We start from the raw sequence: 56,798 nt of genomic DNA on the forward strand, positions 1-56,798 counted from the left end.
GCATGTCCACCATCCGCACCACGACGAGCGCGGCTTCCTGGGCGATCGCCATTTGCGGAGCGAAATCCGAGGCATTCACCAGATGGTTCATGATTTCAAAGCGTTCGCCGAATTTTTCCACCGTTTTGGGAATCCGGTAAAGCGCCTTGGACAGCGCCTCGATATCCTCACGGTCGAGCGCGGTCACGAACACCTTGACCAGCTCTTCGCTGATGATTTCAGCGTTTTTCTTCTCGTTGCGGCGGGCGACGGAAAGCTCCGCCAGCGAGATGCTTCCTTTCGATTCCTGGAGCAGCCGGGCGAGAGCTTCGATGCTTTGGTGCGCCGATTTCGCGCTGGAGGCAAGGAGTTCAAAGAACCGGTCCGATTTCCCGAAGAGTTTGGCGAGTGAGATCACCGGCGCAAATTGGAGAAACAATTTCATTCCGGCAAGATGAGTTTTTCAAATGACCGGGCCTCAAGCGACGAGTGAGTGGACGGGGCATGCTTGACCCTCACCCGCGTCGGATCCAACGCGGGAAATTCACCGTTCAGGCGGCATGGGGCGGAAAATAGGTTAGAATTGCCTTAGCATTTCGCTTGCCACCCCTTGGCCGAAGCCCCACAAAAGCCCCCCGCTCATTCTGGGGCTGCGCAAACTCTGTTGCTCCGCCCGGGATGGCGGCTCAATCCTCACTCGCGCGCTCAAATGGAAAGCATCTCATCCCGTATTGCCAAGGTTTCCCCGTCACTCACGCTTGCCGTCACCGCACAGGCTAAAGCGATGATCGCCAAAGGCGAAGAAGTTTACGCGCTCGCCGGCGGTGAGCCGGAAGTCGACACTCCACAGTTCATCAAGGACGCGGCCATCGCCGCCCTTCTGGAAGGAAAAACCAAGTATACCCCCGCCGGCGGTATCCCTGAGCTCCGTGCCGCGCTGTCCAAGAAATTTAAGGACGACAACAATCTCGACTACGCCGCCAACCAGATCTGCGTCACCGGTGGTGCGAAAATGGCCTGCTATAACGCCATCCTCGCTGTCATCGAAGAAGGCGACGAAGTCATCATCCCTTCGCCATTCTGGGTGTCTTACCCGGAAATGGTCCGTCTCGCTGGCGGCGTCCCTGTTATCGTCGAGACCAAGGAATCGACCGGCTGGAAAATGACTCCCGAGCAATTCGAGGAAGCCATGACCCCGGCGACCAAGATGGTGATCATCAACACTCCCGGCAATCCAACCGGAGCCATCTACACCGCAGCGGAACTCCTCGCCCTCGGTGAAATCGCCCTCGGCGAAGACATCGTCATCCTTTCCGACGAAATCTACGAAAAGCTTGTCTATGGCGATCACAAGCACGTCTCGATCGCGTCGCTCAGCCAAGAACTCTACGACCTCACCATCACCGTCAACGGCTTCTCGAAGGCCTACTCGATGACCGGCTGGCGTCTGGGATACACCGCCGCTCCGAAGCCATTGGCCGAAGCGATCGAAAAAATCCAGAACCACACCACCTCCAACGCGAACAGCTTCTCCCAATACGGAGCGCTCGCCGCTCTCGAAGGTGACCAATCGTTCATCGAAGACCTCCGCGGCGAATACGACGTGAAGCGCCAGTTCATGTATGGCCGCCTCAAGGCGATCAACAACATCCGCGTGGTTGAGCCGCAAGGTGCGTTCTACTTCTTCGTTTACACCGGCAACACCGGTTTGAAGTCGATGAACCTTTGCGACAAGCTCCTCTCCCGCTACAAGGTCGCCGCCGTTCCCGGCATCGCCTTCGGCTACGACGAGGGCATCCGCCTCAGCTATTGCACGACGCTGGACATCCTCAACGAAGGACTGACCCGCTTCGAGCAATTCTGCCGCGAGCATTGATTCAACTGGAATTCGTTCCGCCCGTTTTCATAAAAGCCATGGAGCCGTCGGGTTTCATGGCTTTTATCTTTTTATCGATTGTGGTCGGATATTTTCGTGCAATGTTCCTAACGAATTGTTAGCGGTTGCCCGATGAAAATCGCTCCGTTCCTGACAATCCTTTCTCACTGCTCCGCAATTGTGCTAACGGGGACGGCTTCCGCACTCACGCCGTTAACGGATAATTTCAACGCGGAGACCCTCCGTTTGGCCCGCTGGAAAATAACGAATCGTGAGGGTGGGGAGTTGGCGCATTTTCCAGGTGGCATGAAATTTACCGTTGGTTCGGACCCGGCCCAATATGCATCGGGTATCGCCGAACTGAGAAACCGCCATCCTGGCTGCAATGAAAGCTGGGAGGTCATCGTGGATGTGGTGAATAAAACAAATCTCGAATACAGGGCTGGCGTTGGCCTCCAGATTTGCAATGCACTCGATGCTAGGGACCGGGTGAACTACAAGTTCAATGGTGCCGGCCTCGGCGGTATTGGCAGCAGTAGCGGATTCGCTGTGACCGGCCAGGCGGACGACGAGGTCGACCTGGATGATTTTGACAGGGAGTTCAGGCTGGATCCGCAGGTTGCTGCCGGCAGCATGCGCATCACTTTCGACAAGAAGACCCGGTTTTTTACTTTTTGGTATGACCGTACCGGGCGCGCGGATGGTTTTCAATGGATGAAGCTTTGTAATTATTCAACAACGGGCAGGGGAGGATACCGCAGTGGAAACTGGAGGATGAATCCTGCGAGCGGACGTTTTACCATCCAGATTTATGGCTACTCGGATTCGTGTCGGGTTCCCGCCGGCCAGTTGAAATTGGACAACTTTTCAATGAGAAACACTCCGTGAACCAGCGGCAGTCCATCTGCGCCGGATATTGAATACAGACGTGGCCATGGTCGCTCCCGATGTCAAAATAGGTTCAACCAAGGAAGGATAGGTCGGAAATCCTCCGTCGCCATCACTGGTGACGGACATTTCCGCCTTCGGGAAACATCAAGAAAATCCCATCTCCATTTTTGTGGCGATCCATCCGCTGCTCTATCCGCGTGAGTGCACCGACCATGAGCGGATCCTGGACCACTTTTTCTTCGTCACCCCTCGCAGGCGACATCTCACTTCACTCCCATTCCCGCCAACCGGATGTCGAATGGATTCTCACCCGTCTCCTTGCCCTTGATGTGGATCTCCGCTTCGCGTGTGCCGGTGCCGGTTGGCATGAACGTCACTTTGAAAGTCGTGGTTCCGTTGATTGCCAGAGCTGTCTTTGCCGGGGTGGTGATTTTGAAATCCTTCGAATTCGCCCCGTTGATCGTCACCGCCAGACCGGTCAATTCCGCAGTACCGTTGTTTGTAATGGTGAAGATTTTCTCTCTTTTAGCGCTATCCACCGCCACGGCACCGAAACTTTTCTTTGCCGTTCCGTCTACCAAGGGAGTTCCCGTCGGTTGACGCACTTCGATCTCGGGAGCAAGCGTGGTCACTTCGGACGAATACCCCAGCCACTTGGGCGTCGTGAACCCGGATTTCCCTTCAAGATGATACACCGTGAAATCCGGCGCGACGGAGTAGAACGCGTTAGTCCTGATGGAGGCAGGCGCATCCCCAAGAAAGATCGCCTTGGACAATTTGGGACATTCACTGAACGCGCCGATTTCGATTTTTTCGACGCTGGCGGGAATGATCACGCTGGTAAAACTTTGGCATGATTCGAAGGCGTTGTTGCCGATCTTTCTGATTCCTTCAGGCAGGCTCGGATTCTGCAGCTTGAAGCAGCCTTCGAACCCATAGTCATCGATGGTCCTGACGCTTCGAGGAATAATCACGGTTTCCAACTCCTCGCATCCCCTGAAAGCTCTTTCTCCGATTCTTTCGACACCGTCGGGGATGGTGAGTTTCGTTAGAGAAAGACAATCGCTGAACGAATAGGGAGCAATCATGGTGATGCCGGGTGGCAGTGAGACACTCCTCAAACGCCGGCAGGATTGGAACGCCCCCGTACCGAGACTTTTCAAGCCAGAGGGGAGAGTGATGCTGAGCAAGCTCTCGCAATTCGTGAAAGCCCCGTAGCCCATAGTGGTCAGGCCCTTGGGAAAGGACAGATCCATCAGGCCGATACAATTGAAGAACGCTTCTCCATCGATATGGGTGACACTCTCGGGAATGGTGACGTTCGTCAGGTTCTGGCGGTTGTAGAACGCACCTTCACCGATGCGGGTCACCGGCGTGCCGGCGATCTGCGGCGGGATCACCACGCTTGTCGCCGAACTGTCCGTGAAGTCGGTAATCGTGATTCCTTTGGAGCTGTTGGTATAAAGGAAGTCGCCGGAGGTCTCATCCGCGAGCAAGGACGGGACAGTGAGACAGAAGGCGGACAGGATCGTGAGAGAAGTGAGACTTCCGGGTTTCATGCAGGGATGGCTTGGCTGAGGTGAGTAATTGCCGACAGGATTCTAGCGGATAAAAGCCACGCCCCGGGTGTTCGAGTCGAGAAGATATTTCCGCACGACGGGAGAACATTGCCGGAACGATGGCATTGGAGTTACTTCCCGATGCCAACCTGCCCATTCACGGCCTATTTCACTCCCATCCCCGCCAGCATGATGCTGAACGGATTTCCGGTGGTTTCGGTGCTGGTGACATGGATGTGCGCCATGCGCGTGCCTTGTCCCTTGGGCTTGAACGTCACGGTGAAAATCCGTGATTCACCCGTTGCCATGGATGCCTTGTTAGGTGGCTTAATGATGAAGTCGCCCGCATTGGCTCCGTCAATCGTGATAGCAAGTCCGGTCAGGTCTTCGGTTCCGGTGGAAACGATGGTGAAGGTTTTTGTGCCCCCGGATTCACCGACTTTCACGGTGCCGAAGCTGCGTTTATCGTCTTCATCCAGATTTGATCCGGCGGGTTGCTGGATCCCGATCTCCGGTCCGGCGGCGAGCGCGACAGACCGATAGCCGTTCCATACAGGAGAGGTGAATCCCGCGGCCCCTTCGGTATAATAGATGATGGTGGCGGGTGGCGACGGCTCGTGGCGGATTTTGAAGATGCCAGCTCCGATGGCGGGGGCGTTGCCGAGAAAGGTGGCGCTGATCACCGCAGGTTTCCTCCGGCGGAACGCGTAATTCTCGATCTTCGTCACGCTGGCCGGAATCGTCACTTTCGTCAGGAGAGGACAGTCGCCAAAAGCCCCGCTCTTGATTTCTTCGACGCCATCGGAAATTACCAGTTTTTCCAATTGGTCGCAGCGCACGAACGCGCCACCTCCGATGATCTTGACGGTGCCTGGGATCGTGAGATCCTTCAATCCAACACAGTTACCAAACGCTCCATTGCCGATGTGAGTGATATTCGGAGTGATGACCAAATTCGTGAGTCGGCTGCACAAATAAAACATTCCGTCCGGGATTTCCGTGAGTCCCGATGGCAGCGAAACTTCATCCAGAATGATGCAGCGGTTGAACGCGCTGCTTCCGATACTGGTGACACTGTCGGGTATGGAGACTGCCGGCAAATGGGTGCATCGGTAAAATGAATATTCCCCGATGCTCGCGAGACTCTCAGGCAGCGAGATACTGGTTAGACCACAGTAGTAAAATGCACGATCATCGATGCGAGTCACGCTGTCGGGAATCGTCACCGCCGTCACCTTGTGGCACTCCATGAACGCTTCCACGCCGATCGCCGTCACCGGTTTGCCGGCGATGCTCGACGGAATCGAAACCGGCCCGACGATATCGTCCGGGTAGCCGGTGATCGTGACACTGGTGCCGTCCTCGGTGTAGGTAAAATTACCGAAAGTGCCGTCCGCCAGAAGAGGCTGGGTCATCAGATAAGCGACGGCGAGGGCGCATCCGGGAATGTTGCTGAATATCATGGGTGTGGATGTTAGCTTTTCAAACCTTGCTGGAATAATCCGCCACCATCGCCGGAAAGAGACCAATTGCAACCCGCCGTGATGGGAAAAACGCGGAAAATACCCACTCGTTACGGTCCGGTGACTTTCAGGCGGACGTAGATCGCTTCCGCCGGAGAGGGGATACTGATGGAAACCTGGTTTGTCGCGCCGCCCGGAGTGAGGGTGGATGTCACGCCACCAACTCCCGGAACGACGTCGATCCATGTTTGGAGATTGGTGCTGGACTGGGCTTTCCACGTGACCGACCCGGGGGATGTGGTGACCGTGAATTGATAGATGACCGCCGGGATTTCCTGGTGAAAAGCGAGCGTTGGGAGAATCGATGAATCGGATAGGGTGGGATTTCCAGCGAGGAGAAATTCGGCGAGGTTGGAGAGTCCGTCGCCGTCCGTATCAACGTTCGCCGAGTCGGCTGGAAGTCCGTGGAGTTCGAGGAAAGCGTCCAAAGGCTCACGGATGGCAACGGAGAAGGAGCGGGTGATGTTGGACGAAGCGCCATCGGTGACCTTTGCCTCGAATCCGAAGGTACCCCCAAGAGTGGGGGTTCCCATCAACGATCCCCCGGCATCGAGCGAGAGACCGGCGGGAAGTTGTCCTCCGACAAGCGTCCACTGATAGGGCGCCGTTCCTCCGGTGGCGGTCAGGTTTTGCGTGTAGGTGCTACCGACCTCTCCATTCGTTAGTATTTCAGGGGAGTTGATGGCCAGTGCTGGAGTGATGGGAATGACGAGGGAACGAATGGCTGTCGCTCCAACGCTGTCCGTCACCTGAACGGTGAAATCGAATTCGCCCGATGCAGTGGGAGTGCCATCGAGGGTGCCGGTATTTCCCAAAGCGATGCCGCTTGGTAAATTTCCGGTCGTTACGCTCCAAGTGTAGGGGGACGTGCCGCCGCTGGCCGTGAGCGACTGGCTGTAAACATTGCCGACGATTCCACCGGCGACTGACGATGTGGAAACGACCAGTGTCGGAGCGACCGTGATCGTGAAATTTTTGCTGGCGGTAGCCCCGGTGTTGTCGGTTACCGCCGCGACGAAGGTGAAGGGGCCTGCAGTCGAGGGCGTGCCGGTGAACAGGCCGTCGCCATTCAACACAAGTCCTGCCGGGAGGACTCCGGTTGCGATGCTCCAAGAGTAAGGGGGTGTTCCTCCGCTGGCGGCGAGAGTTTGCGAGTAGGAAGTGCCGATGGTGCCGTTTGCCAACTGTGGGGATGATTCGACGGCGAGTGTCGGTGTGATCGTGACAGAGAAGGATTTGTTAGCCGTTGCGCTGGCGCTGTCGGCGACTTGTGCTGTAAAACTAAAGGTGCCTGCCACGGTGGGAGTGCCTCCGAGTTCTCCCCCTGTCGTCAGGATCAAACCGCCCGGGATGCTGCCCGAAACCACGCTCCAACTATAAGGAACGGCTCCACCAATGGCGGTTAAGGTTCGCGAAAGCGCCGTGCCGACAGTGCCACTCGGAAGCGGAGAGGCGGACGAAATCGCGAGTGTTGGCGTGATGGTGACGGTTAAGGATTTGTTGGCCGTCGCACTGGCGCTGTCGCTCACAAGCGCGCTGAAAGTGAATGTTCCTGCGACAGTGGGTGTGCCGCTCAAAATGCCGCCGCCGGAGAAAGTTAGGCCGTTAGGGATTGTTCCCGATAAAATGCTCCAGGAATAAGGCGATGTTCCACCCGTGGCAGCGATTGTTCGTGAAATTGCCGTGCCGACAGTTCCGCCGACGAGAGGAGAGGTGGAAGAGACCACGAGTGTGGGCGTGATCGTGACGGTGAAGGATTTGTTAGCCGTCGCGCCGGCACTGTCCGCCACCAGCGCCGTGAAAGTGAATGTCCCCGCCGTGGTGGGCGTACCGCTCAATGTTCCACCACTGGAGAACGTGAGACCATTGGGAATCGTTCCCGAGGAAATGCTCCAGGTGTAAGGCGAGGTTCCGCCGGCAGCGGCAAGAGTTCGTGAAATTGCCGTGCCGACGGTGCCGCCAGCGAGTGGCGTGGTGGAGGCAACCACGAGTGTCGGCGTGATCGTGACGGTGAATGATTTGTTAGCTGTTGCGCTGGTGCTATCAGTGACAAGTGCGGTGAAGGTGAAGGCCCCCGCCGTGGTGGGCGTGCCACTGAGGATCCCACCGCTGGAGAACGTGAGGCCGTTGGGGATCGTCCCCGAGGAAATGCTCCACGTGTAGGGCGTGGTCCCTCCAGTGGCGGTTAGAGTTCGCGAAACCGCCGTGCCGATTGTCCCGCCTGCGAGCGGAGAGGTGGAAGCAATCAAAGGCGGCGTGGAGACCGGGATCATGAAATCCTTCACCACCGCCATGTGTTGCATGCCGCTCACTCCGCTGTCTGCGGCGAGCGCGGGGCTGATTTCCGCGATCGGCGAATAAATCTGGGTGTCAGCGACAAGGCCGTTGGCAAAAGTCGAAGCACCGATCACCACCGGGGTCCGGAGCGCGTAAAGCCCCGCATTCGGGAGTACCCCATCGTAGGGACTGCCCCGGCTGGCATTCGTATTGGAATTTCCCAGTCGATCTGCGGGATACGGACCCGTTGTGACCACGACGTCGTCCAAGGTGCCAAACTGGGTTTCCGTGCGGCTGTCCGAGTTGAAATCCCCGCCAATGACCAGGTAGTCCGTAGTGGGAACATGGAGCTGGATGAGATCCCGAAGAGCGGTGGCTTCGGCTGGCCGTTTAGAATCCGTGGTCAGCATGTGGACGGAGACGACCCACAGATCCTTCGGCCCGGGAATGTCGATGCGGGCCCAGGCGAAATCCCGGCTGTTGCTTACCTGCGTGTCATCCCACTCGCCGGATTCGAGAATCGGGTAGCGGCTGATGATGCCGTTGGGAATCTGGTCGCCGCCCACCGACTCCCGAAAATAGGAAAATTCCGACCCAAAAGTGCTGGCAACAAATCCTTGGATCGTAGCGGCCGAGTTGTTTCCGTAATTGAACTCCTGAATCATCGCGATGTCCGGCTTGATGCCTTGGAAAATCCGGATGCCCGGGTCCAGATACGACTGGTTATTGCCACTCGTGATGTTGGCCGCCATGAGGCGCACCCGCTGGGCGCTGGAAAAAACACTGAGCAGCAGGCTGACACCGCAAACCCACGCCGCAAAATAGGAACGACAGGTGGAAGCCGACTTGAAACTCATGAGTCGATCCGCAGCGGGGTGAGATCGGGAATAAATGAACCGTCGCAGGGTCCGGTCGTTGGCAAGGCGGCGCGCATGGAGTGGAAGTCAGTCAATATCCCCATTTACCGGAGATGGTCATGTGAATAAATGTTACGATTTGGCAAACCGTTGGTCGAAATCCGCCCGGTGTGGGGAAATGGTGCGGAAATCACGATGTATGCACAAAATGAGCCACTTTTTGTCTCGATAGGATTCCCGCACGGCAGGGGGACCTTTGGATTGAATGACGGGGGCGATCCGGTTTGCGACGGGTTGATTTCACAAGAATCCAGAGTGCCGGCGTGAATCCATGCCCATGCCCTTCAGGAACATGTTAGATAGCGTCGGCGGAGTGTGATGCCAGACAAGGAACGAAATGCGCGGATCATCCTATCAATCGCCTTCGCCAGCATCCTTCCTTCCCTTTTGATAGATCCAGTTGGCCACCATCCCGATGACTCCGCCGATGACAAAGAGGATGACAACTCCTCCCAGATCCAGGTGGGCACTGCCGCCGCAAATGAGAACCAGAACCGCTGCGACGACAAAGACTACAAAGCAGCCGACGCCACCCTTCACAAATGCTTTTCCTTGGTCTGCCATGAGGATGATCGGGTTTTGCGAACCAGTTCCCCGGTTCATCGCGAGTTGAACCGTTTTCGTCATTCCCAGCAAGCAATCTGTTGGGAATCCATCCGCAGCGACCGGTGATCGCCGCTGCGGTCACGCTTTCCGGAACTTCTTCCACTCCTGAATCGTTTCCAGAAACGGCTTGGCGTAGCGCTGGATCTTAGCGGCGCCGATGCCGGGGATGAGCAGCGCCTCGGCGTCGTTGACCGGTTGGTAACGGGCGAGGGCTTCGAGGGTTTTGTTGCCGAAAATGACGTAGGAGGGAACGTCCTCACGCTTGGCGAGTTTTTCCCGCAGATCGCGGAGCATCGAGTAGAGCTGAGGATCGTGGCCGTGGTCCTGGAGCGATTGAGTGATTTTCCCGGCTTCCGTTTCCGGCCAGACGAGCTGGAATTTCGCCTCTCCACGCATGACACGGTCGCCGAGCGGAGAAAGTGTCAGAAGGGGAAACTCGCCGGGAACGGTTTGCACCAGACCTGCTTCTGCTAGAGATCGCATCAGGGCGTTCAGATAGCCGGCACCCTTGTCCTTCAGAATGCCGTAAGTCGTGAGTTGGTCGAGTCGGGCGCTGATGATTTCCTGCGACCTGCTGCCCGCCAACATCTGGACGATGCGGCCGCGGCCGAACTTGCCTTCCCAGCCGTTAGCCGTGCGGCGGGACATGCGGGCGACGCCGCTGAGCGCCTTTTTAACGATGAGTTCTTCTTCGCCGGTGGGCGGACGGGATTCGCCGGAGCCTTCATCGCGGCAGACATCGCAGGTGCCGCAGACGCCGGCATCCTCCTCGCCGAAATACATGAGAATCCACTGTTGGCGGCAGACGCGCGAGTAACACATCTCGACCATCGCCTTGAGTTTCTCACGGTCGCGGCGGTCCTTTTCCTCGATGGCGGCCTCGTCGAGTGTCAGCGCGCGGGCGAGGATGTCCGGCTTGAGCAGGCGGGTGCCTTTCATCCGCTTTCTGGGAATGTCGAATCGCTCGATGTAGCCGCCGCGCGAGAGGATCGCCATCGCGCTGCCGACCGACATCGAGTTCTTCACGTCGGCGTTCTCGGCGATGTCTTCCAGCGTCCGATGGACTTCGTAATCCTTGTCGGCCTCGTTCAGCAGGTATTGATAGATCGAGCGCACGATGGCGGCGGTCGGGTTCGCGCCGTCGATGAAAAACTCCTGCGTGCGGGTGTCCGCGTAGTTGAAAAGCAGCTCGCAGACGGCGTTCTCGCCATCGCGCCCGGCGCGCCCCGCTTCCTGATAGTAGGCCTCGACGCTGCCGGGGATCTCGTAGTGGATGACGAATCTAACGTCGGAGCGGTCGATGCCCATGCCGAACGCGTTGGTGGCGACGGCAACATCCGCCTTGCGGGTGATGAAAATCTCCTGCGCGCGGGTGCGCTCCTGTTCACCCATGCCGCCGTGATAGGCCACGCATTTGATCCCCCAGCTTGCGAGCGTTTCGGAAACGGAATCCACCTTCTTGCGGGTGGCGCAGTAGATGATGCCGGTCTTGTGCGCGGCGATGACCGCCTTCATCCGCTCGTCCTTATGCTGCGCCTTGTCCACGGCGGAAATGTTCAGCGACAGATTGGGCCGGGAAAATCCGCTGACCCGTTCGAACGGTTCGCGCAGCGCGAGCACGGTGGAAATGTCATTCCTAACAATTGGCGTGGCGGTCGCGGTGAGCGCGACGCATTGCGGTCTGCCGATTTTCTCCAACGATTTCCCCAACCGCAGATAGTCCGGCCGGAAATCGTGCCCCCACTGGCTGAGGCAGTGCGCTTCATCCACGGCGAACAGCGAAATCTCGATGCCTGATAGAGCGTTGAGAAAGCTCTCCGCGCGGAACCGCTCGGGTGCGACGTAAACGAGTTTCCATTTTCCGGCACGCATGCCGTCGAGCCGTTCCTTCTGCTCCGGCCACGACAGCGTCGAGTTGATGACCGTCGCCGCGATGCCTCGGGCGACGAGGGCGTCCACCTGGTCTTTCATCAGCGCGATCAACGGTGAAATGACCAAGGTCACTCCGGGGAAACACAGCGCCGGAATCTGGAAACACAGCGATTTCCCACCGCCCGTCGGCATCACCACCAGTCCATCGCGGCCGGAGGTGATTTCCCGGATCACTTCCTCCTGGCCATCAAGGAATCCCGTAAATCCGAAATATCGCTCCAATGCCGCGTGGGGCGTCATGACGAGCGTTTTGGATCCGGAGCGGGCAGAGGACATGCGTGAGCGAATGAACAACACCCGGCGAGCCAAGGTCAACCCCGAGTGGCCACTGGTTAGGATCTGCCGAGGAAATTTAGGTTTCCGAACTAATTCGCACGTGGTAAAAAAACAGACGTGAAATCAATTTTTCGAATCATCCCCTCGGTGATTCTGGTTTTCGCCTCCCTCCAGTGCAGCCCGATCGGTCCGCCCGGAGGTGGTCGGGACCGGTATCAAACCTACCAACCGCAAGCCGCCAGCAAGCCGGAACTCGTCACCCTTTCCGGCAATGGCCGCATGTCCACGTCCGCCATGCTGCGTCAGGTGAACCTCAAAGTGGACATGGTGCGGAAGGGGACCTACGGGCGGCGCTCGGCGCGGTCGATGACGCCGCGCTACATCACGATTCATAGCACCCAGAACTACACGGCGGGCGCGGAGAAACATTCGGAGGCATTGAAACACGGCGCGCTGCGGACCGGCCAGCGGCCTGGCTACCTCATCTGGCATTTCACCGTGGAGGACCGGATCGCCATCCAACATATGCCTACATCGGAACAGGGCATCCATGCGGATTTCGACGGCCCGGGAAACCACATGTCGATCGGCATCGAAATGTGTGAGAACCGCGGCAACAACCGCTCCCGCACCATCGAGCACACCGCCATGCTCACCGCCGTGCTCATGAAGCGGAACAACATCCCGCTGGCAAACGTCGTCCCGCACTACCATTGGCCGCGCCGTGGCAAGCATCCACCTAACAAAGACTGCCCGCATTTTCTCATGGACAACGGCCGCCCCGGCTCGAAATGGCGTTGGTTCCAAAGCCGCGTGGACTACTACTATCGTCAGCTCAATGGTTAATTCGCCGAAAAACCACGGCAGTCCGGGAAACCGCGAGACCATCCTCCAGCCCGATGTCTACTACGTCTGTCAACGTTGCACCGCCTGCTGCAAATGGCCCGGCGATGTGCGGCTTGAAGACGAGGAAATCCCGCGGATCGCCGCGTTTCTCGATCTGGCCGAGCAGGACTTTCTCGACCAATTCACCCGCCTGCGGACGAATCGTCAGGGACTCTCGCTGATCGAGAAGGAAAATCACGAGTGTATCATGCTCGACGGCAACTCCTGCCGCATCCATCCCGTCAAACCCGACCAATGCGCCGGCTTCCCCAACAAATGGAACTTCCCCGGCTGGAGGCAGGTGTGCGAGGCGATCGCTGTTCCGATCGAGCAAGGGTAACCGCCGGTTGATTCCGAGGTATTCTTGAGATGCAAGAGAGACATTTAGCCCTACAACGGCGCGAACGAATTATCTATCGGGCGCGGGTTGTGCCTTGAAATGGTTGCGCGGGGAGCAGCGTTTTCACGCCGATGCCGCTAACTTTGAGCTCGAAAGAGGATTCGTCGGCATCGTTGGAGGAGATCCGGAAAGTCGCCTTCCGGATGCCTTTGGCTTTCGGCCAGAAAGTGATTTCCACCGGAAGCGATGCTCCGGGTGCGAGCGGTTCTTTGTAATCGGAGATATATTTGTAGTCCACAATGTGAAACTCCGACGCATGCGGGCCGCTCTTTCGGATTCCCGCCAAGTTCAGCGGGATATTGCCAGTGTTCCAGATCCGGAAAGTTTTCGTGAGCGAGCCTTTCCTGAAAACGGCTCGGCCCATGCTCACAGTGATATTATCTTCGACCGGTCTGCCTTTCGGGCTGACTACCGAAATTTCGGGTGTCAGGATCAACTGGCGCAGCTTCGGGATCGCAAACAGATATGCGGCTCCGGCTTTGTGGATCTGTTCATTGAAAGACGGATTCAGTCCCTTGCCACCGCCATCTTCCTCCGGTGCGCCGAGGACGATGCTGTCTCCGGAAATGGCGACCCCGGTTCCGAAGTAGTCGTAATCACCGGTGTTGGAGGCTTTCAGATAGGAGAGGAGGTTCCAGGCGTTGTTCTTTCTGCGGAACGCGTAGGCGGCACCCGCATAGTTCGCCTCCTCGTCGGAAACCGGGTTGAGGCCCTTGCCGCTGCCCCATTCATCCGGTGCACCCACGACGATGGTATTGTTGTAAATCGCCACGGAACTGCCGAATTGATGATGTCCTTTCTGATTGAACGCCCTCAAATGCGCGGTCGGTGACCACGTCGCCCCGGTTCGCTCGAACACATGGGCGGCTCCCGCTTGCGAGTATTGGTTGAACTCATTATTCTCGCCATCCTCGTTGGGAGCTCCGACCACGATGGTTTCACCCGAGATCGATACGGAGGCCCCGAAACCATCATCCGGTTCGGAAGTCACGGGTTTCAGATTCGCCTGCAGGTTCCAGCTCGTTTCCGATCTCACGAAGACATAGCCCCCTGATACCAAGGTGTCGCCCGAGATGGCCACCGAGCGTCCCATGCTCGTGTAATATCCCGAATTCACCGGGACGGCGGCTTTGAGACTGGCTTGCTGCACCCAGAAGTTGCTATCGTTTCGGGTGAATACGTAAGCCGCACCCGCTCCGAAGTCATCCACGTTGAAAGGCGGATTTTCGAGGAAACCGCTGCCATTCGCATATGGGGCTCCGATCACGATGTCATCGCCGGAGATTGCTACCGATGCTCCGAACTCGTCGTATTGATCGGCATTGGATGCGCGGAGGTAAGCCTGCTGGCTCCACACCGAACCGCTTCTTACGAAGACATAGGCGGCACCGTATGCCAGTTGGACGGCGGGATAGGGGCTGTCTCCGTCCTCGTCAGGCGCCCCCACCACCAGCGTGTTGCCGGAAATGGCGACACTGGATCCGAAACGATCACCGGGCCCCGCGTTCGAGGCCTTGAGGTAGGCTTGCTGAACCCAACTGTCGCCACTGCGGACATAGACATATGCGGCTCCCGATGAGTTTCCTCCGGCACCGCTTTCCCCCGGTGCTCCGATGACGAGAGTATCGTCCGAGATCGCCACGGATCCGCCGAAGTTGCTGAGTTCACTTGGGTTACCCGCTTTGAAATAGAGGATCGGCGGCGGAGTAATTCCAACAACTGCCGTGACCTCTCGGTGGACTGCTGAAATTTCTGTCGGAGAGGTGGTTTGCGACCATCCGCTTCCGGTGACGACTGTGAAGAAGATCAGGAGCAAACAAAAACGCCAGGGCAGATGAGGGTGAATCGGGAATTTCAAAGGGAATGAATGTTAGAGTTGCTGGCGATTGTTAGCCCCCATTGTCGCCGGTTTCAAGGGGGAACCGGCGGAAAATCGGATACGCCGCATTTCAAGATACCGGCTCTGGAATGAGTCAGTGCTCCGGGCTTGCCCTCTCGGATTTCCCGGCCATTCTTCCCCGCGTTGTGAGTTCCATACCGGTTGAACCATCGTTGGAAGTCTTCGTCGGGCTGGCGAAGCAGGGCAATGTCGTGCCTGTTTACACCCAGCTCGCCGCTGATTTCGAGACCCCGTTGTCCGCCTATTTGAAATTGCGGGATAATCGCCATTCGTTCCTCCTGGAGAGTGCGGAGAGTTCGGAAAAAGGCGGGCGTTGGTCGATCGTGGGCAGCGGACCGCGTTTGGTTTTCGAGGCGCGGGACAAGGAAATCACGATTCGCGAAGGTTCGAAGGTGCGCACATTCACCGCCGAGGACGATGTGCTGGCGGCGCTGGAGCGGGAGATGGCGGCCTACAAGCCGGTGACTCACGGGGCGCTGCCGCAGTTTTCCGGCGGGATGGTGGGGTATCTTTCGTATGACGCGGTGCGGCAGTTCGAGCCGACGCTAGGGCCCCCGCCTCCGGACGTTTTGGGCATTCCGGATGCGATGTTCATGCTGGCGGATACTTTGTTGGTTTTCGACCATCGTTTGCGTCGGCTTCAGGTGATCGCGAATGCGTTCATCGATGAGTTTCCCTCGATTGAGGAAGCATATGCGGCGGCGCGGGGACGAATCGCGGCGATCGTGGAAATTTTGAACCGGCCATTCCATGTGTCGGCGCTGAACGGGCTGATGAAAATCGAGCCGGCGGTGGCGCAGAGCAATACGACGCAGGAGGAATACGAGGCGATCGTTTTGGCAGGGAAAGAGTTCATCAAGGCGGGCGATATTTTCCAATTCGTGCCGAGCCAAAGGTTCGAGACGGATTTCGACCGGCCGCCGGTGGATCTCTATCGGGCGCTGCGGTTGGTGAATCCTTCGCCTTACATGTTCATCCTGGAGCTTGGGGATTTCGCATTGGTGGGCAGCTCGCCGGAAGTGCACGTGCGTTCGATCAAGGGACGCATCGACATTCGTCCGATCGCCGGAACGCGCCCACGCGGGAAGACTCCGGAAGAGGATGATGCTTTGGCGGAGGGTTTGATGAAGGACCCGAAGGAATGCGCGGAGCATCTCATGTTAGTGGATCTCGCGCGCAACGACGTGGGCCGTATTGCCAAACACGGTAAGGTGAGCGTGGATGATTTCATGATCGTCGAGCGCTACAGTCATGTGATGCACATCGTTTCCAATGTCTCAGGCGAGCTCGATCCTTCTCACAGTGCCTACGACGTGCTGCGTGCGACGTTTCCCGCAGGAACCGTCAGTGGCGCACCGAAGATCCGGGCGATGCAGATCATCAACTCGCTGGAGAAGAACAAGCGCTGCGCGTATGCCGGAGCGGTCGGGTATTTCGGCTTCGACGGCTCTCACGACTCCTGCATCACGCTGCGGACCTGTCTCCTCAAAAACGGCAAGGCCTACGTGCAAGCCGGCGCGGGAGTGGTTGCGGATTCCGATCCCACCTACGAATATGTGGAAACCGTCAACAAGGCGAAGGCGCTGCTGAGTGCCATCGCCCTAGCACGCACACTCGGTCCTGAAAACTGAACACTGAAAACCAGCAACTTTTCCGATGCTCCTCATTTTAGACAACTACGACTCCTTCACCTACAACCTCGTCCAATACTTCGGCGAGCTGGGGGCGGAGATGAAAATTTTCCGCAACGACGTACTGACAGTGGACGACGTGAAAGCGCTCAAGCCGGAACGCATTTGCATTTCACCGGGTCCGTGCACTCCGACGGAAGCGGGGATCTCCTGCGAGCTGATCGAAAAACTCGGCGCGACGACTCCGATCCTCGGTGTTTGCCTCGGGCATCAGTCCATCGGCCAAGTCTACGGTGGCGACGTGGTGCGTGCTGATAGACTGATGCACGGCAAGACCTCGCCAATCCATCATTCAGGCAAGAGTGTTTTTGCCGGAATGCCAGATCCCTTCGAGGCCACCCGCTACCATTCGTTGATCGTGAAACGGGAAACACTCCCCGATTGCTTGGAAATCACCGCGTGGACCGAGGAAGGTGAGATTATGGGACTTCAACACAAGGAGTATCCCGTCCACGGCGTCCAGTTCCACCCCGAGTCGATCCTCACGCAGGACGGCAAGCGGTTGCTGGAGAATTTTCTGAAGCTGTAAGCGGTTGTTCCGACAAAACGGAACAACCGCCTCAGTCGGATCTTATGCCTTTTTCACGTCCACCCATTGCTTGGTGCGGGCGGATTCCAAAACGGCGTCGCAGACGTACTGGGTGCCCAGCGCGTGGCGGAAATCCGGGTAGCGTTTTTCGGCGCTCGGATCATCGAGCGACTTGAAGAACTCGGCTAGCTCGTGAGTGAACGAATGCTCGTAGCCGAGGCAAAGACCGGGGACCCACCAATTTCCGGAATACGGATGGTCGCCGTCGGTGGCGTGGATGTCGGTCCAGCCGCGGCGGTCGCCGGGGACGCCGTGGTCGAAGTAAGAAAGGTAGTTCAGGTCGTGAAGATCCCACGCGAGGGACTTTTTCTCACCGTTGATCTCGAAGGTGTAGAGCGCCTTGTGGCCGCGGGCGTAGCGGGTTGATTCGAAGATGGCGAGCGAGCCGTTTTCAAAGCGGGCGAGGAAGGCGCAGGCATCGTCGATGGTGACGGCCTGCTTCTCACCCGTGGCGGTGTGGACACGCTCCTTGATGAAGGTCTCGGTCATAGCACTAACGGAAACGATGTCGCCATTGATCCAGCGGGCAGTGTCGATGCAATGGGCTAGCAAGTCGCCGGTCACTCCGGAACCTGCCGCCGCCGCATCGAGGCGCCAGAGACCGGCGCCACCCTGCGGGAGTTCTTCGGAAATGGTCCAGTCCTGGAGGAAATTCGCACGGTAGTGGAAGATGCGTCCGAGTTCGCCGGCATCGACGATGTTCTTCGCGAGCGTGACGGCGGGGAGGAAACGGTAGTTATACCAGACGAGGTTCGGCAGACCGGACTTCTCGACAGCCTCGACCATTTTCTCACCCTGTTCGCCATTAAGCGCGAGGGGCTTTTCGCAAAGAATCATCTTGCCGTTGGCGATACAGGCAAGGGCGATCTCGGCGTGGGAATCGTTAGGCGTGCAGATGTCGATGGCGTCGATATCCTCGCGTTTCACGAGTTCCCGCCAATCGGTTTCGTAGGAAGCATAGCCCCATTTTTCCGCGAACGCGGCGACCTTCTCCTTGTCGCGGCCGCAGACGGCCTGGCGGACGGGGTAGTGGTCGGTGTCGAAGAAATGAGAGAGTTGCGAATAAGCGTTCGAATGGGTGCGACCCATGAAGCCATAGCCGATGAGGCCGATGCGGATTGGTTTTTTCATGATATTGGATGAGTTATGAAGGAGAACAGGGTGTTTGAGAATGCGCGTGTTGGGGGAAGTCGAAGGTCAGGACGAGCGGTTCGGTGCCGATGTTTTCGATTTCCACGCTGCCGCGGTTCAAGGCAGCCTGGGTAATGAATCCGATCTCGGGATAGATTTCGCCAAGCTTCATGTCCTGATAATATTGCACTTGGAGCTTTCCCACCCGGCCGCGTCCGCGGTTGGTGTGGAACAACGTGGGGCTCTCCGGGTGAAAATGGGTCTTGGCGCCCGGCGCAAGGGTGAGGCGGAGAATGGAGGCCTTCTGATCGCCGAGAAAATCACCGTAAACAATCCACTTTGCGTCCACTCCCTCACCGGCAAATTCTTCGGCGGTGATGGCAGGGCGCGAATTCTTCGCCACGAAGTCCGGATCCTGATTCGCTTTGAAGTCGAAGGTATCCACCAGGTATTCCCAGTCTTCGTGCTTGTCCTTCGGATAGTCCTGTTCCCGGCAGGCGTAAAACGCATCGGCAGCTCCGATCCGTCCATCCAGAGTCAGGTCCTCGGCAAGGAAATGCTCGTCCATCGTCACATGCAACTCGTGGGTGCAGAGGTTCGTGGGCGAGTGAAGAACGCCATTCGGCATCACGAAGCCGTTATCCAGTTGCATCATTGTGTGCGGGGACAAGTGCCGCACTCCGTTGTAATCGCCTTGCCCCCAACTCTTCATGCAGGCGAGGAACTGGTCCTTCGTCACGAACGAATAAAGGCCCATAGCCGTGGTGTGATAATGCGACGGACTGACTCCAGGATTGTCGAAGGAATTGATGTCGTAAACTTCCCACTTCGCCCAGTGAAGATGGTGGGGAATGGGGTTCAGGTTGTCGAACTTCTTGGACACGATCGGCCAGGTGGCCTTGCCGAACAAGGATTTCGCAAAAGCGGTGACTTTCTCTCCCATAACAGCTTCCGGATTGGTCTCAATCAAATCCTGAAGTGAGATGACTTGCCCGCCGGGCGTGAGCACATGTGCTTCTCCTTCGCGAAAGGGGGCCTTTCCCGTGCGGGTATCGATGACGCCTGTCACGATGGGCACGGTGCAGCACATCCAGACTTCATCGAGACCGGTGCCTCCCATGTAGTCCGGGTAGTAGGATTTCTCATCCAGGCGAAGGCGCTTTCCAGGCGTGCAAAACGTGCGGCCGGCATAGCGGTGCAGAAGCTGCAGCACGCCGTTGTTCTGATTGAGGCAGTCATCGAGAATCGAAGCCGATCCTCCATCGATGACATCGTGTTGGGGATACTCGTGCAGTTTATCCGGGAGAATGGAAGGAGAAGCAGCCATGGCGATAGGATCCTGAAGTTTAGGTATTGGAGTGGGAAAAGTGGATGGTCACGACTCGCGGGGACTCGTTAATTCAAGTAACTGATAGATACGACCCGCCAACCCATAGGGCTGGGTGGCGGGTTGTGAAGGGGTGGGGCAGTCTCAAAGTGCTTCCTCGACTTCGACCATGGCCTTGAGGATGTGTTCCCAGGTTTCCGCTTTTTCGAGCACTTCGTTGGGGAACATGCAGCCATCCCAGCAGATGTGCTTGATGCCACGGGCGGCGGCGTCCTTGAGCCAGAAGGTGGAGCACTTGGCGATGTCGAGTTTGCCGTTGGGGTCGTTGGCTTGGCAATGGCGCCCGGTTTTGTCGTGGGAGCCGGTGCCGTGCACGGAGCCGTCGTTTTGGGCGACGTGGAAATCGATGGTCCAAGGGCGAAGGGCATCGGTCATCGTCTTGTAGGCGGCCCAGAATTCATCTTCGCTGTAGCCTTCCCTGAGCAGTGCGGCTTCGGGCGCGTTGTAGCCCATCAGATAGAGATAGGTGTGGGCGAGGTCGGCTTGGAAGCCGACGGTGTTCGGCATGCCGGTGGCTTCGAGCGTGTCGAGCATGGCCTTCCACGAATGCATCCCGCCCCAACAGATTTCACCTTCGGCGGCGAGACGTTCGCCATGTTGTTCGGCGACCTTTCCGGCTTCGCGGAAAGTCTCGGCGATTTTTTGGGTGTTGCCGGCGGGGTCCTTCGCCCAGTCGGTGACGGAGCTGGCGGAATCGATGCGGATCACGCCGTATTCGCGGACACCGTGTTCGTTGAAGATCTTTGCGATGCGGCAGGCTTTCTCGACGGCGAGCACGAATTTCGCGCGGGCCTCGGCATCACCCATGGCGGCATCTCCTACTGTGCCTGGCCAGATTGGCGCGACGAGAGAACCGACTTTCAGACCGTGACCGGCGATGAGATCGGCGATTTTCCGGATGTCGGATTCCGACGCATCCGGATCGGTGTGCGGGTGGAAGAGGAAATAGTCGATGCCATCGAACTTGCGACCGTTCACCTCGGCGGCGGCGGTGAGTTCGAGCATGTGTTCAAGGGAGATCGGAGGATGGTCGGTGCCGGCTTCCTTGCCGACAAGACCGGGCCACATGGCGTTGTGAAGTTTCATGACAGAAGTTGAGGGTTTATGGTTGAGGGTTGAGGGTTGAGAGCGAAGATTACGAATTCTTGGAAGCATCGATGGCAGGAGCGTTCGGATGCAGCTTGATCCGCAGACCGGGTTGCAGGAAAGAGCGGGGGACCCATGTAGGTGAAAGCCGGAGAAGCCCGCCGGTGTCCTCGAGATGGCCGTCGATGAGGGCTTTGAGATTCGTCGATGTGGAGGACAGGTCGTCAGTAGTTAGAGGGATGCTCATGGGATGCTCATGGGATATCGGGTCGGAAGAATACGGGAGTGATCGGTGGAAATTGCAGTGAAAATGCCGGTGTTGAACGGTCAGGCGACAAATCCCCATTCCAGCGGAACGATGATTTCAACGCCGGATTCCCCAGTGACGGCGACCGCTTTTCCGCCTTGGGGAACGATCTTGATGACCGCTCCGAAACCATCAGGCACCGCCGCCACCGCGTGGATGCTCCGCAACGTGACGGGCTGATCCTTTCGAAATTTACGGGTCGTCGCTACTCCCTGTTTCCCCAGTAAATCCAGCCGGGACTTGTCCACGCCGTCGCTGAAATGCGAGCAAACGTCCTCAATCCCCATCCGCCCGACGTGGCGGCCATTCCACGGTGGCGCGGTGCGCCCGGCATTGGAAATCCACAAAATGGTTCCCGGAAAATCCGCCGGATTCTTCAGGGAAAACCACACGTATCGGTCAAGCAAGGCCGCCGACCAGGCGAACGGCTGCTCGTCGGTGGCGGGCCCATATGCCATCATCACGAGGTCTTCGTTTCCGGCGCGATCGGGATAGCGTGTTAGGTCGGTGGTTCCTTCTGCGGCGAGTTTCACTTCACGCAAATCCGTGAAGACCGCTCCTTCCGCCAGCGCCTGGGTTTCTCCGGCGGACGGGTCCGAGAACTGACCGGGAAACACCGAGGCCCAGTGAAAGGCACTCGTGGTCACCCGTCCGGCGCGTTCAGCGAGTCCGGAAAAATCGATGATCGGATGATTTCCGTAACTGAAATCCCCATCCGCACCGGAGATTTCATATTCGAAATAAATCGCATGCTGGCCTTCCCGCGTGGCGATCGTTTTCACGACCGTGGCTCCCGTGTCCTCGGTCTCCATCCGGAATCGCAAGGAACGGCTATCAGAATCCACCCGCGTCCACTCACAGTTCGCCGTCTCGCCATGCGGAGGACCGTTCGTCTGGCCGCCGAAGGGGAAGCACAGGAAATCGCCGCGCAGGACCGAGAGCAGCGGCGGGATTTCCGGATATTCCGCGGGCACCCACGGTGCTAGCGAATACGGGGAAATGTCGCGACCAGTTAGATGAAAAAACACCGGTGACATTTGCCCGCCGCGCGCGGTGATATAGAGATCCATCTCGGGTGTGCCGAGATGGTAGGAAGGTTCGCCGTGGATCGTTTCCATGGGCAGATCAGGCTTTGAGAAATCCGCGTGCCGCCAGATTGTTGAGGCGGCGGGCAATGTCGCCAAGGCCGTCAGCGGTGACCTGCGTGTAGCTGCGTCCGTCACGGGTATCAATGCCATGGCCAGAATCCAGCTTCCGCACCAGTTCGAGCGCCGGGTCCGTGTGATCGAAGACCTCTACGAAGATGTGTTTCAGCTCGCCGGTCTTGGCGGCGGCGGTCATCAACGCGCTGATCCAACCATCGTCCGTGGAAAGACAGCCGCGTGTGGTTTTGGCCGAAGCGTGGAAGACGCCGAATTCACCGGCTTCCGCGATTTTCGTGATCAACGCCTGGTTTTCCGCGATGGTCAGGCCGGAGTCGCCACAATGCGCGGCATCGACGAGGAGTTTGAAGAACTTTTTCCCGAGCGCCTTGTTAGCGGCCTTCACGAACGACCAACCGCGATCGACGTTGGTGAAGGTCTTGAACTCGCCGGGACGCAGGAACTCGATGTGCCAGTTCTCGATGCAGGATCCCTCGACACCCGCTTCCTGATAGACACGCATGTGGACTTTCACATTCTGCTCGATGGCAGCATCGAAGGCGGCTCCTTCGCGGGCGACATCCGCGCTCATCCATTCCTCGATCGAAGTCGAGGAAACGTGGCGGATGCCGTGTTTGATCGCGGCCTTGAGGCTCTTCACGAGTTGCGAGACTACGGCATCTTCGTCCGTCGGGTTCATCGGATTCGCACCGCCGACCATGATGATGAAATGCACTTCCAGATCCATTGACTTGAGCCCGTCGATCATCTCGGTGACCTCGTCCTCATTGGCGGAGGCGAAGAATGGGATCTGCACGATGCTCATTTTCACCGGAGAAACCTCACACAGGATCTTCATCTCCTTGAGCACCCGCAACGTGCCGTCCGCATCGCGGGGAAACTTGCCGTTCTCATCGGGAACGATGCCGCCGACGAATTTGAAATGCGTCGTGACGACGCCGAGCTGGACCTTGGGTTTAAGAGTGATTTTCTCAGGCATGGACCGAGTAAAATGGCGGACATTGAGCGGGGGAAGCTTGAATTTTTCCAAATCCACCACAGGACCTGTATACAGAAAAACCGCCTCCCCGATAGGGAAGGCGGCTCGATGGAATCAATGATTCAACTCAGGCTCAAGGAGCGGGAACCAGCGAGATCGTCTTAAGGATCCGCGAAGCGATCTGATAGGGATCACCTTGGGAGTTCGGACGGCGGTCTTCGAGGTAACCTTGATACTTGTCGCCCTTGACGAAGCTGTGCGGGACGCGGATCGAAGCGCCGCGGTCAGCGACACCATAGGAAAACTTGTCGATCGCCTGGGTTTCGTGAAGGCCGGTGAGGCGCATGTGGTTGTCGGGTCCGTAAACGGCGATGTGTTCTTCGACGTTGTCGGCGAAGGCGGCCATGAGTGCTTCGAAATAGGCCTTGCCGCCTTTTTCACGAAGGATCGTGGTCGAGAAGTTCGCGTGCATGCCGGAGCCGTTCCAGTCGGTATCACCGAGTGGTTTGCAGTGGTATTCGACGTCGATGCCGTATTTTTCGCAAACGCGGTTGAGGAGGTAGCGGGCGACCCACATTTCGTCAGCGGCCCTCTTGGAGCCTTTGCCGAAGATTTGGAATTCCCACTGGCCCTTCGCCACTTCGGCGTTGATACCTTCGTGGTTGATGCCAGCGTCGAGGCAGAGGTCGAGGTGCTCCTCGACGATCTGGCGGGCGATGTCGCCCATGAACTTGTAGCCGACGCCGCAGTAATACGGGCCTTGACCGATTTTCGGGAAACCATCGACCGGGAAACCGAGAGGACGTCCGTCCTGATAGAGGAAGTATTCCTGCTCGAAACCGAACCATGCGCCGGGATCGTCGAGGATCGTGGCACGGCCATTGGATGGGTGAGGGGTGGTGCCGTCGGGCATCATGACCTCGCACATGACGATCGCACCGTTCTTACGGGTGGTGTCTGGGTAAATCGCGACCGGCTTGAGCACGCAATCCGAGCTCTTGCCTTCGGCTTGCTGGGTGGAGCTGCCGTCGAAGCCCCAGAGAGGGAGCTCTTCAAGCGTTGGAAAACTGGCGAATTCTTTGATCTGGGTTTTTCCGCGGAGGTTTGGCACGGGGGTGTAGCCGTCGAGCCAGATGTATTCCAATTTGTATTTGGCCATGATAATGGTTGGTTTTCAGTGATTACGTAATTATTCTCAGAAATCCTTGGAGTTAAGGGGTCACCCACAGCCGCCAAGGATTGACTGACACTCATGAATCAGCATCATGCGTGCCAAGCCAAGGTGGTTTTCGTCAGTCATGATCGACTGCTCCGGAAAGAGCGGAAATCGCGATGACGATGAGGCTTGTATCGTCGATTCCGGAGTTGTCGATAGCGCGTTTTAAGAGAGTTACAGCGATGGATGCCGGGTCTTTTCCGTCTGCGGCGAGGGCATTGGAAAGGTGTCTCTCCGACAGCCCGTCGATGAGTCCGTCCGAGCACACGAGGAAGCGGTCGCCGGGCTCGTAGGCGATGGCCGCAAAGTGGGGATTGACCCGTGCATGACCGCCACCCACGACTTCGTAAAGAGCGGCCCTGCGAGGGTGAGATCGGTATTGCAGTTCGGTGATTTCGCCTCGTTTCCACTGGGCCCAGGCGTAGGAATGGTCACGGCTGAGTTGCTCCAAAACTCCTTCACGGGACCGGTAGATCCGTGAGTCGCCGATATTGGTGAGATAGAGATTTTCCGGAGTGAACCAAGCAAGGGCGAGAGTGGCGGCCATGCCGGATTTGTCGGCGCAACCGTGCGCGGCGGCGTTGATCTTTTCGTGGACCGAGCGAATCGCGTCACCGAGGTGGCTGAGGGAATCGGGGAAAAATCCGGAGGCGGCCGCCTTGAATGTCTCCGGGATGATTTCCGTCATCTGCTGGAGAATGGTGGACGAGGCGATGTCACCGGCATTTCCACCACCCATGCCATCGGAGACTGCGAACACGAGGTCATGACTGGCCAACGGATGGCTACCGGTTTCCGCGAGGATTTCGGCGCCGTCAGGACCGGAGGCGAAGGCGATCAGCGAATCGTCATTGCGCGGTTTCCGCGAACCGCTGTGGGTGAGGGCTGCCCAATGAAGGATCGCGGCTTCGGTCACGGATGGGTTTGGGTTTGTGGGGAGAAAGCGGCGGGTTCAATTGTCCGGTAACTCGAGTCCGGGCGGTGGTGGCAGGATTTCCGCCAGCTCGAAATCGATGATGCAGAAGTGCCCGGCCTTATCGTTGTAAGTGATGTTGCGTGGCTCGGCATCAAGGTGGCGGATCCCGTATTCGCGCTCCAGTTTGGCGAAGAGCTTGTCCGATTTTTCCTTAGAAATCTGCGTGGCGGGCTTCCCGCAGTTGGTGGAAACGAAATACAATTCCTCCGGATGCTCCTCCAACAGCCGCGGCACATAAGGGCAGCCGCGCTCTTCCAGCACCTTGAGCACTAGCACCTCCATGGCATAGCGTTTGTCGGCGTCGGTGCCCTTCAGCCGCTTGTGGACGTTGCCGTAGAAATCGATCCGCACATTCGAGCGGATGCCGTCTTTAAGTGGGTCGATGGCCATGCGCGTGCCACGACGAAAGTCAGCCGGGCGCTTCCTGTCACGCTTTTGTTCCCTAGCGGGTATGGAAATTTCCTGTAAATGCCCGTTGCCAGTCCGGTTTTACGACGTTATTGACGGGACATGTCCGCTGTCGCTGAACCAACCATGTCACTTGTCGCTGAAGACTCCGCCGTGATTACGAAAACCAAGGAGCTTTGCGCCCAGATCGCTTCAGATCCTTTGTTTCTCAAGCTCCAAGGCGATGTCGAACGTTTCCTGAGTGACGACGCCGCCCGCCTTCAATACCAAAGCGTCCATGAACGCGGCGAGGAGCTTCACCACAAGCAACACGCCGGCATCGAGCTGGGTGCCGCAGAAATCCGCCAGTTCGAAAGCGCCCGCGACGCTCTTTTCGAAAACGAAATCGCGCGTGATTTCCTCTCCGCGCAGCGCGAACTGGAAAACCTCCAGAAGGAAATTGGCAAGTATGTCGGCAGCACGATCGAAAACGGCCGCGTCCCGACCGCCGAAGATCTCGAGGACAAGGGCGGCGGTTGCTGCGGCGGCCACGGTGGTGGCGGATGCTGCAGCTGAACGATTTTAATTTCTCCTAACGGCCCGTCATCTCCGGATGACGGGCCTTTTTTTGTCCGCTCGATCGGTTAGTCCTGTGCTAGAACGGAAGCGGCGGCTTGATCAAGAAACACCTGCGCGGCGGGATGCGTCTTCAGATAGGATGCCGTCACTTTCGGGGTGACTGGACCGATGATCGCCCGCCGGACGACGCGGGACTTTTTGAGCCCCCAGGCCATGAGTATGATCTTGCGGGCCTCGAGGATGGTGCCGCAGCCCATGGTCACGGCGTGGATAGGGACGTTTTCGATTGCGCCGAAATCAGGAACCGCGTCCTCACGGGTCGTATCTCCCAAGATGACCCGGGAGGTGCGGGAGTTCATTGGCGTCCCCGGTTCGTTGAAGCCTATGTGGCCGTTGCGTCCGATGCCGAGGATCTGGAAATCAATGCCACCGGCATCGGTGATTTCCTTTTCGTAGGCGACGCAATGCGCCTTGATTTTTCCGCTAGAAAGTTCGCCGCGGAGGAAGTGGATGTTTCCCTGCGGGATGTCGATGTGATCGAAGAGATTCCGCTGCATGAAGTTGCGGATATTCGCCGGGTGGTCGGTTTTCAATCCGAGGTATTCGTCGAGATTGAAACTGATGACATTTCTGAAGGAAAGCCCCTCTTCCCGATAGAGATAGATGAGTTCCTCGAACAACGGAAGCGGGGTCTTGCCCGTCGAGAAGCCAATCACGGCGTTGCGACCGAGAGTGGCGCGCTCGCGGATCAACAGCGCCATCTCGGCGGCGACTTGGGCGCTGGCGGAATCCGGATTTTCAAAAATCCTGAAACGAATCGTCTTTTTGGCCATGGAGTGCTGTGTCTCAACCTTCCACTTCCACGATCAGATTGATCTCGACCGCCACGTTCAAAGGAAGCGCCGCGGCACCCAGTGCGGTGCGTGAATGTTTCCCCTTGTCGCCGAAAATTTCGACCAGCAGCTCGGATGCGCCGTTGATCACTTGCGGATGGCCGAAAAAGTCAGGTTCGGAATTTACGAAACCATTCAAGGCGACGATTTGCTTCACCTTGTCGAGCGAGCCAATCTCATCCTGGATCACCGCCAGGCGGTTCAGCACGATCATTCGCGCGCCTTCCTTCGCCTCGTCGATGGACACGTCCGTCGGCACCTTGCCGATGACTTTTTTGTCGCCGTCGATCGGGAGACCGCCTGATAGAAACAGCAGGTTGCCGCTGCGGACGCAGTTCACGTAGGCGGCGACAGGAAGGGGAACGGCGGGCAATGTTAGGCCGAGCGAAGTGATTTTTTCAAGGATACTCATGGGTGCGGAGGATGTGCTGGAGTCGGTGCTGCAGGAAAATCGTTGGTGAGCAGTGCCACCAGTTGTTTGCCTGAATTGCTCAGAGTGGCGTGGGTGCCATCGCCACTCACCAACCCGCGGGTCAGGTAGCGGTGGGGAACCGTCGCCGGCCGGATTGAGACGATGGTAGGGGCGACGACCTCACGCGGGCTTGGCGCGAAAGTGACCGGCAGCCCGGTCGCGGTGAAGCTGATCTCCCAGGATTTCGTCGAACTGTCCGGTGTTCCCCGGGCGATCCATGGATAACGGGTTACGAAATCCGGCGTGCCGGCCGCGGGGACTGCGACTTTGAAATAAGCCGGTGTCGCGGTGATGAACTGGCTGAACTGCAGATCCGGGTTTGCCTTTTGCTCGAGGAAAAACCGCGAAACCTCGCAGCCGGTGATATTCATGCCGTTGTAAATCCCGTGAAAGTTCGTTCCACCGCCGTTCTTCTTGTGCCAGTCGTCGTAGCGGGTGCTCATCACCATTCCGAGTTCGACGTGGCAATGGGCGCGTGTTTTATCGATTCCGACTCCGGTGAATCCCATCCGGCCGAGAACCGTTCCCGGACTTACAGCATCTCCCGGCTTGACCAAAATTTCCGCGAGATGGGCGTAAAGCGAAACGACTTGCGAGCCTTCCCACGAATGCTCGACGACGATGTATTTTCCATAGTTGCTTTGGCCTGCGACCGGGCTGATGTGGACCACCCGGCCTGCCGCGATGCTGGAAACGAGATCCATCGGATTTCCCGAGTTATCCCGTTTCATCGGCGCGATATCGATGCCTTCATGGAATCTCGTCATCACCACATCTCCGTTGATGCGCCTCGCCTCCCGGACAAATCCAAACGAGCCGCCTTCCCAAGCCCTGTTGACGTGTCCTTCGAAATTCAGGTCCACATACATGAAGAACTGCTCAGGTTCTCCGCTGAACAAATGCTGGTTTTCTGTCGGGAGACGAAGGTCGATGGGCTCGGCGCGGAGCAGGCCAGCCATCATGAGGGCGAGAAAAATGAATCGGATCATCGCAAATTGGTTATTTTTTCTTTTTTCCTTCCTGGCCGGTGCGCGGCAACTCCGAGTCCAGTAGCGTGACGTCTGCCAATGTCACCCCTTTCCAAATCACCATCCGCCCGTCGCTGACTTCCTTATCGATCATCACCCCGTCCACCACCCGGCCGTTCACTTGGACGATCATCCAGCTCCCTGCGTTATTGTTGGTGATCGCCGCCAAACGGGTCACCGCACCGCCCTTGAGCGTCAAAACCAACCCGTAGCCATCTCCCACATCGGAGGGAAAGGGGACGAAAGATGCGACGTCATTGATGCTGATCTCCGGCGAGCGCAGAAAAGTGCGCATTTTCCCGTTCGCCATCTGGGTGAAAGTCATCTTCGGATTGTCGGTCGCCGCCGTTTCCATGTGGAATGTGATCGACGCCTTGTGCTCCTTTTTCCCCCCGGCGAAACCGGCCGGAGCCAAGGCCAGGACGACCATCATCGTGAGTGCTGCGATGCGTGATTGCATGCCCGGAGTGAACCACATCGTCACGATCCCGGAAGAAAAATCCGCTTCTCCGTGATCGCGGCATCTCTTTGCCGTTCTTTGGCTAGGGTGGCAAAAAGCCCAACTTTCACCATTGCCGTTGACCCGCGTCCTTCCGCTGGCACTCTGCGCCCATGTTTATCGATCACATCCGCATTTTCGGAAAGGCCGGCGACGGCGGAAATGGCGTTGTTTCCTGGAAGCGTGAAAAATTCGTCCCCCGCGGTGGCCCCGACGGCGGCGACGGTGGCGCGGGCGGCGACATCGTTCTTGTGGTGGACAACTCCGTGGACAACCTCCGCGCGTATCACTACGACCCCAAGCTCATCGCCGAGGACGGCAAAAACGGCGCGGGTGGCCGCAAGACCGGTAAAAGCGGCAAAACCGTCATCGGCAAGGTTCCTCCCGGCACCGTCGTTTTCCGCAGCAATGCCGTCACCGTCCAGGAAGCCGTCGAATTCGAACGCAGCGCGGAAGGCATCGACCTCGAACCGATCGCCGACCTCACCGAAGTCGGCCAGGAATTCGTCCTCTGCAAAGGCGGCGATCCCGGCAAAGGCAACTGGAATTTCAAAACCGCCACCAACCGCACGCCCGTCGAGCACACGCTCGGCACGCCCGGCGAGGTCTCCGTTTTCTATTTGGAACTACGCCGCATCGCCGATGCCGGACTCGTTGGATTTCCAAATGCCGGGAAATCCACGCTCATCGGCAAGCTCTCCCACGCCAAGCCCAAGGTCGCGTCCTATCCGTTCACCACGCTCCAGCCGGTCGTCGGCGTCGTCGAGTTTCCCGGTTACCGCCGGTGCACCATCGCCGACATCCCGGGACTCATCGAAGGAGCTCATGAAAACCGCGGGCTCGGTCACGAATTCCTCCGCCACATCACCCGCTGCCGCGTGCTGCTCTTCGTCATCGACATGGCAGGCAGCGAAGGCCGTGACCCGATTTCCGATCTGGAAATCCTCCGCCGCGAGATCAAGGAATACGACGACGAACTCGCCCGGTTCCCGTGGAAGATCATCGCCAATAAAATGGACCTTGAGGGCGCTGCCGAGAATCTGGGAATTTTCAAGGAGCGCTTTCCGAAGATCGACATCATTCCGATTTCCGCCGAGAGTGAACTCGGTCTTGATGACCTCCGGCAGGTTCTCGACAACGAAATCGGCTACCGCCCCGACAAGTAACCCTCGACATGCCCCAGCCGTCCCCCCAGATCGTTTTCGTTTACGGCACCCTGCGCCGTGGCGGATCCAATCATTTCCGCATGGCCGGGGCGGACTTCATTTCCAGCGGCACCGTCAGCGGGCGGCTCTATCGGATCGACTGGTATCCCGGCCTCGTTCTCGACGAGACAGGGGATGAAATCCACGGCGAGGCGTATTCCGTGGACTCCGAACTCCTTGCCGCGCTCGATATCTTCGAAGGCCTTTCCGCAGGGGAAATCGAAGGCAGCGAATATCGCCGCGTCGCCGCCACCGTGATGCAGCAGAACAGCCAGCCAATCACCGCATGGGTTTGGGAGTGGCTCGGTCTAACCGACGAATCCCAGCGCCTCACCGATGGCGACTGGCTCAAGGAAGAATAACCATGGCCCGCCGCCCCATCGATGACCTGGATCCCGTCGAGTGGGCGGAATTGGTGAACCGCACCTGGATCGTTCACAACAATCTCAACAACAGCGCCCAGGACTGGATGGACTATCTGGATTCGCTCGAAGACGGCCGTCTCGTTCCATCCTGCGAAATCGCCCGCGCCATGTGCCAGGTCCGCGATCCGCTGGACGATCCAAAACCATGGTTCTACGCCGGCCTCTTCCACCTCGCCACCGCTGACGAGGCCCGCCGCTTTCTTCCCAACCACCGCGTCACCCGCGCCACCATCCCCACGATGGTGGATGACGATGCCGTCCTCCTTTGGTTAGACCGCATCACTCCTGAGACCCGCGTCCTGTTGGACCGCCTCCGTGCCGCGATCCAGCAGGTCGGCAAATAGGGGGAAAGGGAAATTGCTATCTCTTCTGCTGTCAGTGAGAACCGCTATCGAGCGCACTTTGGAGTTCTCGGGCTAAATTTGGGGCAATCATGAGAATGATTTTGAATTGGGACGGATGAATAAGCCGCAGGTTCTCAAGCATGACCTGTCCGGAAACATCAGCATTAGTTTCCTTCGGCTTGAAGGTCTGTGATTTGAGAAAAGGGAACACGGCGTCTGCGATCTGCCACGTCTCGAAAATGCCGCTACTTTGATCGACAGGATGGGCGTTTTTGAATCGCGGATGAACTGGAAAGGTAACCGCCGTATCGGACTCTTCCTCCGCCAGGTATTCTTTTTTCCAAGTGATTTGCTCCTGTTGGGGAGTCAGTGAACAAAGGTCCCAAGGCATGAACGTCGAATAGTCAGGGATTTCATACTCTTCAGCACCCATCAGCCAGAAGGGAGAAAGTATCAGGTCGAAGCGGGAAGTGGCAAATGATGGTCGAATCCCTGTTCCGTCTTCTGCCCGGTTTCGCTTGAAAGCGGCTTTGAGCTTCTCAAATTGTTCTCGCTGTTTCTGCATGACCTCTTTTGATTGCTCGCGATTGAGGCGGAGGCCATCAATCAGCGCTTCACGATACCAGCCGTTTTGGGCGACTCGATAGGCCAATAGTTCATCGTCAGTGCTTCGTTCACTGAAAGCGAACTGATCAAGCCCTGAATTTCTAAAATCCTCAAGAATCCACCCAATTTCCCTATCTGTCATTCCCTTCTCACACCGCGCCACATAGTCGGCCACGGGATCACCGTTCGACGGCAGGATGGGAGGCCGGATCGCGTGGCGGGTTTTCGCCGGCGGCGGAAGGGGTTTGTGCGCCTGGACATTGCTGGCGGCAGCGACCTGGATTTGCCGGACTGCCGTGAAGACAATGAGGCCGGAAATGATGAACCAGGCGATGATGAGCTTGTGGTGTTTGTTCATGGCCCGGCCGATGAACGGAACCTAATCGCCCGGCTGCGGGCTGGCGATGGGAATATGGAGGGTCGGACTGTGGCCGACCCGTCCGGAACGGTACTCGTCTATTGCGGATTGACGCGAACTGCGGGATGGCCGCCCCGGTCTCGGAGATCGACCCGCAATTTCCAAACAGGTTGGTCACAGTCGAACCCTCCTTTTGCAGGATTGAGCTTGTGAAATCGGGCGGCTAGCGTCGGCCATGCGGATTGATATTGTGACGTTGTTTCCCGAGGTGGCGCTGGCTCCGTTGAGCGACTCGATCATCCAGCGCGCCCGTGCGGCGGGGCTGGTGGAAGTGAACGGTCATCAACTCAGGGATTGGTCCGAGGACAAGCACCGGCGGGTCGATGATTCACCGTGCGGCGGAGGGCAGGGGATGGTGCTCCAGCCGGGTCCGTTATTCGCGGCGGTCGAAGCGTTGCGCGGCCCAAACACACGCGTCATTCTGATGACGCCGCAGGGCAGGCCGCTGAAACAGGCGGTGGTGCGGGAACTTTCCACCGCGGAGCATTTGCTGATCCTCTGCGGCCACTATGAAGGCGTGGATCACCGGGTGGTCGAGGCGCTGGTGGATGAGGAAATTTCCATCGGCGACTATGTTCTAACCAACGGCGCGCTGGCGGCGGCGGTGTTGTGCGATGCGGTGATTCGCCTTCTGCCGGGGGCACTCGGCGACGAACGGTCACCGGTGGACGAGTCATTTTCCGATCCAAATCTGTTGGAAGCTCCTGCCTACACGCGGCCGATCGATTTCCGCGGGAGGGCGGTGCCGGAGGTGCTGGTTTCCGGGCATCACGGAAAAATCTCGGCATGGAAAGAGGCCCAGGCATTGGCTCGGACGCGGGCGAACCGTCCGGATCTATTGGAACATCAATGCCCGGAGGATTAATTTCCGGGCGCGGGGAAAATTTCGTTTCGGGATTCCAAATTCGTGCCAAGATTCCCGCCGTGAACACCGTGCCGGACTCAGCCATGAAAAAAGCGGGGGATGACCGTCCCCGTGTGGAGCCCGCCACGATTGAGGATTTGCCGGCCCTGACGGAACTGGTGATGAATCTTTTGGACGTTTCCGGTGATTTCACTCCGGACCGGGCGCTGCAGGAGCGCGGCTTGCAACTCATTCTCGAACAACCGAGCCGCGGGCGGATTTTCATCGTGCGGAATGACGACCAGATCTTCGGGATGGTGAATCTGTTGTTCACGATTTCCACCGCGCGCGGCGGCTTCGTGATCCTGATGGAGGACGTGGTGATTCACCCCGATCACCGCGGACAGGGCTATGGAACGATGCTCGTCGATTACGTCGTGGAGTTCGCGAAGAAGAAGCAGTTCAAACGCATCACGTTGCTAACCGACCGGATCAGCGCGGAGTCACAGGAGTTCTTCAAAAAGCGCGGCTTCGAATATTCCAACATGATCCCGATGCGCCGGATCATCGACTGACTCCGTCATGGCTGATAGAGCCGTTTTTCCGTGATCCACTTTTCCACAGCCGGATCAAGATTGGAGATATCAGTTAGTTTTTTTGAAACAGCCTCGCGGATAACCGTCGCCGATGCCGGATGTTGCCCTTGGACGACATGGAGCCGGTAGCCATCGCGCGGAGCCGGGTTCTCGCCGCGGGCGAGGACGATGAACTCGACACAAGCTGCCAGTCGTTCGGGATTTTTCCACCGGGGGAGCGCGTCCCACTGGTCGCCGCCCATGATCCAGAACAAACGGGCGGCGGGAAATTTCTCCGCCATCGCCTCGGCGGTGAGATACGAGAAGGACGGGCCGGTCGTGGTGAGTTCGAAATCATCGACGACGGCCCACGACAGGCCGGCGGTGGCGAGGCGCAACATTTCGCATCGGTCCTCGCCGCTGGCGGGCGCGCTGCCGGTCTTGTGAGGGGAAATTTTGCAGGGCAGGAAGCGGACTTCGTCGAGTTGGAGGGAGTCCTTCGCTAAGGTCGCGAGATGGATGTGCCCGAGATGCACGGGATCGAAAGTGCCGCCGAAGAGTCCGATTTTTCGCGAGGCTGACATGGCAGGTGCTCGGAGCTTTACCGCGATGAAGATCCGTGACCAGTTTCTTCCACCTGTGACCGATGCTTTTCATATTCTTGGACTCGAATCCCGCCTGGTGATTTCCGATGAAATCGTGCGTGACGCCTACCGCGAGGCCGGCAAACAGGTCCACCCCGATGCGGGTGGCGGGGAAGGGGAATTCGCCACGTTGCGGGAGGCTTTCGCAATCGTTTCCAGCCCGTCGCGACGTCTGAAACATTGGCTGGAACTTCGCGGCACTCCCGGCGACGTCCGCGGCATCATCGACACCGCGTTGATGGATTTATTCTCGGAGGTCGGTGCCGTCACCCAACAAGCGGAGACCGTCATTCGCAAACGCGACGAGGCAAAATCCGCGCTCGTCCGCGCCATGCTCGAAGGCGAAACGCAACTCTGCCGCGAGGCGGTGGAGCGGACGATCGCCAAGGTGGAAACATCGATCGCAAACGAATGCGCGGCATTTCCCACCTACGAAAGCGCTCAAGATCCCGATGTCGAAGCCGCCTCGAAAACCGCGAGAAACCTCGCGTTCCTGGAAAAATGGCGGACCGGCCTGCGCGGGTGTTTTTCCCGACTCGTCTAACGAACCGGATGCGCCTTGGGCGGAGCCGATGGAGCGGGCAGCGTCGCTTTCGGAGCCGCAGGAGGAACTGCGACTTTAGCCTTCGGAATCGCGGATGAACTGGCCCCCGGCGCTGCTGCGGGGGCTGCGTCCTTCCTCGAAAATTCGGCGGTGTTGCTCAGATACCAGATCAGCGCCCCGCCGCCGACTACGGCGACGAAGGTGAAAAAGACGAGCAGGATGCCGAGGCAGGATTTCATGGGCGTTTTCTAGGTCGTGGGAACCGACCTAGCCAGCGGGAATTGTGGATTTCCGCTCGATCCGCGCTGCGAAGGCTCCGTCGGTCGCGTCGCGGAATGGCAGGGCATCGCGGGTGCCGCGGAGTTCGAGTTCCGGGTGATCGGCGAGAAACGCTTCGACCAGCCCGAGGTTTTCAGCGTGCTCGATCGAGCAGGTCGAGTAAACGATGCGTCCGCCGGGCTTGAGACAGGCGAGCGCATTTTCCAGAATCTTGCGCTGGGTGATCGTGATTTTCTCGATGTCCGGAGCCTGCAATCTCCACCGCACATCCACCCGGCGGCGGATCACCCCGGTGTTCGAGCACGGCACGTCGAGCAGGATGCCGTCGAAACTGTTGTGCCATTCCGTCGGCGCGGGCTTGGTCCAATCGTGGACGGAGACGCTCGCCTTGCACGCGTGCAGGCGTTCGAGGTTTTCCTCCAGCCGTGGCAGACGCTTTTCGTTAGAATCCGTGCAGACCAGTCCTTCGGCGGATCCCAGCGCTGCGGCGATGAGAAATGCCTTCCCGCCCGGAGCGGCGCAAGCATCCAGAATCCGCTCGCCCGGCTGCGGATCCAGCAGCTCCACCGAGTGGCGCGTCGCCGGGTCCTGGATGTAAACCGAGCCCGAAGCGAGCAGCGCCGATGGCAGCGAACCTTCCAATTGATAGAAACCCGCCGCTCCCTCCACCGCTTTTCCCGGCAGCGATTCCTGCGCCGGGGCGAGGGGATTCACACGGAAAAACGTCACTGCCGGAAGATTGTTCCACTCCATCATGGAAATCGCATTGCGAGTCCCGAAGGCCTGCCGCCATCTGTTATAAAGCCAGTCCGGATGCGAATGCGCGACCGGCTGCGGCAGATCGCCGGTTTCCTCAAGCAACCGCTTGCGCGAAAGCGTAGCACGGCGCAGCACCGCGTTGATCAGGCTGCGGACGCTGGCTTTGCCGGCCTCCACCGTTTCATTCACCGCGGCGTGGTCCGGCAGGCCGAGGATCAGCAATTGGCACAGCCCGACGCGCAGGATGTCGCGAGTTTCCGGGTCCAGCTTGCCATCGCGCAGCTTGCCGATCCAGTGATCTAACAATCTCCGGTGCCGCAGGACGCCGAAAAGGATCGCCTGCAACAGCCCGCGGTCCGCGGAGGAAAGTTTCCGGCGCTGGGCGTGGCGTTCGATCAGGGTCTCCGCATAATCATGGCCCTTGGCCCAGGCGCGGAGGGCGGAGACGGCGGCTTGGCGGACGTGGAAATTTTTGGCTGGCATGGAAAAGCTGAAGGAGAAACCCGCGATCACGTAATGTCGCGGAGGCCGCGGGTGGGGTAGGACTATTTCGCTGGCACGACAAATGACAGCAAAATCAGGCTGGTGGGCTCCGGGACCTCCCCCCCCGGAGCCAGCCAACCGCCCAGCCGCGGAAATGTTTTCCCGCTGGCTTTCTCCATTCGGAAATAACTCATCCCCATACGTCCAAGGATGACCGGAGCACATCCAAGGCAATGCGGTAGCCACCCAAGGGCCACCGGAACACATCCTAGGTAAAGCGATACCCGCCCAAGGGCGACCGAAACGCGTCCAAGGCAAAGGGGTACCCGTCCAAGGGTGACCGGAACACGTCCAAGGCAAAGCGATACCCACCCAAGGGTGACCGGAACACGTCGAAGATAAAGCGGTACGCATCCAAGGTCGAACGGACCACCACCAAGACGGTCTTATACTAAATTCTGCTTGTTTCTCCTCAACACTTCCTCGACTTACCGCAGTTAGGGTCAGGTGAGGAATGTTGGAACGGGACCCGCCGCGACTGGTTGGTGGGGCTTCCGCGTTTTTCTCCCGCCGTTACTTCGGATAGACGTGGCTGGCTTTCGCCCATTCATTCCATTGGCTGGAAAGCGCTTCGACTTTCTCCGGCATTTGTCCTGAGAGGTCTTTCAATTCGGTGCGGTCTTCGGCGAGGTTGTAGAGTTCCCAGCGGTCTGGTTTCACGCCGCCGGGTGGGGCGACTTTGCGACCGACGAGTTTCCAATCGCCATCGCGGACGAAGGCGTTGCTTTCGTGCTCCATGAACATCGGCTTGCTGCGGGAGAGCGTGCCGCCATCGAGGGCGGGCTTGAGGGAAATGCCGGGCAGCGGTGGTTTGTTTTCCGGGTATTTGGCTCCGGTCACGTCGAGCAGGGTGGGCATGATGTCGATGATCTGGCCGGGCGTGTTGATCCAGCCATCGCGTTTCTTGATCCCGGCGGGCCAACTTGCAAAGAAGGGGGCTGAGGTGCCGCCCTCATGAGCGAAATGTTTGTAGAGGCGGAACGGGGTGTCGGAGGCATTCGCCCACGCGGTGCCGTAAGAGACGTTCCACGAGGCGTTGCGTGTGGCGATGTCCTTCACTCCGGGATTTCCTAGAATGCCGTTTTCGCCGCACGCGCCGTTGTCTGATAGAAAGAGGATGAGTGTGTTGTCGAAGCGGTTTTTCTCCTTCATATAGGAAACGAGCTTGCCGACGTTCTGGTCGAGCTTGTCCACCATCGCTGCGTAGATGGCCATGCGCAGGTCCATTTCATCCTGCTTCTCGGGTGACAGGGAATCCCACGCGAGAATCTCCGGATCGCGCGGCGAGAGCGGCCATTTCTTGTCAATGAGGCCAAGCTGGAGTTGCTTTTCATAGCGTTGCTTGCGCAGCGCGTCCCAACCGATTTTGTATTTCCCTCGATATTTGGCGATGACGTCCTCCGGTGCCTGAAGCGGCCAGTGCGGGGCGTTGTAGGCGAGGTAGAGGAAGAACGGTTTTTCGGTTTCGCCGATGAAACTGATAGCGTGGTCGGTGAAGGCGTCGGTGGTGTAATAGGGGCGGTCGGTGGTGCTTTCCGGATTGGGCACAGGGTCGTTGCCGGAGGTGATGCCGCGTTTGCCGCCGGGTTTGAAGTAGTTGGTCGCACCTGATAGAATGCCGTAGTATTTTTCGAAACCGCGCTGCAAGGGGCGGAGATCCTCGGTGTCCTGACCGAGGTGCCATTTGCCCGCCATCAACGTGGCGTATCCAGCGGGTTTCAAAACCTCGGCGATGGTCGCGCAGTCGTGGTTGAGATAACCCTGATAGGCGGGAGGGCGGCCGGCAGGATATTTTTCGTCAGGCTCCTCGGTCATGTGGCCGATACCGGTCTGGTGGGGGTGCTGTCCCGTGAGTAGCGAGGCGCGGGTCGGACAACAGCGGGCGGAGTTGTAGAACTGGGAAAACTTCACGCCACCGGCGGCTAGAGCGTCGAGGTTCGGCGTGGCGATTTCACTGCCGTAGCAACCCAGATCGGAGAAGCCCATGTCATCGGCGAGGATGATGATGACGTTCGGCTTTTCCGCCGAGAACACCGAGGAGACGAGCAGTGAGGTGAGAATGAGGACGCGACGAATCATGATTTCCAGTTACGTAGGTGAATCCCCGGGCTTTCGCAAGCGGTGGAAATCGTGCCTTCGAAGCTGGATCAACCCAGAAGCCGGAGAAACGCATCCACATCGAGGAAATCCTGACCGTGAATGAGATGATCGAGGAGAGGGACGCCGGTGAGGTCCTCGACGACGCCCTTGTTGGTAATCATGGCGGTGTCCATTTCATCCTCCAATTGGTTGAGAATGATTCCGGCGCAGGTGAGGCCCTTGGCGCGGATCGCCTCGACGGTGAGGATGATGTGGTTGAGCGCGCCGAGCTTGTTTCCAGCGACGAGGATCACGGGTAATTTTAGATCCGCGGCGAGATCGGACACCCGGTAATTGGGGGCGATCGGCACTTCCCAGCCGCCGACGCCTTCGACGAGAACCGTCGCGTGTTGCGAGGCGAGGTGCTGAAATCCGGCTAACAAGTCGAAGGGATTCACCGTTCGGTTTTCCAACATGCAGGCGACGTAGGGAGCGACCGGCGTGTTGAGATAAACGGGGTTGATTTCATCGATATCGATCCCGCCGGATGCGGCGGACAGGACGGCTGCATCCTCGCGATCCCCACAGGAGATTGGCTTGTAGCCGACGGCGTCCTGGCCCTCGTTCCGCAGGGTCTCCAAAATCAGGCGCGTGACGTAGGTTTTGCCGACTCCCGTGTCCGTTCCCGTGATGAAAAAGCTCATGCGGGAGGGGTGGCTTGCGGCGGCGGCGGGGTCAAGTCGGGTAAGTGACAATTTTGCCTTTTCCGCAGGAAATCCCGGTTCATGCTGCGACCACATGACAGCAGATTTCCTGGTGATCGGCGCTGGTATTGCCGGACTTTCATTTGCCTTGCGGGCAGCGAAACATGGCTCGGTGATCGTGGTCACGAAAGGCGAGGCCTACGAATCGAACACGGCTTGGGCCCAAGGTGGAATTGCTTCGGTGCTGCCCGAAGAATGGCGCGATCCCGGCGATTCGGAAGAACTCCACGTCGCCGACACACTCGATGCCGGTGCCGGGTTGTGCAAAGAGGCCGCCGTGCGGACGATCATCGGCGAGGGCGCGGCAGCGATCGAGGATCTGGTGGACTACGGCGTCTCTTTCGACAAAGAAGGCGGGCATTTCCAGTTAGGCAAGGAAGGCGGCCACTCGCATCGGCGGATCCTCCATGCCCGCGACACGACGGGGCGCGAAGTCGCCCGGGCACTGATCGAAACAGCACGCAAGACGCCGAATCTGACGCTGCTGGAACACCATTTCGTCATCGATCTCATCACCACCGCGAAACTCGGTGCGGCTATCGACGACCGCGTGCTCGGGGCCTACGTGCTCAATACCAAGACGAACGAAGTATCAGTTTTCCGCTCTGATCGGGTCATCCTCGCGGCCGGCGGTTGTGGAAAAGTCTATCTCTACACGACCAACCCCGATTCCGCGACCGGCGACGGCGTGGCGCTCGGCTGGCGGGCTGGCGCGTCCATTGCCAACATGGAGTTCATCCAGTTTCATCCAACCTGTTTCTACAACCCCGGCGCGATCGGACCCGAGGCGCGTTCGTTTCTCGTCAGTGAGGCGGTGCGTGGCGAGGGTGGCATTTTGATAAACGCAAAGGGCGAGGATTTCACGAAGAAAATCGACCCGCGTGGTTCCCTGGCTCCCCGCGACATCGTCGCCCGCGCCATCGACCGGGAAATCAAACGCACCGGCGCGACTTGCGTCTATCTGGACGTCACTCATAAGCCGAAGGGCTTCATGAAGGAGCGTTTTCCCTACATCTATCAGACATTGCTGAAATTCGGCCTCGACTGCGAAACTCAGCCGATCCCCGTCGTTCCCGCCGCGCACTATCAATGCGGCGGCGTTCTGACCGATGTGAACGGCAAGACCACGCTGCGCGGACTTTTCGCCGTGGGCGAAGTGGGCTGCACCGGCCTTCACGGCGCGAACCGTCTTGCATCGAACTCATTGCTCGAAGGCAATGTCATCGCCCGCCGCGCGCTGGAGGAAATGATGAAACTCTATCCGCCCGGCAAGTTTGTCCCGGAACCACCGCCCATCCCGCCATGGGAACACGGCGACACCGCCGAGCCGGACGAGCTCGTCGTCATCTATCACAACTGGGACGAGATCCGCCGCCTGATGTGGGACTATGTCTCCATCGTCCGCACCGACAACCGCCTGCGCCGGGCGACGGCACGCTTGCGGAATTTGAAAAAGGAAGTCCGCGAGTTTTACTGGGGCCACCGCGTCAATGCTGACATCCTGGAACTCCGCAACCTGGTGGCTGTCGCCGGCCTCATCGTCGAGTGCGCCACCCGCCGCAAGGAATCCCGCGGGCTGCACTACACGCTGGATCACCCGAATACGGAAGAGCGCTTGTGCTCGGACACGGTGTTGCGAAAATTCTAACGAACCTTCGCATACTCCTGCCACCAAGTCTCGGCGGCTTTGGCGTCCGGCTTTCCATCCGCAACGACGAGGCGGTAGCGGGCGACGTATTTTTCTCCGGGAACAATCTCCATTTCACCAAGTTGCTGCGGGGCGAAGCAGAAAAACGGTTGGTCGGGATTCGCTCTCACCGGTTGAGGGAAACGGAAATTCGCAGGGTGGCAAAGGATGGTGACGCCGCACGTTTCACCATCGACCTTGCCGCCGACCCAGCACCATCTCTCGCGTGAGGTGTTGAGTTTCACCCGGTCGGTCAGACCGGATGCGGATAGAAATTCGCAGTTTGCCGGGCCGTTCCATGCCGCGTTTCCGCGGAAGCCGAAGCCGCCGTAGTGATACTCCGGCAGCTTGAGCGGGGAAGGGGTGGCGCAGCTCTGGGTCGAGGTGAAATCGATGACGTGGGTTTCGCCAGTAGTTGAAACTCCGACCTCCCAAGTTTCCAACAAGACAACCTTGGGAGGTGTCGCACTGAGATCGATAAATTGATGACGCGCCGTGAAGCCTGCCTTGCCATCTTTTTGCCAAACATCATTCAGCGCGACGAATTCCACCGATCCCGTTCCGTCGCCCATGTTCCAGAAATCCGGATGGCGGCCTTCGAATTCGGTTTTCGTCCACGGACTCCAGACACCGTGGTGGTGCAGGTGGTCCGCTGGGAAATCGTCGGTGACGAGTTTTCCCGCAGGAGTGTGAATGGATTGGATGTAGCCTCCGCGGATAAATTTTTGAGAAATTTCCGGTCTCGGTAAATCACCGGGCTCCGCCTGATAGCGCAGAATCTCCTTTTCTCCCGAACGGATGACCATCTGTTTGCCCTCGCGTTTTGCCGTGACCTCATCGGCGAAGAGGAGTGACGGTGCGCAAATGAGCAGGCAGAAGATCGTGACGAATTTCATCCGCCCCGATACGCGCAGGTTTTGTGGGGATTTCAACCACAAGAAGGGTGGGACTTAGGGACACGCTCATTACGGACAAAAGAAAAACGCGAGCTGAGATATCCCCCCGGATCTCACAACTCGCGTCTTTTTCAGAGCCACTTTGCTTTGGCTGGTTCGGTTGACTTCCCCCCGGAGATCAAGAACGAACAATGTTGGCCAGGTTTGCGGCTTTGAGTTCTAAGTCGCCGAAGCGCCTCAGAACGAGATCAAGTTGCCTGAAAATCAGGACATTGGAAGGATTTTGAGGGGGCGATTCCGGCCAACTGGTCCCAAAAACGGCCATAAGGCTGAAAGGTAGGATTTAAATTGAACGAAAATTCGATACCCGTATTTCAAGGGTAGCAATATCCGCTGGAATGATCGCCTGTCTGCGGCGAATCTTCGCCAGCCTCCATCGTGTCCGACCTTTTTACCACTCCCGCCGCCTTGCCGGGCAAACCGAACCCTGCCGAACCGCTGGCCGCGCGCATGCGGCCGCGCTCGCTGGATGAAGTAGCGGGACAGCAACACATTCTAGCGGAAGGGAAACTGTTACGGCGAGCGATCGAATCCGACCGATTCACTTCGCTGATTTTCTACGGTCCGCCGGGAACCGGGAAAACCACCTTGGCCAGCGTGATTGCTCGGACGACGGGTTCGCGCTTCGAGTCGCTGAACGGTGTGGAATCGAACGTGGCGGAAATCCGCGCGAAGATCGATCAAGCGAGGACCTGGCGTGACCTTCGGGGTGAAACGACGATTCTTTTCATCGACGAGATCCACCGTTTCAACAAAGCCCAGCAGGACGTGCTGCTGCCGCACATCGAGCGGGGCGTCGTCCGGTTCATCGGAGCGACGACGCACAATCCTTACTTTCACGTCAACTCTCCACTCGTCTCGCGATCGCAGATTTTCCAACTGGAGCCGGTGCCGGTGGAGGACATCATCGGAGTCCTCGAACGCGCACTGACAGACGACGAACGGGGATTGGGCAAACACCAGGTGACCGCCGATCCGGAAGCGCTTCGGCATCTTTCGGAGAAATCGGACGGTGATGTTAGGAAGGCGCTGAGCGCGCTCGAACTTGCCGTGCTAACCACACCCTCCGCCGATGGCTCCGTCCACCTGACACTGGCAGTCGCGGAGGAATCAATCCAGCGCAAGGCGGTGGTTTACGATTCCCACGGCGATGCGCACCACGACACGATTTCCGCGTTCATCAAATCGATCCGCGGGTCGGATCCGGATGCCGCGCTCTATTGGTTGGCGAAAATGCTGCACGCTGGAGAGGATCCGAGGTTCATCTCGCGGCGGTTGGTGATTTCCGCATCGGAAGACATCGGTCTGGCGGACTCCAACGCGCTGCGGGTGGCGCTCGACGCCCATCACGCTTTCGAATTCGTTGGGATGCCGGAAGGTCGGATTCCGCTGGCCCACGCGACGGTCTATCTGGCGACGGCTCCGAAATCCAATACGGCCTATGCCGCGCTGGGCAAGGCGATGAACGATGTCGAGAGCGGCAGAACGCTTGCCGTGCCGGTGCACTTGCGGACGAACACCCGCAAGAAACTTGCCGCGGCATCGGGTGAATCCGAGGAGTCGATGAAATACCTGTATGCCCACGATTACGAGGGCGCCTACATTCCGCAGGCCTATCTGCCGGAGGGGAAGATCTACTATCAGCCGGGCGACCAGGGGATGGAAAAACGCATCAGGGAGCGTCTTGATTTCTGGCGGAGCTCGATGGGATGAAATAGATCTATTGCGGAATGAACGCGGGAATTCGCTGCGGACTCGACCGCGGCATGCGATAAATAATTCATGATGAAGTTCATGTTACCGTGGATCGGGATGTCCTGCGCCGTCGCGTTCGCAGGCGAGGGGATCGCATGGCGGAATTTCGACGCCGCCACGTTCCCGGACGCGCAGGCAGGGAAGAAGCTGGTATTTCTCGATCTGGAAGCGGTGTGGTGCCACTGGTGCCATGTGATGGATGCGAAAACCTACTCGGATCCCGAAGTGCGGGCCGCGTTGCGCGACGGGTTCATCAGCGTGAAAATCGACTCAGATTCGCGTCCGGATCTAGCCCGGCGCTATGAGGATTATGGCTGGCCCGCATTGGTGGTTCTCGATCCGGTGACCATGAAGGAACGCGCCATCGCCAGCGGTTTTCAGACGAAAAAGGAATTCCTCGATTTCCTTGCCGATGCGAACGGCCAGCAGGGAATAAATCTTCCCAGCTCAGGCAAGGCTTCGACTGACGGAGTGTTGACTGCGGAACAAAAAGCAAAGCTGTTGGATAAGCTTCGCAACCATTATGACAAATCCGCCAAGGGATGGGGGACTGATAGTAAATTCGTGCCGTGGGGGAATATCGAGTATTGTATCCGTTTCGATCAGGAGGGCTATGCGACGACGAGGAAAATGGCGGAAGACACGCTGACTGCGGGAACCGGATTGATCGACCCTGAGTGGGGAGGAGTCTATCAATATTCGACCGACGGCGATTGGGTGCATCCGCATTTCGAGAAAATCATGGAGTATCAGACCGAGATCGCGCGGGCTTACGCGCTTTCCTATCAGGCGTGGAAGCGCCCCGCCGACATGGTGGCGGCGGAAAAGGTCGCCGGCTACTTGAACGATTTCCTGCGTTCGCCGGAAGGAGCGTATTACACCAGCCAGGATGCCGATGTAGTGCGCGGCGAGCATTCGGCGGAATACTTCGGAAAATCCGACAAGGAGCGCCGCGCCATCGGGATGCCGCGGGTGGACAACCACATTTACTCGCGCGAGAACGGTATGGCGATCAACACGCTGGTGACGCTTTATCAAACCACGGCGAAGACATCGTATCTCGAAAATGCGGAGAAAGCCGCGCAATGGATCATCGCAAACAGGTCGCTCGCCGGAGGCGGATTCTCACATGATGCCAAGGACTCTCACGGGCCGTTCCTCGCGGATCAGGTTTACATGGGACGGGCGATGCTGGCGATCTATCAGGCGACGGCGGACAGGCAATGGCTGGATCGATCGGCCGCTTGTGCGAATTTCGCCATTGGAAAATTCAAACGTGAGGAGTCCCGTGGTGCGGGATTTCTGGCAGGCGTGGCATTCGACGACGCACCGCCGCCGGTCACGGATCGGGATGAGAACATCCAGACCGCGCGTTGGCTGAATTTGTTAGGTAAAACAACCGGTGATGAACAATTCGCAACGGCCGCGAAACACGCGATGCGCTACCTCGCGACCGATGAAGTGGCGGATTCCATCTATTCGTTCACCGGGGGATTACTGCTGGCGGATGAGGAACTGGCTGGTGAGCCAATTCACATTGCCATCGTCGGGAAAAGGAATGATCCCGCGGCGCGGTTCCTTTTCGAAGCGGCACAGAAGCACCCCTCGTCCTATAAGGTCATCGAGTGGGTGGCTGGAGGTGGCGATTCCATCTATCCGGAGATCGGAAAAGCGGCCGCATTTTTCTGCACGGCAAGAAGCTGTTCCACACCGAAGTTTGAAGCACAGGAATTGCTGGATTCGTTCGCCAAACGATGAATCCGGAATGTCCTGCTATTGCGCCCCAACAGGAGTGGAAGCCGCTTCGTGTTTCTCTTCGGCGGCTTCGAGTTCGGCGCGTTCCTTGGCGATGACGCGGACGAGCTTGCGGGTGGTTTCCTCCCAGTTGGACAGGAGTTTTTCCGCCTGCTTGCTGCCGGTTTTTTCGAGATGGAGTTCGATGAGCTTCCGAATCTCGGAAATATCCTGCGGGCGCCTAACGGGCAGAGCAACGACCATTTCCGAGTTCACGCGCGAGTAGAATTTCCCATCCACGTCATAAACGTAGGCCGTGCCGCCGGACATGCCCGCGCCAAAGTTTTTCCCGGTCTTGCCGAGAATGGCGACGCTGCCGTTGGTCATGTATTCGCAGCCGTGGTCGCCGACTCCTTCGACGACGGTGGTGGCTCCTGAGTTTCTAACGGCGAAACGCTCGCCCGCGCGGCCCGTGGCGAAGAGCGAGCCGCCGGTGGCGCCGTAGAGGCAGGTATTGCCGCAGATCGTGTTGGTGGCGGCTTCAAATTTCGCTTCGGGAGAAACGCGGATGACGATTTCTCCGGCGGCCATGCCCTTGCCTACGTAGTCGTTCGCCTCGCCGATGAGTTCCAATTTCACGCCGGCCACGAGGAAGGTGCCAAACGATTGTCCGGCGCTGCCACGGCAGGTAATGTGGATGGAACCGGGCGCAAGCTTGCGGTCACCGTGGATCTCTGCGATGCGCCCGGAGAGACGGGTGCCGATGTTGCGGTTGGTGTTGATGACGTCGTATTCGAGCGCGATGGGCGGACGATCTGGCAGTAATTTGATCGCGTCCAAGATCTCGGGCGGGACGGAGTTCGCGCCATATTCGGCAAAATCCGGGCAGGGCGAACCGGTGATCTTGGCAACCAGATCAGCAACGATTTGAAGGTCGAGCTCGGGCTTGGTGAGGCCGTCATTACGCTCCTTCGCGCAGATCCGGGAAATGGAATCGGCGGGTTTTCCGGAATGGTTGGCGAGGGTGGGGACGACATCCTTGAGTAAGGCGGAGAGGTCGAGCGTGTTTGCCTTCGGGTGGTCCGGGATGTGGCGCTGCTTGAGGAATTCCGGGCGGCCGATGAGTTCGTTCAGCGTGCGGACGCCGATTTTCGCCATGTAACGGCGGGCTTCCTCGGCGACGGCGGTGAAATAGTTGATCACCATTTCCGGCGTGCCTTTGAATTTTGCGCGGAATTTCGGATCGGTGGTGGCGATGCCGACCGGGCAGGTGTTCAAGTGACATTTGCGGACGTAAACGCAGCCCATGGCGATCATGGCAGTGGTGCCGAAGTTGAATTGCTCGGCTCCGAGGATGGCGGCGATGACCACATCGCGTCCATTGCGGATGCCGCCGTCGGTGCGAAGAACGACGCGGTCGCGGAGATTGTTGATGAGCAATGTTTGCTGGGCTTCGGCGAGGCCGAGTTCCCACGGCGAGCCTGCGTGTTTGGTGGAGGAAAGGGGGGATGCCCCGGTGCCGCCGTCGTGGCCGGAAATGAGGATGTTGTCGGCGGAGGCCTTGGCGCAACCGGAGGCCACCGTGCCGACACCGGATTCGGAGACGAGTTTCACGGTGATCCGTGCCCGTGGATTCACTTCCTTCAGGTCGTGAATGAGCTGGGCCAAGTCCTCGATCGAGTAAATGTCGTGGTGCGGCGGCGGGGAAATGAGCTGCACGCCGGGCTGGGTGTTCCGCAACCGGGCGATGAGCGCATTCACCTTGTGGCCGGGAAGCTGACCACCCTCGCCGGGCTTGGCTCCCTGCGCCATTTTAATTTCCAACTCGTCGGCATTGACCAAGTAGTAGGCTGAAACTCCGAAGCGACCGGACGCCACCTGCTTGATGTAAGAACGGGCAAAATCGCCATTTGGATACGGCTTGTAACGCACCGGATCCTCGCCGCCCTCGCCGGAGTCTGACTTGCCGCCGATGCGGTTCATGGCGATGGCGAGCGTCTCGTGGGCCTCGGGAGAAAGTGCTCCCAGCGACATCGCGGCGGTGGTGAAACGCTTGCGAATCGCCTCCATCGGCTCGACTTCTTCGATCGGAATCGGACCGCTTGCCGCAGGCACGAATTCGATCAGATCTTTAATAGCTACAGGATTGGTTTCCAATGCGACACGCACATATTCCTCGTAATCCTCGGCTTTGCCGGATTTCACGTAGGTGTGGAAATTTTTGATGACTTCCGTGGTGTAAACGTGGCGCTCACCAGCCTTGCGGTAGCGGTTGTAGCCAGGGTCGCCAAGGTCGAGAATCCTACTCTCTGGAACAACTGTTTCAAATGCTGATTTATGACGAATGATGGACTCTTCCGCGATTTCGATAAAGCCGACTCCGCCGATTTTCGAGGGGACGCCGGTAAACGAGAAATCGACGACATCACGACCCACGCCGATGGCCTCGAAGGTCTGGGCACCTTGGTAGGAATTGAGCACCGAGATGCCCATTTTCGACATGATCTTGAGAATGCCTTTTTCGAGCGCCTTGCGGTAATTCGTCATCGCCTTCTGCGCGGTGATGTCGAGTTTGCCCTTGCCCGCATCGGCGGCGACGAGCTGGCGGACGGACGCGTAGCCGAGATAGGGACAGATGGCGGTGGCTCCGAAACCGAAGCAGCAGGCGATCTGATGGACGTCGCGGACCTCGCCGGATTCCACGACGATGGAGGCCCGCATCCGCTTGCGAATGCGGGTGAGGTGGTGGTGGATCGTGCCGATGGCGAGCAGCATCGGGATCGGGATGCGTTCGGCCGAGGTGGCGCGGTCGGAGAGGATGAGGATGTTCCGGTCGGCGAGGATGTTGTTTTCGACCTCGGCGCAGAGTTCGTCGAGGCGAGCCTTCATCCCGGCGGCACCGCTGGCGGCGGGCCAGGTGCAGTCGAGAACGAACGAGGGGAAGCCCTGCTCGTCGAGGTGCTTGATTTTCTCCAACTGGTGCTCGAAGAGGATCGCGCTGTCGAGACTGACGGTGTTGCAATGCTCCGGTGTCTCATCCAACAGATTCCGCTCCGAGCCGAGTCCGGCCCCGAGCGACATAACGGCCCACTCGCGGATCGGGTCGATCGGCGGGTTGGTCACCTGGGCGAAAAGCTGCTTGAAATAGGTGTAAAGCAGGCGCGGCTGGTTCGACAAAACCGCCAGCGGGATATCGTCACCCATCGAGAAAACGGCTTCCTGAGCTCCCTTGAGCATCGGCGGGAAAACCATGTCGAGTTCCTCTAACGAAATCCCATGGGTGACTTGCTGGCGCGAAAGCTCGAGCGGTGCGAAATCGATTTCCGGAATGTGGGCGTCGGGAGAAACGAATTTGCGGAGCTCCAACTGCTGCTCGTCGATCCAGCGGCGGTAGGGCTTTTGTTTGGAAAGCTCGTCCTTGATTTCCTTGTCGTATTTAAACTCTCCGGTCGCGGTATTCGCGGAAATCATCTGGCCGGGCCCGAGCCGCCCTTTGCGGATGATGGTTGCGTCGTCGAGGATCACCGCCCCTGCTTCCGAGCCGATGTAGAGGATCCCGTCCTCGGTGATTTTATAACGGGAAGGGCGCAGGCCGTTGCGGTCGAGTGAGGCGCAGAGCTTGGTGCCATCGGTGAAAACGAGGCCCGCCGGGCCGTCCCATGGCTCGGAGAACGAGCGGATGAATTGATAGAACGCGCGGAGTTCGTCAGAAATGTCCGCATCGTTCCGATAGGCCGGCGGAACCAGCATGCACATCGCGTGCTCCGGCGAGCGGCCTGATAGAATGAGCAACTCCAGCGCATGGTCGAGCGATGCGGAGTCCGACTCGCCGTGGCGGATCAGGTTTTTCACCAGCTCGATGTCATCGCCCCAGACGGGCGAGGCGAAGAATTCCTCACGCGAGGTCATCCAGTTGCGATTGCCTTCGACGGTGTTGATTTCGCCGTTGTGGCACATCATCCGGAACGGCTGGCCGAGCGGCCAGGCGGGGAAGGTGTTGGTCGAGAACCGTTGATGATAGAGCGCGATGGCGACCTGATAGTCGGGATCAGCGAAGTCCAGATAGAACGCGCGCAGCGCCGCCGGCATGGCGAGGGCCTTGTAGGAAATCAGGCGGCTGGAAAACGTCGGCATGTAGAAGCCCTGGATTTCCTTGGTGCGATGTTCGATTTCGCGACGGCAGAGATAGAGCATCCGCTCGAATTGCTCGGACTCCATTCCGTCGGGACGCGTCATCAGCAGGTGCTCGATCTTCGGAAGGGAGGCGAGGGCGATTTTTCCCAAGGCATCCATATCCACCGGCACGTCGCGCCAGCCGATTTGCGGAATGCCACGCTTCGCCGTCACTTCGCTGGCGATGGCCTTGATTTTTGCGGTGCTTTCCGCGCTCGGAAAAAAGAATACCGCGACCGCGAGATCCGCATCATTTTCAACTGTGTGCCCGAGCTTCGCCGCCGCCTTGCGAAACAACGGGTAGGGGATCTGCGTCAGGACACCCGAGCCGTCGCCAGTTTTCATGTCCGCATCGACGGCTCCGCGGTGGGTCATGCAGCAGACGGAAGTCAGCGCGTAATCGAGCACTTTGAAACTCCGTTCACCCTTCAAATGGGCGATGGCACCCATGCCGCAGTTGTCGTGTTCTTGGGAAAGCCGGTGCAACGAACCGGGGACGAGAGGGGTGCTGGAGTGGTAGAACGGATTCATCGGAAAGTCGGGAAAATCCAGACCAGGATTTCAGTCTGGAAAGGGCGGCGGAATAAACGACAGGCCGCGCGGACTGCCAAGCAGGAATTATGCCTGATCGGGCTCCGGAAGCGAGGAAAGTTCCTCCATTCCAATACCTAACAATTTTAGGCGAGTGCCTGTGGATCAGTCAATATCACTGCTCACGTCGGGAGGCAGCAATCCGCGGTCCACGAGAAATTTATCGGCCGTCGCGATGGTCTGCTCGAAGTTCTTGTGGCTGACGTTGAAATTGAAAAAGCTGTGGTCCGCCCGGACGAAATCGATGATCTCGCAAGAATTCCCACGCCAACGCATGCGGCGGCGGAATTTCTCGACCTCCTCGAACGGCGTGATCCGATCGGCCTTTCCGTGGAAGAACAGCATCGGCGGCAACTTGCGGCGGATGAGATTCGTAGGGCTGAGGCGCTTGGCGGTTTTGAAATCGGGAAACCGATCCGCCGCCGCGCCTTTGGTCGCGGTGTTGATCAGTGTGCTGAACAACACCAACGCCTGTGGAAAGCAATCGAAACCGTCCACCGGTGGCAGATCCTTCGCCTTCGGCATCGTTGCCAACAAGGCGAGGAAGGCACCGCCTCCGGCACCACCGACAGTGATCTTGTTAGGATCCAGATTGAAAGTGTCGGCGTTGTGGCGAAGCCAGCGGATCAGATCCCTGGCATCCTCGATGGCTTCCAACGGACCGGTGCCGTGTCTTGCCAATGTCCGGGTTTCCGCGGCCACCGCCACCGCACCGCGTCCCGCGAAATGCAGGCAGTGGGGAACAAACTGAGTCGGCGTGGGTGAATCCCAGAAACCGCCGTGGAAAAACAAAATGACCGGGCGTGGCTCGGTCGTCTGCTTCTCCGGAAAAAACAAATGCGCGAGCACGTCGCCTTCCGGACGTTGTTCGTAAACGTAGGTCGCCGCGTCTTTCAAAATCTCCCGATCGCGCGCCTCGCCGATCGGCGCCACTTTCTGCAAAATACTGCTCATAGCTGAATCCCTGCCGCGCTCAAACGAATCGGCCTGCAATTTGTTTGTTGTGGGAAGGGCCATCTTGTCCAATCGTTTCGCCGATGAATCGACTAATTTTTGCATTTTTCCTGCTTGCGGCCTCTCTAGCAGTCGCTCAGGAGAATCTGCGTCCGTCGCTCGAAACCACCTACAACGCCTGGCGGGAATCGATGATCCGGCACGATGCGGCCCTGTGGCAACGCGTCACGGCGGAGCATCGCAAGATGGAAATCAAGAACCGCATCATCTCGGAAAAACAGCCGTTTCCCGCAACCGTTTTCAATCTTCCCGCGGCACCGCCGGCCCTTCAGGGACTTAAGTTCCTCGAAGCCAAACAGAACGGCGCAACCGCCAAGGTATCCTATTACGGCAAGGTCAATTTCGGGGTGGCCGAGCCGTCCGACAACCTTCTCGTCCTGTCATTCATCAAAGGCAGTGGCGGCTGGCTCTACGACCGTGCCGATTTCGTCAATCTCGTCGGGCTTCCCGAGGTCAAAAAGGAACTGGCCGCAGGAGATATCAAATACCTCAAGGAAACTCCCGAAGCCCAGCCCTCCGGTCAGGTTCCGCCAACGCCGCTCGCCGCGCATCCCGCCAAATACGTCGCCAAGGTTTACGTCTTCGGCCCCGGGCGCGAAGTGAAGGTTCAGATCAACAAGATCAGCCAGCATCGCTTCGTCAACATGAAGGACGCGGAGGTGGTGATCGGTGGTGCCTTGGACGGCCCGAACGAAATCCAATATTCCATCAAAAAACTCGAAGGCGGGACCGGCAAGGAAGCCCTGACGATCCGCGTTTATTTGAGAGCTGAAGCCGCTGGTGTCGAGCCGCTCAAAGTCTACCAATATCAAGTCGCCGAAGGTGAAACTCCGAAGCCGTTCGGCACGGAAACGTTCAATGTGGACGCTGCTACGGTGGCGAAAATCACCGGACATTGATCGAATTCCAAGCACGGAAAACCTAAAAGACTGGTGCCAGAATCATTGGGTGATTTTCAGCCGTAAAGACGCGCAAAACTCGCAAAATGAGAAGGGGTTACTCGGCCTCAAAGCTGTCCAGTAGGAGCCGGGCCGAACAGTTCCGTCCAAGAGTCTAGTCAGGCATCTGATTTTTTTGCGCCCGTTTTTCGCCTTTTAGCGGCTTAATTCTCGTGGGTTTTTCAGATGCGTCCGCTTGGGATGCAAACACGGGGATTTGGCAGGCAGGGGAGTTTTTCCTATTTTCCACCCGACATGCCCGGCGGAAGCTTTTCTTTGGCTGGGTCCCACTTCGGATGGGAAGGAGTCTTGCCGGCTTCCGGAGGAGGGGGAAATGCCGAAGGGAAATCCGCCTTGACCGCCGCCGAAGCGGAAACAGGTTCGGGAGCGGGTTGAGGAACGGGCTTTTCAGCCGATTCGGTCGACTTGTGGCCGATCAGTTTTCCTAGGCGTTCCGCCAGAGACTTCGGGAGAAAACGGAGCGCCAGAAATCCCAAACCGACAATCAACAACAATACGAGGACCTTCCGGAGCATGCGGACGACTCAAGCAGCAACAATATCTCCCTGCAAGATGGAAGCGGATCAGAGCAACGCCCGTCACGGCCTCGCCACAAACCAAAGACTCAGTCCTCAGTTGGGCCAAGTCCTGTCCATAGGGGAGATTTTCAAACTGACCCACTACCTTTAGACTCCGCATTACATATAGTCTAAAAATCAACGAGTTACGCAGGAGACTATTTTGAGCGGGGAAGGGGAAACCTGGAGCAAAATCGCGAAGTTTCCGCTAGCAGAAACGGACTGCAGCGGGAAAATTTCATCAGTTTTCAGCTTCCAAGTCAGGGAAAAAATTCTGCGGTTTTTTTGCAGGCTGAACCCGATTCGAGGGGAACCGACGACTGACCGAATGCTTATACTGCAAAACGGACTTCATCCCATACCAGCGATCACGACCCACTTGGAAAAAAACGAGATACCCACGCTGTGCTGCATTGTAAACACCGCTCGTCGTCATCCGCAGGGTCAGAGCCGCCAAAGTCGAAGGAATACAACCGTTTTCCTTTTCGAGGAACAAATTCCAAGCAGCCAACAATCTCAGTTCCTTATCCGTGCTTTTTCGTTCCTTCATTCGCCAAACTTTAACCGATTTCTAACGCCACAGAGAAGCTAATTATCGCGTAGTTCATTGCATTTCCGAAGAAGCCCCTTCCGGGAAAGAAGACTCGCAGGACAAACCCCGGCGCAGAATTTCCACCGGAAATACCGGAGTAAATTCGTGTCGCTGATCGGGGTTTTCCTTCGAGAAGATTTGTTTACGTCGTGCTTCGGATTCCTGCGGAATCGTCGGGTTTCGATGAAGGGAAGACTCTGAAAGCCGTTTCCCAGTCCTCCGAAGCTCATGGCCGCATGGCCAAGTGTCTTTCTTTGAGAATCGCCTACGGTTTTTTAGGTTCATTCAAAGGATCGCCTGCGGCTCAAAGACCAGTCCTTCGCTCTCGGCGAGCCCGTGGCGGCAGTTCACGCGCCAAAATGGGGTAAACTGCCACGAGCAACCCGAAAGGGCAGGGGATCAATTCTCCTGCGATCCGCGAACCATTCCGCCCATTTTGTCACGCGCCCTGACTTCTCGCCCCGGTCCGACCGTTTTACAATCAGTCTGGTCAGAGGATGCCAAGCCCGGGAATACCGGGGGCTTGTCACCTCCGCCCTTTGGGTTTCTGACCTGCGGTGCGGGGAGAAGATGAAGAAAGGTGGACCTTCATTTGTGCGCTTTCTGATTAAGCTGCCGACGAATTTCCTCGGCCTCCCTGGACATGTCCGCCGCAGATGTTGGAACCCCTAGAGACTGGCCTTGATTTCCAGACATCGAAGACGCCGGGGCGAAAGTTCCAGAGGGCGACGACCATGAAGAACCACTTGATGCTGATGACGATGATTTTTCGCCAAAAAGGCCGCTAAGAGCGGCAAACATTACAGTCCAAAACAAAAACATTCCCAAAAGGGCAATCAAAGCAAGAAGGCCAGTAAGCGAAGTGCCGACCGCAATAATTGTGAGTTTGGTGCTATCCGTCATGGCGGGTTCTAGCACGCCTGAATACGGTTAGTCTAGCAGTATTTTCGGAGTTGACCTGTGGGAACATCTCGAAGCGGCCCGAATCCTAGCGACCGATCATCCCGGAGCCGAGCCGCAATGATGTAGAAGTCAGGCACGCACCCTGCCGGAATCCACGCCGAGACTTGAATCAGGCCCTCAGCCTTTCGTCTGTCACGGTAGCTTTCCTTGCGCGCCCTGCAGTCACTAGGAACGGGGGGCTTGTCGGCCGACTCATGCTTTTTCATGATAGCTCAGAAATCAAATTCGGTTTGCCCGCCAGTTTCGAAGAATCCAAAAGTGTCTTGCGTCGTGCGTTTCCACTCGCCGGGATTGAACGAATCGACATAGGCCGACATCCACCAGCGCATGAATGCGCCCTTACTTTTCCTTTTCATCCGAACCTCCTTTTAGCCGGCTACGTTTCGCCAACGCATTCCGAACCTGGAGCAGCTTTGAATCGAATATCAGAGCCAACATGATCTTTCCCGGCGTTACACCGGGAAAGAGCGCCAGAAACCCAGCCACGGCCTCACGATCCGACTCCGGCACATGAACGAGGTATTGCTTTGGATGATCGTTCAAGCCTCAGCCCTTTCCACGAAAGATTCGAGACGCGTCAACTCATCCTGCAACTTCCAGAGCTGTTTGAAAACCGCGTTGAGAGCGTCAAACTCTCCAAGTTTCGAAGCTGCCCGAATATCCCCGACCATTTCATCGAGAGCCAAGGGAACCAGCTTCGAAATATCTGCCATTAAAGGGGACAATTTCACAGCGCACCCTCTTCGTTAGAGATTGGAAAACTTTCGTCATCGAAGGGATCAAAGAACAGGCCGGGAACCACGTCCGATATATAAACCGTGAAGGGGAAGCCTGTCAGGCCGCGAAGAATCACCCTTACGCCTTCATTGTCTGATTTCAGTTGGATGAAATCCACACGGCAATCCTGAACAACGATATTCAACCGTTCAGCTTCAAGATAGAGAGTTCCTCGTTCAACGGATTCATTCGGTTTTGCAACCCACGCCGTGAGCTGCCCGACAGTCGGGACTAAGTATGTCATTTTGCTTTCAGGTCTTGCGGGCTTCTACACCCGGCAATCGGTAATTCGATTACATGAGCATCATATGATTCATATGATGAAACACAAGAACCGTTAGAGGATGTTAGACCACGCGATCGCGTAGTGTTAGATTACTTGTAACCGTGCGAACGGATGAAATGCCGCTCTTCCTCTTGCCAGCCCTTCACGGGCAATAGCTGGCCGTCGATCCAATCCGCTGGGTTCTGCCGAGGCGTTGTTAGAGGAACCGGGAAGCCGTCCGGAGCCTCAACCAATGGAGAACCGACAGGGACCGCCTTTGGAATGTCCTCATACGTAGACAGGATGACATACAAAGCGCCCTCCGTGATTTCCGTGACATGCCGGAGAAGCCCCCGCACAACCTTGGATCGTTGCGTGCTAACACCGCCGAGGACGATCGTTTGCCCTACGGTCATTTCGGCAGTGGTTTGCACGCTCTGAGACTGAATAACAGGAATCTGATTTCCTTCGATTTCCACCGTGTTGCCGATCAGCCCGTTGGTTTGCTGGACTTCCAACCGCACCTGATTGTTGCTCATGAAATACGGGGTTACCTGCAATTGCAACCCGACCTTGCGATATTCAATGGAGGTTTGGGCGATTCCGTTAGACAACGTGGTTTGAGGAATGGGAACCTCTTGCGTGGACTCGATACGGGAAATGACACCATGCGCGAGCCTCACATGTGGACGTTGCAACACTTCCACGCTAGAACCGTCCGCAATCACGTTGAGAGCCGCCGCGATATCGCCCGAGGTGGCATTCATGGTAAACGCGCCATTCCCGAGCGAAACGCCCGCCACAGACGGGACAACGGCATTCAGAGCCGCGACCAGATCGAAGCCCTTGGTTGCCGAGCGATCGACATAGACAGCCCATGTCTGGACAGCACAGCTACCCCCTACCAAGTCAATCGACTCAAGGAAGGACAGAATCATTCCAAGAGCATCCTGCGGAGCACGAACGAAAACGCATCGAGTCGCCTTATCGCTGATCACTTGCGCACCGAGCGATTGCAGGGCAGGCATGGAACTAAACTCGGGCGGTTCCCGATGCTTGAATTCGTAAATGCCGGAGGCGATCACCACCAGGGGAGGAATCACAGGAGGAACTGGAACGAGAGGCACGGCAGGTGCAGCCTCGACCGGGGGAAACCCCGGAACCACAGCAGGGGGAGGAACGGCACCGGGGACAGCTACGACGCCATTACTAACCGCAACGGGAGACGACGGCCCCGCTTGTGGCTTTACCGTTTCGGATTTCCTAATCGACGGGCCACCCGTCAGACGATCCGAACAAGAACGGGCGAAGAACGCGAGCAATCCAAGAATGACCAACAATG

52 protein-coding genes (2 of these 52 cut by a window edge) are annotated in these 56,798 nt (G+C 58.0%); 17 read left to right on the plus strand and 35 right to left on the minus strand.

Annotated elements, in window-relative coordinates; genetic code table 11:
* Window positions 1-424, minus strand: the 5' portion of a protein-coding gene (locus ABIQ96_RS07675; protein ID WP_348213984.1) for a pit accessory protein. Its footprint begins 233 nt before the window's first position; only the first 424 of its 657 coding nucleotides appear in the window; it begins with the start codon at window positions 422-424; its stop codon lies off the left edge, out of view.
* A 264-nt stretch (window positions 425-688) separates the two neighbouring features.
* Between ABIQ96_RS07675 and ABIQ96_RS07680 the strand changes: the two genes are divergently transcribed.
* Both ABIQ96_RS07680 and ABIQ96_RS07685 read left to right on the plus strand, forming a co-directional pair.
* Entirely contained in the window at window positions 689-1,855 is a 1,167-nt protein-coding gene (locus ABIQ96_RS07680; protein WP_348213985.1) for a pyridoxal phosphate-dependent aminotransferase, read from the plus strand.
* Window positions 1,856-1,987: 132 nt separating this feature from the next.
* Window positions 1,988-2,743: a hypothetical protein gene (locus ABIQ96_RS07685; protein WP_348213986.1), complete on the plus strand. Its 756-nt coding sequence runs from the start codon at window positions 1,988-1,990 to the stop codon at window positions 2,741-2,743.
* A 266-nt stretch (window positions 2,744-3,009) separates the two neighbouring features.
* Here ABIQ96_RS07685 and ABIQ96_RS07690 read toward each other — a convergent pair whose 3' ends face one another.
* The 5 genes from ABIQ96_RS07690 to ABIQ96_RS07710 form a co-directional block, all read right to left on the minus strand.
* Entirely contained in the window at window positions 3,010-4,305 is a 1,296-nt protein-coding gene (locus ABIQ96_RS07690) for a leucine-rich repeat protein (protein ID WP_348213987.1), read from the minus strand.
* Between the two features lie 164 nt (window positions 4,306-4,469).
* Window positions 4,470-5,768 carry a leucine-rich repeat protein gene (locus ABIQ96_RS07695; protein ID WP_348213988.1) on the minus strand — a complete coding sequence of 433 codons (1,299 nt, stop codon included), beginning with the start codon at window positions 5,766-5,768 and terminating at the stop codon, window positions 4,470-4,472.
* A 110-nt stretch (window positions 5,769-5,878) separates the two neighbouring features.
* Window positions 5,879-8,962, minus strand: coding sequence for a putative Ig domain-containing protein (locus tag ABIQ96_RS07700; protein ID WP_348213989.1), 3,084 nt, complete (start codon window positions 8,960-8,962; stop codon window positions 5,879-5,881).
* A 414-nt stretch (window positions 8,963-9,376) separates the two neighbouring features.
* Window positions 9,377-9,586, minus strand: a complete 210-nt coding sequence (locus tag ABIQ96_RS07705; RefSeq protein ID WP_348213990.1) for a hypothetical protein — start codon at window positions 9,584-9,586, stop codon at window positions 9,377-9,379.
* 120 nt (window positions 9,587-9,706) lie between these two features.
* The gene (locus ABIQ96_RS07710) at window positions 9,707-11,836 is read right to left on the minus strand and encodes an ATP-dependent DNA helicase RecQ (protein ID WP_348213991.1); all 2,130 of its coding nucleotides are present in this window, start codon (window positions 11,834-11,836) and stop codon (window positions 9,707-9,709) included.
* Between the two features lie 117 nt (window positions 11,837-11,953).
* Here ABIQ96_RS07710 and ABIQ96_RS07715 point away from each other — a divergent pair, with 117 nt between their 5' ends.
* Both ABIQ96_RS07715 and ABIQ96_RS07720 read left to right on the plus strand, forming a co-directional pair.
* Complete coding sequence (locus tag ABIQ96_RS07715) at window positions 11,954-12,682, plus strand: N-acetylmuramoyl-L-alanine amidase (RefSeq protein ID WP_348213992.1); 729 nt, start codon at window positions 11,954-11,956, stop codon at window positions 12,680-12,682.
* On the plus strand, window positions 12,675-13,061 hold the full coding sequence (locus ABIQ96_RS07720; RefSeq protein ID WP_348213993.1) for a YkgJ family cysteine cluster protein: 387 nt from the start codon (window positions 12,675-12,677) through the stop codon (window positions 13,059-13,061). Before ABIQ96_RS07715 ends, ABIQ96_RS07720 begins: the two co-directional genes overlap by 8 nt.
* A gap of 73 nt (window positions 13,062-13,134) precedes the next feature.
* Here the strand turns inward: ABIQ96_RS07720 and ABIQ96_RS07725 are convergent, their stop codons facing one another.
* The gene (locus ABIQ96_RS07725; protein ID WP_348213994.1) at window positions 13,135-14,979 is read right to left on the minus strand and encodes a hypothetical protein; all 1,845 of its coding nucleotides are present in this window, start codon (window positions 14,977-14,979) and stop codon (window positions 13,135-13,137) included.
* 167 nt (window positions 14,980-15,146) lie between these two features.
* On the opposite strand from ABIQ96_RS07725, the gene trpE reads away from it, so the two are divergent.
* Together trpE and ABIQ96_RS07735 are read left to right on the plus strand one after the other, a co-directional pair.
* On the plus strand, window positions 15,147-16,652 hold the full coding sequence (trpE, locus tag ABIQ96_RS07730) for an anthranilate synthase component I (RefSeq protein ID WP_348213995.1): 1,506 nt from the start codon (window positions 15,147-15,149) through the stop codon (window positions 16,650-16,652).
* Between the two features lie 25 nt (window positions 16,653-16,677).
* Window positions 16,678-17,241: an aminodeoxychorismate/anthranilate synthase component II gene (locus ABIQ96_RS07735; protein ID WP_348213996.1), complete on the plus strand. Its 564-nt coding sequence runs from the start codon at window positions 16,678-16,680 to the stop codon at window positions 17,239-17,241.
* Between the two features lie 42 nt (window positions 17,242-17,283).
* Here the strand turns inward: ABIQ96_RS07735 and ABIQ96_RS07740 are convergent, their stop codons facing one another.
* The 9 genes from ABIQ96_RS07740 to ABIQ96_RS07780 form a co-directional block, all read right to left on the minus strand.
* Window positions 17,284-18,432: a Gfo/Idh/MocA family oxidoreductase gene (locus ABIQ96_RS07740; protein ID WP_348213997.1), complete on the minus strand. Its 1,149-nt coding sequence runs from the start codon at window positions 18,430-18,432 to the stop codon at window positions 17,284-17,286.
* 13 nt (window positions 18,433-18,445) lie between these two features.
* A complete protein-coding gene (locus ABIQ96_RS07745; protein ID WP_348213998.1) occupies window positions 18,446-19,759 on the minus strand; it encodes a hypothetical protein in 1,314 nt (437 codons plus the stop codon).
* Between the two features lie 144 nt (window positions 19,760-19,903).
* Window positions 19,904-20,905: a TIM barrel protein gene (locus tag ABIQ96_RS07750; protein ID WP_348213999.1), complete on the minus strand. Its 1,002-nt coding sequence runs from the start codon at window positions 20,903-20,905 to the stop codon at window positions 19,904-19,906.
* 49 nt (window positions 20,906-20,954) lie between these two features.
* Entirely contained in the window at window positions 20,955-21,152 is a 198-nt protein-coding gene (locus tag ABIQ96_RS07755) for a hypothetical protein (protein WP_348214000.1), read from the minus strand.
* Window positions 21,153-21,232: 80 nt separating this feature from the next.
* Complete coding sequence (locus tag ABIQ96_RS07760; RefSeq protein WP_348214001.1) at window positions 21,233-22,330, minus strand: hypothetical protein; 1,098 nt, start codon at window positions 22,328-22,330, stop codon at window positions 21,233-21,235.
* A gap of 7 nt (window positions 22,331-22,337) precedes the next feature.
* Entirely contained in the window at window positions 22,338-23,354 is a 1,017-nt protein-coding gene (locus ABIQ96_RS07765; RefSeq protein ID WP_348214002.1) for a hypothetical protein, read from the minus strand.
* Between the two features lie 133 nt (window positions 23,355-23,487).
* Window positions 23,488-24,513, minus strand: a complete 1,026-nt coding sequence (locus ABIQ96_RS07770) for a glutamine synthetase beta-grasp domain-containing protein (protein WP_348214003.1) — start codon at window positions 24,511-24,513, stop codon at window positions 23,488-23,490.
* Window positions 24,514-24,646: 133 nt separating this feature from the next.
* On the minus strand, window positions 24,647-25,486 hold the full coding sequence (locus ABIQ96_RS07775; protein WP_348214004.1) for a PP2C family serine/threonine-protein phosphatase: 840 nt from the start codon (window positions 25,484-25,486) through the stop codon (window positions 24,647-24,649).
* A 36-nt stretch (window positions 25,487-25,522) separates the two neighbouring features.
* Entirely contained in the window at window positions 25,523-25,936 is a 414-nt protein-coding gene (locus ABIQ96_RS07780; protein WP_348214005.1) for a serine/threonine protein phosphatase, read from the minus strand.
* A gap of 144 nt (window positions 25,937-26,080) precedes the next feature.
* Between ABIQ96_RS07780 and ABIQ96_RS07785 the strand changes: the two genes are divergently transcribed.
* Window positions 26,081-26,509, plus strand: a complete 429-nt coding sequence (locus ABIQ96_RS07785; protein WP_348214006.1) for a YlbF family regulator — start codon at window positions 26,081-26,083, stop codon at window positions 26,507-26,509.
* A 68-nt stretch (window positions 26,510-26,577) separates the two neighbouring features.
* Here the strand turns inward: ABIQ96_RS07785 and ABIQ96_RS07790 are convergent, their stop codons facing one another.
* From ABIQ96_RS07790 to ABIQ96_RS07805, 4 genes are read right to left on the minus strand one after another with little or no spacing between them, the layout of a single operon-like run.
* Entirely contained in the window at window positions 26,578-27,345 is a 768-nt protein-coding gene (locus ABIQ96_RS07790; protein ID WP_348214007.1) for a 6-phosphogluconolactonase, read from the minus strand.
* A 13-nt stretch (window positions 27,346-27,358) separates the two neighbouring features.
* Window positions 27,359-27,817 carry a RidA family protein gene (locus ABIQ96_RS07795; protein WP_348214008.1) on the minus strand — a complete coding sequence of 153 codons (459 nt, stop codon included), beginning with the start codon at window positions 27,815-27,817 and terminating at the stop codon, window positions 27,359-27,361.
* Window positions 27,814-28,866 carry a M23 family metallopeptidase gene (locus ABIQ96_RS07800; RefSeq protein WP_348214009.1) on the minus strand — a complete coding sequence of 351 codons (1,053 nt, stop codon included), beginning with the start codon at window positions 28,864-28,866 and terminating at the stop codon, window positions 27,814-27,816. Before ABIQ96_RS07800 ends, ABIQ96_RS07795 begins: the two co-directional genes overlap by 4 nt.
* Window positions 28,867-28,876: 10 nt before the next feature.
* Window positions 28,877-29,365: a hypothetical protein gene (locus ABIQ96_RS07805; protein ID WP_348214010.1), complete on the minus strand. Its 489-nt coding sequence runs from the start codon at window positions 29,363-29,365 to the stop codon at window positions 28,877-28,879.
* Window positions 29,366-29,517: 152 nt separating this feature from the next.
* On the opposite strand from ABIQ96_RS07805, the gene obgE reads away from it, so the two are divergent.
* The 3 genes from obgE to ABIQ96_RS07820 are packed head-to-tail and all read left to right on the plus strand — an operon-like array spanning window position 29,518 to window position 31,378.
* Window positions 29,518-30,570, plus strand: a complete 1,053-nt coding sequence (obgE, locus tag ABIQ96_RS07810) for a GTPase ObgE (RefSeq protein ID WP_348214011.1) — start codon at window positions 29,518-29,520, stop codon at window positions 30,568-30,570.
* An 8-nt stretch (window positions 30,571-30,578) separates the two neighbouring features.
* On the plus strand, window positions 30,579-30,971 hold the full coding sequence (locus ABIQ96_RS07815) for a gamma-glutamylcyclotransferase family protein (RefSeq protein ID WP_348214012.1): 393 nt from the start codon (window positions 30,579-30,581) through the stop codon (window positions 30,969-30,971).
* Window positions 30,972-30,973: 2 nt separating this feature from the next.
* Window positions 30,974-31,378, plus strand: coding sequence for a hypothetical protein (locus ABIQ96_RS07820; RefSeq protein WP_348214013.1), 405 nt, complete (start codon window positions 30,974-30,976; stop codon window positions 31,376-31,378).
* Window positions 31,379-31,409: 31 nt separating this feature from the next.
* Here the strand turns inward: ABIQ96_RS07820 and ABIQ96_RS07825 are convergent, their stop codons facing one another.
* The gene (locus tag ABIQ96_RS07825; RefSeq protein ID WP_348214014.1) at window positions 31,410-32,342 is read right to left on the minus strand and encodes a hypothetical protein; all 933 of its coding nucleotides are present in this window, start codon (window positions 32,340-32,342) and stop codon (window positions 31,410-31,412) included.
* A 235-nt stretch (window positions 32,343-32,577) separates the two neighbouring features.
* Between ABIQ96_RS07825 and trmD the strand changes: the two genes are divergently transcribed.
* Window positions 32,578-33,267, plus strand: a complete 690-nt coding sequence (trmD, locus tag ABIQ96_RS07830) for a tRNA (guanosine(37)-N1)-methyltransferase TrmD (RefSeq protein ID WP_348214015.1) — start codon at window positions 32,578-32,580, stop codon at window positions 33,265-33,267.
* 59 nt (window positions 33,268-33,326) lie between these two features.
* Window positions 33,327-33,821, plus strand: coding sequence for a GNAT family N-acetyltransferase (locus ABIQ96_RS07835; protein WP_348214016.1), 495 nt, complete (start codon window positions 33,327-33,329; stop codon window positions 33,819-33,821).
* 5 nt (window positions 33,822-33,826) lie between these two features.
* Here the strand turns inward: ABIQ96_RS07835 and nadD are convergent, their stop codons facing one another.
* Complete coding sequence (gene nadD, locus ABIQ96_RS07840) at window positions 33,827-34,405, minus strand: nicotinate (nicotinamide) nucleotide adenylyltransferase (protein WP_348214017.1); 579 nt, start codon at window positions 34,403-34,405, stop codon at window positions 33,827-33,829.
* A gap of 25 nt (window positions 34,406-34,430) precedes the next feature.
* Here nadD and ABIQ96_RS07845 point away from each other — a divergent pair, with 25 nt between their 5' ends.
* Window positions 34,431-35,009, plus strand: a complete 579-nt coding sequence (locus ABIQ96_RS07845) for a hypothetical protein (protein WP_348214018.1) — start codon at window positions 34,431-34,433, stop codon at window positions 35,007-35,009.
* Here ABIQ96_RS07845 and ABIQ96_RS07850 read toward each other — a convergent pair.
* The 4 genes from ABIQ96_RS07850 to bioD form a co-directional block, all read right to left on the minus strand.
* The gene (locus ABIQ96_RS07850; RefSeq protein ID WP_348214019.1) at window positions 35,006-35,248 is read right to left on the minus strand and encodes a hypothetical protein; all 243 of its coding nucleotides are present in this window, start codon (window positions 35,246-35,248) and stop codon (window positions 35,006-35,008) included. The genes ABIQ96_RS07845 and ABIQ96_RS07850 overlap by 4 nt on opposite strands.
* 28 nt (window positions 35,249-35,276) lie before the next feature.
* A complete protein-coding gene (locus ABIQ96_RS07855) occupies window positions 35,277-36,530 on the minus strand; it encodes a transcription antitermination factor NusB (RefSeq protein WP_348214020.1) in 1,254 nt (417 codons plus the stop codon).
* Between the two features lie 573 nt (window positions 36,531-37,103).
* On the minus strand, window positions 37,104-38,669 hold the full coding sequence (locus ABIQ96_RS07860; RefSeq protein ID WP_348214021.1) for an arylsulfatase: 1,566 nt from the start codon (window positions 38,667-38,669) through the stop codon (window positions 37,104-37,106).
* Window positions 38,670-38,737: 68 nt separating this feature from the next.
* Entirely contained in the window at window positions 38,738-39,373 is a 636-nt protein-coding gene (bioD, locus tag ABIQ96_RS07865; protein WP_348214022.1) for a dethiobiotin synthase, read from the minus strand.
* Window positions 39,374-39,467: 94 nt separating this feature from the next.
* On the opposite strand from bioD, the gene nadB reads away from it, so the two are divergent.
* Window positions 39,468-41,081, plus strand: coding sequence for an L-aspartate oxidase (gene nadB / locus ABIQ96_RS07870; RefSeq protein WP_348214023.1), 1,614 nt, complete (start codon window positions 39,468-39,470; stop codon window positions 41,079-41,081).
* Here the strand turns inward: nadB and ABIQ96_RS07875 are convergent.
* On the minus strand, window positions 41,078-42,016 hold the full coding sequence (locus tag ABIQ96_RS07875; RefSeq protein ID WP_348214024.1) for a PmoA family protein: 939 nt from the start codon (window positions 42,014-42,016) through the stop codon (window positions 41,078-41,080). The two genes, nadB and ABIQ96_RS07875, sit on opposite strands and share 4 nt — an antisense overlap.
* 438 nt (window positions 42,017-42,454) lie before the next feature.
* Here ABIQ96_RS07875 and ABIQ96_RS07880 point away from each other — a divergent pair, with 438 nt between their 5' ends.
* Together ABIQ96_RS07880 and ABIQ96_RS07885 are read left to right on the plus strand one after the other, a co-directional pair.
* Window positions 42,455-43,789: a replication-associated recombination protein A gene (locus ABIQ96_RS07880; RefSeq protein WP_348214025.1), complete on the plus strand. Its 1,335-nt coding sequence runs from the start codon at window positions 42,455-42,457 to the stop codon at window positions 43,787-43,789.
* A gap of 81 nt (window positions 43,790-43,870) precedes the next feature.
* Window positions 43,871-45,589 carry a DUF255 domain-containing protein gene (locus ABIQ96_RS07885; RefSeq protein WP_348214026.1) on the plus strand — a complete coding sequence of 573 codons (1,719 nt, stop codon included), beginning with the start codon at window positions 43,871-43,873 and terminating at the stop codon, window positions 45,587-45,589.
* 15 nt (window positions 45,590-45,604) lie between these two features.
* Here ABIQ96_RS07885 and gltB read toward each other — a convergent pair whose 3' ends face one another.
* Together gltB and ABIQ96_RS07895 are read right to left on the minus strand one after the other, a co-directional pair.
* Window positions 45,605-50,269 carry a glutamate synthase large subunit gene (gene gltB / locus ABIQ96_RS07890; RefSeq protein ID WP_348214027.1) on the minus strand — a complete coding sequence of 1,555 codons (4,665 nt, stop codon included), beginning with the start codon at window positions 50,267-50,269 and terminating at the stop codon, window positions 45,605-45,607.
* A gap of 165 nt (window positions 50,270-50,434) precedes the next feature.
* Window positions 50,435-51,283 (minus strand): alpha/beta hydrolase, encoded by an 849-nt coding sequence (locus ABIQ96_RS07895; RefSeq protein ID WP_348214028.1) that lies wholly within the window; start codon window positions 51,281-51,283, stop codon window positions 50,435-50,437.
* A gap of 83 nt (window positions 51,284-51,366) precedes the next feature.
* Between ABIQ96_RS07895 and ABIQ96_RS07900 the strand changes: the two genes are divergently transcribed.
* The gene (locus tag ABIQ96_RS07900; RefSeq protein ID WP_348214029.1) at window positions 51,367-52,242 is read left to right on the plus strand and encodes a hypothetical protein; all 876 of its coding nucleotides are present in this window, start codon (window positions 51,367-51,369) and stop codon (window positions 52,240-52,242) included.
* A gap of 278 nt (window positions 52,243-52,520) precedes the next feature.
* On the opposite strand, the gene ABIQ96_RS07905 is transcribed toward ABIQ96_RS07900, so the two are convergent.
* From ABIQ96_RS07905 to ABIQ96_RS07930, 6 genes are all read right to left on the minus strand, one after another.
* Entirely contained in the window at window positions 52,521-52,817 is a 297-nt protein-coding gene (locus ABIQ96_RS07905) for a hypothetical protein (protein ID WP_348214030.1), read from the minus strand.
* 283 nt (window positions 52,818-53,100) lie between these two features.
* On the minus strand, window positions 53,101-53,409 hold the full coding sequence (locus tag ABIQ96_RS07910; RefSeq protein ID WP_348214031.1) for a hypothetical protein: 309 nt from the start codon (window positions 53,407-53,409) through the stop codon (window positions 53,101-53,103).
* 630 nt (window positions 53,410-54,039) lie between these two features.
* Window positions 54,040-54,354 (minus strand): hypothetical protein, encoded by a 315-nt coding sequence (locus tag ABIQ96_RS07915; protein WP_348214032.1) that lies wholly within the window; start codon window positions 54,352-54,354, stop codon window positions 54,040-54,042.
* A 272-nt stretch (window positions 54,355-54,626) separates the two neighbouring features.
* On the minus strand, window positions 54,627-54,770 hold the full coding sequence (locus ABIQ96_RS07920; protein ID WP_348214033.1) for a hypothetical protein: 144 nt from the start codon (window positions 54,768-54,770) through the stop codon (window positions 54,627-54,629).
* A 371-nt stretch (window positions 54,771-55,141) separates the two neighbouring features.
* Window positions 55,142-55,435, minus strand: a complete 294-nt coding sequence (locus ABIQ96_RS07925) for a hypothetical protein (protein WP_348214034.1) — start codon at window positions 55,433-55,435, stop codon at window positions 55,142-55,144.
* Between the two features lie 131 nt (window positions 55,436-55,566).
* Window positions 55,567-56,798: the 3' portion of a hypothetical protein gene (locus ABIQ96_RS07930; protein WP_348214035.1), read on the minus strand. It continues 16 nt past the right edge of the window; the window shows 1,232 of its 1,248 coding nt (coding positions 17-1,248); the start codon falls outside the window, past its right edge; it ends in the stop codon at window positions 55,567-55,569.

The organism is Luteolibacter sp. (genome assembly GCF_039920825.1).
GTDB lineage: Bacteria > Verrucomicrobiota > Verrucomicrobiia > Verrucomicrobiales > Akkermansiaceae > Luteolibacter.

What these genes read in the sequence shown, in the direction of transcription:
- ABIQ96_RS07815 (WP_348214012.1), top strand. Translation starts at nt 30,579, where the DNA reads ATGCCCCAGCCGTCCCCCCAGATCGTTTTCGTTTACGGCACCCTGCGC.
- ABIQ96_RS07745 (WP_348213998.1), bottom strand. Translation starts at nt 19,759, where the DNA reads ATGGCTGCTTCTCCTTCCATTCTCCCGGATAAACTGCACGAGTATCCC.
- ABIQ96_RS07860 (WP_348214021.1), bottom strand. Translation starts at nt 38,669, where the DNA reads ATGATTCGTCGCGTCCTCATTCTCACCTCACTGCTCGTCTCCTCGGTG.
- ABIQ96_RS07875 (WP_348214024.1), bottom strand. Translation starts at nt 42,016, where the DNA reads ATGAAATTCGTCACGATCTTCTGCCTGCTCATTTGCGCACCGTCACTC.
- ABIQ96_RS07920 (WP_348214033.1), bottom strand. Translation starts at nt 54,770, where the DNA reads ATGAAAAGGAAAAGTAAGGGCGCATTCATGCGCTGGTGGATGTCGGCC.
- ABIQ96_RS07680 (WP_348213985.1), top strand. Translation starts at nt 689, where the DNA reads ATGGAAAGCATCTCATCCCGTATTGCCAAGGTTTCCCCGTCACTCACG.
- ABIQ96_RS07850 (WP_348214019.1), bottom strand. Translation starts at nt 35,248, where the DNA reads ATGAAATCCTGCCTCGGCATCCTGCTCGTCTTTTTCACCTTCGTCGCC.
- gltB (WP_348214027.1), bottom strand. Translation starts at nt 50,269, where the DNA reads ATGAATCCGTTCTACCACTCCAGCACCCCTCTCGTCCCCGGTTCGTTG.
- ABIQ96_RS07805 (WP_348214010.1), bottom strand. Translation starts at nt 29,365, where the DNA reads ATGCAATCACGCATCGCAGCACTCACGATGATGGTCGTCCTGGCCTTG.
- ABIQ96_RS07895 (WP_348214028.1), bottom strand. Translation starts at nt 51,283, where the DNA reads ATGAGCAGTATTTTGCAGAAAGTGGCGCCGATCGGCGAGGCGCGCGAT.
- ABIQ96_RS07855 (WP_348214020.1), bottom strand. Translation starts at nt 36,530, where the DNA reads ATGCCAGCCAAAAATTTCCACGTCCGCCAAGCCGCCGTCTCCGCCCTC.
- ABIQ96_RS07785 (WP_348214006.1), top strand. Translation starts at nt 26,081, where the DNA reads ATGTCACTTGTCGCTGAAGACTCCGCCGTGATTACGAAAACCAAGGAG.
- ABIQ96_RS07720 (WP_348213993.1), top strand. Translation starts at nt 12,675, where the DNA reads ATGGTTAATTCGCCGAAAAACCACGGCAGTCCGGGAAACCGCGAGACC.
- trmD (WP_348214015.1), top strand. Translation starts at nt 32,578, where the DNA reads ATGCGGATTGATATTGTGACGTTGTTTCCCGAGGTGGCGCTGGCTCCG.
- ABIQ96_RS07760 (WP_348214001.1), bottom strand. Translation starts at nt 22,330, where the DNA reads ATGGAAACGATCCACGGCGAACCTTCCTACCATCTCGGCACACCCGAG.
- nadD (WP_348214017.1), bottom strand. Translation starts at nt 34,405, where the DNA reads ATGTCAGCCTCGCGAAAAATCGGACTCTTCGGCGGCACTTTCGATCCC.
- obgE (WP_348214011.1), top strand. Translation starts at nt 29,518, where the DNA reads ATGTTTATCGATCACATCCGCATTTTCGGAAAGGCCGGCGACGGCGGA.
- ABIQ96_RS07705 (WP_348213990.1), bottom strand. Translation starts at nt 9,586, where the DNA reads ATGGCAGACCAAGGAAAAGCATTTGTGAAGGGTGGCGTCGGCTGCTTT.
- ABIQ96_RS07755 (WP_348214000.1), bottom strand. Translation starts at nt 21,152, where the DNA reads ATGAGCATCCCTCTAACTACTGACGACCTGTCCTCCACATCGACGAAT.
- ABIQ96_RS07915 (WP_348214032.1), bottom strand. Translation starts at nt 54,354, where the DNA reads ATGACGGATAGCACCAAACTCACAATTATTGCGGTCGGCACTTCGCTT.
- ABIQ96_RS07885 (WP_348214026.1), top strand. Translation starts at nt 43,871, where the DNA reads ATGTTACCGTGGATCGGGATGTCCTGCGCCGTCGCGTTCGCAGGCGAG.
- ABIQ96_RS07685 (WP_348213986.1), top strand. Translation starts at nt 1,988, where the DNA reads ATGAAAATCGCTCCGTTCCTGACAATCCTTTCTCACTGCTCCGCAATT.
- ABIQ96_RS07690 (WP_348213987.1), bottom strand. Translation starts at nt 4,305, where the DNA reads ATGAAACCCGGAAGTCTCACTTCTCTCACGATCCTGTCCGCCTTCTGT.
- ABIQ96_RS07780 (WP_348214005.1), bottom strand. Translation starts at nt 25,936, where the DNA reads ATGGCCATCGACCCACTTAAAGACGGCATCCGCTCGAATGTGCGGATC.
- ABIQ96_RS07695 (WP_348213988.1), bottom strand. Translation starts at nt 5,768, where the DNA reads ATGATATTCAGCAACATTCCCGGATGCGCCCTCGCCGTCGCTTATCTG.
- ABIQ96_RS07800 (WP_348214009.1), bottom strand. Translation starts at nt 28,866, where the DNA reads ATGATCCGATTCATTTTTCTCGCCCTCATGATGGCTGGCCTGCTCCGC.
- ABIQ96_RS07825 (WP_348214014.1), bottom strand. Translation starts at nt 32,342, where the DNA reads ATGAACAAACACCACAAGCTCATCATCGCCTGGTTCATCATTTCCGGC.
- ABIQ96_RS07735 (WP_348213996.1), top strand. Translation starts at nt 16,678, where the DNA reads ATGCTCCTCATTTTAGACAACTACGACTCCTTCACCTACAACCTCGTC.
- ABIQ96_RS07925 (WP_348214034.1), bottom strand. Translation starts at nt 55,435, where the DNA reads ATGACATACTTAGTCCCGACTGTCGGGCAGCTCACGGCGTGGGTTGCA.
- ABIQ96_RS07710 (WP_348213991.1), bottom strand. Translation starts at nt 11,836, where the DNA reads ATGTCCTCTGCCCGCTCCGGATCCAAAACGCTCGTCATGACGCCCCAC.
- ABIQ96_RS07820 (WP_348214013.1), top strand. Translation starts at nt 30,974, where the DNA reads ATGGCCCGCCGCCCCATCGATGACCTGGATCCCGTCGAGTGGGCGGAA.
- ABIQ96_RS07905 (WP_348214030.1), bottom strand. Translation starts at nt 52,817, where the DNA reads ATGCTCCGGAAGGTCCTCGTATTGTTGTTGATTGTCGGTTTGGGATTT.
- ABIQ96_RS07910 (WP_348214031.1), bottom strand. Translation starts at nt 53,409, where the DNA reads ATGAAGGAACGAAAAAGCACGGATAAGGAACTGAGATTGTTGGCTGCT.
- ABIQ96_RS07795 (WP_348214008.1), bottom strand. Translation starts at nt 27,817, where the DNA reads ATGAGTATCCTTGAAAAAATCACTTCGCTCGGCCTAACATTGCCCGCC.
- ABIQ96_RS07765 (WP_348214002.1), bottom strand. Translation starts at nt 23,354, where the DNA reads ATGCCTGAGAAAATCACTCTTAAACCCAAGGTCCAGCTCGGCGTCGTC.
- ABIQ96_RS07740 (WP_348213997.1), bottom strand. Translation starts at nt 18,432, where the DNA reads ATGAAAAAACCAATCCGCATCGGCCTCATCGGCTATGGCTTCATGGGT.
- ABIQ96_RS07845 (WP_348214018.1), top strand. Translation starts at nt 34,431, where the DNA reads ATGAAGATCCGTGACCAGTTTCTTCCACCTGTGACCGATGCTTTTCAT.
- ABIQ96_RS07790 (WP_348214007.1), bottom strand. Translation starts at nt 27,345, where the DNA reads ATGGCCAAAAAGACGATTCGTTTCAGGATTTTTGAAAATCCGGATTCC.
- nadB (WP_348214023.1), top strand. Translation starts at nt 39,468, where the DNA reads ATGACAGCAGATTTCCTGGTGATCGGCGCTGGTATTGCCGGACTTTCA.
- ABIQ96_RS07700 (WP_348213989.1), bottom strand. Translation starts at nt 8,962, where the DNA reads ATGAGTTTCAAGTCGGCTTCCACCTGTCGTTCCTATTTTGCGGCGTGG.
- bioD (WP_348214022.1), bottom strand. Translation starts at nt 39,373, where the DNA reads ATGAGCTTTTTCATCACGGGAACGGACACGGGAGTCGGCAAAACCTAC.
- ABIQ96_RS07750 (WP_348213999.1), bottom strand. Translation starts at nt 20,905, where the DNA reads ATGAAACTTCACAACGCCATGTGGCCCGGTCTTGTCGGCAAGGAAGCC.
- ABIQ96_RS07770 (WP_348214003.1), bottom strand. Translation starts at nt 24,513, where the DNA reads ATGGCCAAATACAAATTGGAATACATCTGGCTCGACGGCTACACCCCC.
- ABIQ96_RS07900 (WP_348214029.1), top strand. Translation starts at nt 51,367, where the DNA reads ATGAATCGACTAATTTTTGCATTTTTCCTGCTTGCGGCCTCTCTAGCA.